The following is a 57366-nucleotide window of genomic DNA, read 5'->3' as shown; positions in this document are numbered from 1 at the left end:
CGGCGCAGCGCGGCCTCGTCCGTGGCATGGTGCTCGATCAGGAGGGCGGCCTGATCGACGATTCGGATCGCTGCGATCTCGGTGGGCACGTCGCTGAGCGACTGTGCGACGCGCAGTGACGTGGCATCCATCAGCTCGATCGTGGCAAGGCCGGCAGCGACGAGGTGGGGGAGCGCCGCGGTGGCCGACCGCAGATCGGGGAAGACGAGAAGGCCGGTAGCGATCGACGGTGAAACCGGCACCGTCTCGAAGGTCGCTTCGGAGACGAACCCCAGAGTTCCCTCGCTGCCGATGAGCAGGTGGGCGAGGATGTCGATCGGCCGGTCGAAGTCCAGGAGGGAGTTGAGCCCGTAGCCCATGGTGTTCTTCATGGAGTACTGGTGCCTGATCTCCGCCACCAGGTCGGGTCGGCGCAGAAGCGATTCCCGCAGCTCCCGGAGGCCGGTGTGCAGCGCGGGCTCGCGGTCGAGGAGGGTGTCGTCCGAGTCCGGGCTGCCCGTGTCGATCATGGTCCCGCTGGCCAGCGTGACGACAAGCGACCGTAAGGTGCGGTAGGTGTTCTGCTCGATGCCGCACGCCATACCGCTGGAGTTGTTCGCAATCACGCCGCCGACCGTGCACGCGATCTCGCTCGCCGGGTCGGGGCCGAGGCGTCGGTGGAAGCGGGCGAGCCGGGCGTTGACCTGACGGATCGTCAGGCCGGGTTGAACGGTCACCGACGTTCCGTCGGTGGACACGGACATCCTCTGGAACCGCTGGCGGGTGTCCAGGAGCACGGAGTCGCTCACGGCCTGTCCGCTCAGGCTCGTGCCGCCCGAGCGGAGCGTGATGGGGATCCCCTGCGCGGAGCACGCGCGGAAGACGGCGCTCACCTCCTCGGCAGACGTCGGCTGGACCACGGCCGAGGGCACGAGGAGGTAGTGGGACGCGTCATGGGCACGCGAGAACCGGTCCACGGAGCGGTCCAGAACGGAGACGCCGGCCGGCAGAGCTGCTTCGGCGAGGACAGAGGCGATACGGGAGGGCATGCTGCCGCCTATTCCTGGGTTGAGACGCAATGAGACAACGTTGTTTGATCGAGTGTTCCAACTGTTGCATAAAAGCCCAGGAATCCCAAGGCGCGGTCGGCAATCGACACTTGTGCGGACAAACAACGTTGTTTTAGCCTGTTGCGGAAGCCGGACGGACGGCCTTGACGATCGATGAGGATGGTTACGATGGTGCGACCCACACGGGCCGATGCAGGAAAGCGCCCGATCCGGGCGGGGCTGGCGACGGCGCTGATCCTCGGCGTCGCCGTGAGCGCGCTCAGCCTCCCGCCGGCGAAAGCGGCGAACGCCGCGGCGATCACGGCGGCGGGTACTCCGGTCACCTACCCGCTCGCAGGCGACGACTTCGGCGACCCGTGGGCGGTGACGGGAACCGTCACCGCCGAGGCGTCGGTTCTGCTCGCTCCGGGCGGCGTTCTCTGGGAGGGCATCCCGGTGGGCTCGGGAGATGCCCCCCAGAGCGGTGATGTGGTGCACGCTTCCGTCGACGTCACTCTCGATTCCGGCGTGACTACGCAATCCGACGTTCTCGTGCGGCTCACCGACGGCAGCTCGATCCTCGCGGAGCGGAGCGACCTGACGGGGCTCGCTCGTGGCGCCCGCGTCACTGCCGAGACGAGCTTCGTCTCGAACGGCGGGACCATCGGCGCGGGAGCCGGCGCGCTCTATCTCGAACTGCACAACGACACCTCCGCGCCCATCGAGTTCCATGCCGTGCACGCGTGGGGGATCCGCGGCGCCGGTGAGCGCGTCGACTACGCCGTCCCGAATGGCGACTTCTCCGCGGCGCCCGGAAGCGGCAACTGGTCCGGCAACGGTGCGAGCCCACTGCGCAGCGTGCTGCTGGCGCCCGGTGCGGGCATCAGCCAGTCGCTCCCCGTCGGGGCCAGCGCGAGCAGCCCCCTTCCCGGAGACACTCCCACCCTGTCGTTCCGCGCGTTCGTCTCCCCCGAAGACGCGGTCGCCCGTCCAGTCGGATCCGTCAGCTCGGGGGAGACGGCGATCGCGTCCGCCGCACTACCGTCGTCGACCTCGCGCGGCACCTGGCAGACCCTGACCAGCAGCGCGCTCGGCGCCGGAGCCGTACCGCCCGGCGCAACGACAGTGACCGTCGCTCTGACGAACACAGGCGACGCGCCGCTGCGCCTCGCCGCCGTACAAGCTACGGTGATCCGTGCCGTCAAGAACGACGACCTGAACGGCGACGGGGTCGTGAACGCGGCGGATGCCACCTGGCTGGCTGCTCAGGTCAGAGCCGGAACCACCGATCCAGCGCTCGACTACGACGGCGACGGACAGGTGACGCTCGCCGACGTCTCGTACTTCACCCGCTTCATCCTCGGCGACCGCAGCGAGGTGTACGCGAACCTGGCGCATCTCGACTTCCTCAGCGAGCACGTCACCGTCGACGGCATCCCGATGCTGATCGTGCACCTCTATTCAGCGCCTGTCGACCCTGCCGACCTCAGCCGCGGCTACACCTGGATCTCGGACCCGCAGGAGGGCATCGCCGCCCTCGACGACGTCGCGCGCGCCGCCATCGTCTGGGCCGAGCACTACCGCACCTACCGGGACGCGCACAGCTACGAGCAGCTCAAGCTCGCGCTCGCGTTCGTCATGTGGATGCAAGCCACCGACGGCGACTTCGACAACTTCGTCGACCGAGACGCCGCGGGCGCCATCTACAAGCGCGACAGCCAGTCGTCGTCGACCAGCTTCAGCTACTGGGCGGCGCGAGGCTACGAGGCCATGGCCACGGCGCTCCCGCTCATCCGGAAGAGCGACGCGGCGCTCACGGCCCAGCTGACCTCCCATCTCTCGCTGAGCCTGAAACGGCTGGGGCAGGTCGTCGCACCGATCCCCGGGGCGAAAGGCGCGTCGGCACCGGCCCTGCTCGGCGGCGACGTGTGGCTTTCGTCGATCGCGGTGTCGGCGCTCGCCGCGCACGCCCCAAGCCTGGCCGGCGCTGCCAAGGCGCGCGCCGTCGCGCTTGCGGGCCGGCTCGGGAAGGGCATCGGCACGCACCAATCCGGCGACTTCATGACCTATCCCCTCGGTGCGGTCACGAACACCGGCGGGCAGTGGGACGAATGGGGCAGCATCCAAGCAAAGGCGCTCGCGCTCGCTGGACAGCTCTCCGGCGACAAGACGCTGATCAAGAAGGCCGAGCTGGAGGCGGACAGCTACCTCTCCGACCTCCTCATCTCCGGTCGCTCGTTCTCGGTCAACCCGAACAAGTCCGGACTCCCGGCGATCAACTACGCGACGGCGTCGTACGTCGAGAACTACCTCACGCTGTACTCGGTGACCGGGCTGAAGAAGTACGCCGACCTGGCTGGGATCGCCGCCACGTGGTGGACGGGGCAGAACGCGATCGGCGTTCCGATGTTCGACCAGGCCCTCGGTCTCGCCTTCGACGGGATCACCGTCGACGGGCTCAACAACAACAGCGGAGCCGAGTCGGTGGACGAGGCGCTTCGCGCCATCCTCCGGCTCAAGCGCGTGCCAGAGGCGGCAGCGTTGATGACCTCGGCCAAGACCGTCGAGCGCGCCACGCAGACCATTCAGTTCGAGGACCTCTACCGCCAAGGCCGGCCCGCCGACGCGGCACTCGCCCTGCCGGGCGGGCAGCTCAACGATCCAGCGCAAGCGCTCGTGAGCCAGAGCGCCACCTCCGGCACGGACGAGAAGGCGATCTACGCCGACGCGCTGCCGATCACCCGATCGCAGCCCGTGTACGGCAACTGGCAGGGCACTCATGCGATCTTCGTGAAGGGCGTCGGCTACGACAACGTCCGCATCTTCGACGGCGGGTCGCTCAACATCGACGTTCCCGTGGGCGGTGCTGGACAAGCGCAGGTCGGAGACGCCCTCCGACTCAACTTCGCCGCTCTGGTTCAGTTCCAGACCACCCTGCGCGCCAGAGTGCTCGCCGTGGACGCGTCAGGGGCGCAGACGCTCCTGGCCGACGACAGCGGGTTCAGCTACAACGCCCGCACCTGGTACTCGGGCAGCGGGTCGGTGAACACCACTCCGCTGGCGACGGTCCCCGCCGGGAGCGTCTCCGTGCGAGTCGAGTTCTCGAGCACTTCGACCAACCCCAACGCCTACGAGGGGTACTCGACGGTCACGCTGGCGAACCTCTACCGCCTCGGCACTCCGGAAGTCCGCTACGGCTCGACGCGTCTCTCCGGATCGGCCTACGCGCTCGCCGAGGCGGGCTCCAGCCGCACTTTCTCGGTCGATGTGGCTTCGGCAGGCGAGTACTCGGTCTTCCTGAGCGAGGTGGGCCGGCCGAAGGCAGCATCAGCCGCGATCGCCATCGGCGGCGCCTTCCGCTCGACCGCGACGGTGCCGGCCGGCGCGGGATCGGTGTCGATCGTGAACCTCGGGCGCGCATCGCTGGCGGCCGGCGCGACCACCCTCACGGTGACCGTCCCGCCGGGAGCCGATGCCGGGCTCGACGCGCTGATCCTCTACCCCGTGCAGACGACGGCGACCTACGCTCTCCTCGATGGACGGAAGGTGACGGTGCTGAGGGATGCCTCGGACGGCACGCTGACGACCGGGACGCCTCGGCAGATCGCCGCCCGGATGGCGCCGATCCCGGACGTCGCACCGACGATCGGCGGCACGGCGGCGCCGCGGTCGGTCCTGACGGTCGACCCCGGCAGCTGGACGCCGGCCGGGGCGAGCTTCTCGTTCCGGTGGCTCCGCGACGGCCAGGAGATCCCGGGCGCTCGCGGGCGGAGCCACACCGTCACGCAGAGGGACGCAGGGCACGAGCTGAGCGTCGCTGTGACCGCGAGCGAGCGCGGACGGACGCCGGGCCACGCGGTGAGCGCTGCCGTCGTCGTCTCCGCAGCGAAGTGAGCCCGGTCAGCGCCGCGCGGACGACAGGTTCGCGCCGCACTCGTCGAGCAGATTCCGGAGGGCCAGCGCAGCCGGCTTGGGACGCCCCCAGAAGTCGACGACGGCCAGGCTCACAGCGCACGGGAACGTGTCGTGCCCCATCCACAGCATGAACCCGCCTGTTGCGGGGAAACGTCGGAGCGCACGCTCGAGAGCGATGACGAGCATCCTCGCCTGACGCTGCGCGCTCGCGTCCAACCACAGCTTGACCGGAACGTGACGGTCACGGGAGTCGAAGCCCGCGAGCCACCAGCCGGACGAGTGCGTCCAGAGCGCGCGGATCCGGTCGTCGTCCAGGCCGTCGGGCAGGAGGCCGAAAGCCTCGAGCAGGTCTGCGGCGCTGGCTCCGGCCACTCCCACCTCCGACCGGAAGAGGGCGTCGTCGGCCGCCCAGTAGGCGTCCCACTCCTCTTCGTCGCCGCCGAACTCCCACGGCCCGTGGACGTCATGGTGGAGGCCCCGGCCGAACTCGGCAGCGGAGGCCTCGAAGCGTGGACCGGACGGTGTCGTCGCCACATACCGGGCTCCAGGCGCGAGATCGGCGCACACCTCACCGGCCGCCCGAAGCGTGGGGTGCTCGATCGTCAACGGCGCACCGGGAACGGCGGGCGCCGTCACGCGGGTGAGCTCGTTGCCGCCGCACCACAGTGCGAGTGCGGGGTGATGGCCGAGCGTCGTGACGTAGTCGGCCGCGATCCGGCGGAACTCGTCCACGATCGCCGCGTCAGAGGGAGGCTCGTTGTCGAGCCCGGAGGAACTGAGCGGGAGGTCCTGCCAGACGAGCACGCCGAGCCTGTCGCACTCATCGTAGAACGCCGGGCGTTCCGCCCGTGCACCGCCCCACACCCGGATGACGTTGAATCCGAGATCGAGGTATTGCCGGACACGGGCGCGGATATCGGCGTCGCTCACGTCGGCGTGGTCAGCGCGCAGCGGGACCCAGTTGACGCCCGCGAGGAAGATCTCCCGGTCGTTGACGACGCACAGCCAGGGGTCTGCGTCGGGCGCGGCGCCGGGATTCCGGCGCCACTCCAGAGTGCGGAAGCCCACCTGGCGGCTCGTCGACTGCGTCTGGTCTCCGGCGCGGACCTCGATCAGCACGGTGTACAGGGCTTGGGCGGCGGTCGGGCGCACGTGCCACAACCGCGGCCGGGGGACGGACAGCGTGCGCAGGTCGCCCGCCGCGCCGGACTCCGACGTGACGACGGTTCCGGAACCGTCGGTCACCGAGAGCTCGACGGCCACGCCCGCGGGGAGTTCGCAGCGACGCAGATCCACTGTCACCGTTCCGTCTCCCGTGTGTTCCACAACGGCATTCACGACGACTTCGTCGAGTCGCCAGCGGGGACCCACCCGAAGCCGGATGCCGTCCGCGATGCCGATCTGCACGGTGCGAGGGGTCCAGTCCCAGCCGAAGGAGAAGCGCGGCTTCCAGTCGCGGATGCGGGAGGTCCAGCCGTTCTGGCCGAGGGCGTCTGGGACGCGGGTGAACACAATCGTGAGCAGGTCGCCGTCGCGACCGAGGCTGTCGGTGATGTCGAAGCGCTGCCGGACGAACGCGTCCGCGAACTCTCCGACGACGGTCTCCCCGATGAGGATGAACCCTTCGCCGTCCAGCATGTCGGCCTCGAGCACGATCCGCTCGTCGGTGCCCGCGATGCTCTCCCTCAGTGTCGCTGTGGGGATCGCGCGCTCGAATGTCCAGTGCCGGTTCTCGATCCACTCGGAGGCGCGCGAGTCCGTTCCGCGGTAGGCGCTCGGGGCGATGCCGGCGCGCACGAGCGCCCCGCGGACCGAGCCGGGGACCGGCGCAGGGATCGGACCGATGTCGGCGGTCGACACCTTGGCCCGCTCCGGCGTGAGGCCGAGCAGCCAATCGTTCTGACGCCATCCGCGCAGGGTCCACTCTCCCGAGAGGTCGATCGTGTCGGCAGAATCCGCGGTCACGCCACGTCCTGGCGATAGAGGTACATCTCGCGCGTCCCGGAGGGCGCGTCCCAGCCCTGCGCGAAAAGGATGTCACCGTCATAGCGGACCAGGCCGCCCCACGAGAGGGACCCGCCACGGTTCAGTGCGAGCTGCCGGAACGGGTCGTCGACGTTGTACAGGGCCTGGGCGGCCGCGAACTCGCCGGACGCGTCGCGGTAGAAGAAGTCGAGCACGATGCTGCCGGAGTCGTCGTGCCCCGTCACGGCGCAGGAGACCTCCAGCAGCGTGCCGCCGAGCCCGGACAGGTCGAGGTAGGGCTGCTCGGCGAACGACCAGTTCACGAGATCGTCCGATCGTCCGATGTACGGGCTCCCTCCGCAGCCCTCCGACAGGTACATGAGATACTGCCCGCCCACGCGGACCGCCCGCCCACTCAGGTCACGCGGGATGACGGCACCCTTGGCCCAGAGCCGCGACACCTCGTAGGGAACGGCGAGCCCGCGCTTCTCCCAGTGCACCAGGTCGGTCGAGGTTGCCACCTTCACGTCGCACCCGAGGGACGCGATCGGATAGCCGGGGGACGGGTAGCGGTCTGCCTCGGTGCTGCCCGCTGCCCGCCAGATCCCATTGTAGAAGAGGACGTACCCTTCGTCGGTGCGGTAGACCTTGGGGTCCTCGCAGCTGAGAAGCTCATCGTCCGTGGTCGGGTAGACGACGGGGTTGGCGGGTGAGTCGCTCCAGCCGCCATCGGCGGTGTATGTCGCCAGGCCGATCCTGCTGGCCGTCGACTCCTTGCGGGGGGAGGCCCGGTAGAACATGTGCAGCGCGTCGCCGTCGACGATCAGCGACGGGTTGAAGACAGAGCTCGACGTCCAGCCGATGCCCGTCGGGTCCGGCCACTGACCGTGCGGGCGGAACGTCAGCGACTCGTCGCGGGCGAACGGCCCGATCGTCCATGCGGGGCGCTGCGCGTAGTGCCGCGAGAACTGGTCTGTCGAGATCCGGTCGGTGAGCGGGTCGGAATGCTCGAGGGCGGCCTCGTAGCTGGCGCGCAGGCCTTCCGGCGAGAGTCGTTCCATCGACATCCTCCAGATGGGGTGGGTCGCTGCGACACGGTCGGGCAGCGGGGACAGGGTTGAACACTACGGACTCAGAACAACGTTGTCCAGAGCGCTTGACATTATTCTTCTGGGGACAGCAAGATAGGGGTGAAACAACGTTGTTCCGTTCTTTCCCGAAAACGGAATCCGATCCCCACCCGCCCGGGAGGCTCCGAGCGGGACGTGACAAAGGAGTTGCATCATGAAGGCAATCACGCAGAAACGCCGGGCGGTGAGACACGGCGCTGTGGCCATCGCGATCGCCGGAGCCCTCATCGCTCTCGCAGGCTGCTCGGGCACGACGTCCGCAAGCGGCGACTCGGGCGGAAAGGTCAGCGGAACCCTCAACGTCCTCGTCCCCAGCGCCGCGGGCTCCGACGCCGGCTTCAAGGCCGTCAACGCCGCGTTCCAGAAGAAGTACCCGGACGCCAAGATCGTCTTCACGACGGTCCCCACGAACAACTGGGCGTCGGTCGAGTCCTCCCGACTCTCCGCCGGCAACGTCGATGTTCTCGTCGCGAGCCCCATCGAAACCCCGTCCTATGTCCCGGCCGGTTCGGAGTCGTTCGACGCCAAGGCTGCTGACGCCGGCACGTTCGTCGATCTGTCGAACGAGAGCTTCATGAAGAACTGGACGCCGACCGTGATCGATGCCCTGAAGTACAAGGGCAAGGATTACAGCGTACCGACCGGCCTCAGTTACTACACCGGCGTGTTCTACAACAAGGACCTCTTCGCCAAGCACGGGCTTCAGGTCCCGACCACCTGGTCCGAGTTCGTCGCGCTCTCCGACAAGCTCAAGGCCGCCGGGGTGACCCCGCTCGGTATCGGCGGCAAAGACAGCTGGCCGGCGGGACTGACGATGCTCGCCGCTGTGCAGGGTGCCTACCCCACGCAGTCCGACAAAGCCGATCTCGCCGAGCAGCTCTGGAAGCAGAAGGCGAAGCTCACTGATCCCAAGCTCGTGGACATCCTCAGCAAGGTGGACACGATGTACGGCTACGCCGAGCAGAACTTCGCCGGCGTCGCGTACAGCGACGTCCCGAGCCTGTTCGCCAACGGATCGGTCGCCATGACGCCGGACGGCACGTGGAACCAGACGACGATCGACGCCGCCGTCGCCGGCAAGTTCTCGTACGGGTACTTCCCGATCCCGACGAGTGACAACGCCGCGGACAACGCGACCTTGGGCGGCAAGGTGGAGATCCGTCTGTCGGCGACCACCGCGTCGAAGAACAAGACCGCGGCCCTGGCCTACCTCGACTTCTTCTCGCAGCCGGAGAACTACAAGCTCTTCATCGCGGACGCCGGCTTCGCACCAGCACAGGCGGGCATCGCCTCGACGCCGTTCCTCGACTCGATCAAGGACTACACGAAGTCGTTCAGCCTCGCGTGGGACAACATCTGGACGGCCAACGCCAACGCCGGACCTGCGGCGAAGTTCCCGTTCAACTACGTCGGGGTCGCCCCGCTCGGAACCGGCACCCCCGAAAGCGCCGCAACAGCCGCGCAGAAGGACTGGTCGGCCGCGTTCTAGGCTGTCCCCACGCGTCCGTCCGGGAGTGTCGCCGCAGAGCCGCTCCCGGACGGACCACACGATTCGAGGATCAATGACCACCTCTTACCCGTTCGGCCGACGAGGGTCGCTGCTGACGACCTTCGGCGCGGCCCAGGCGCTGATCATCGTCTTCGCGTTCGTCCCGGCGATCGCCGTGATCGCCATCAGCTTCACCGACATCAGCGGCCTCCCGAACTTCCCCGTCAACTGGGTGGGGATCCAGAACTACATCACGTTCTTCTCCGCGGCACACCTCGGCTACAACCTCAACGCGCTCGGGAACACGCTCGTCTACGCGCTCTCGACCACGGTCATCATCAATGTCCTCGCGCTCGGGTTCGCACTGCTGTTCAACCAGCGGCTGCGCGGCACCACTTTCTACCGCGCGCTGGTGTTCATGCCGACGGTGCTCGGCGTCACCGTGATCGGACTGATCTGGTCGCTCGTCTTCAACCCGAGCGGCGGCCCGGCGGCGGCCGTCTGGAAGTTCTTCGGGGCCTCCTCGGCCTTCTTCGGCGACCCCCACCTCGCACTGACGCTCGTCATCGCCGTCCAGATCTGGTCGGGCATAGGCGTGGCGATGGTGATCTACCTCGCCGGACTCCAGGCCATCCCCGCGGATCTCTACGAGGTGGCGAGCATCGACGGCGCCACTCCGTGGCAGAAGCTGCGTCACGTCACCTTCCCGCTGCTCGCGCCGTCCGTCACCGCGAACGTGCTGCTGTCCATCATCGGGGCGCTGCAGAGCTACCAGCTCGCGTATGTGCTCACCGGCCCGAGCAACCCGGCCACACAGCTGCTCTCGCTCGCGATCTTCGCCCAGGGCTTCGGAGGCGGCGTCAGCGGCAGCCAGGGCTATGCCGCGGCCATCTCGGTCGTCCAGTTCGTGATTGTGGGGATCATCTCCCTCGCGGTCATGTGGTACCTCCGCAGAAGGGAAAGCAAGCTGTGACCGCCATCCGCACCCGGGAGGTTCCGGCACGCGACGACGACCGCGGCGTGGCCGCCGCTCCCCGCGAAACCGCCCGCCGATCCCGCCGGCCGACGGCAGGCCGGGCGATCAACTACCTCCTCGCCATCCTCGTGGCGATCCTGTACCTGTTCCCGCTGCTCTACCTCCTGAACACCGCACTCAAGGACGACGCCCAGTTCTTCGCCAACCCCAACGGGCTGGTAACCGTCCCGAACTGGGCCAACTTTCCCGATGCCTGGAACCAGGGCAACTTCGGCGCCTACATGATCAACAGCGTCATCTACGCCGGCGGCGCCGCGGTGATCGGCACCGTCGTCTCGCTCTTGATCGGATTCCCGCTCGCACGCGGATACCTGAAGCGACCCGGTGTGTGGAATGTGATGCTGGTGCTCATCCTGTTCCTGCCGAACGCGATCATCACCCAGTTCCAGCTGCTGTTGCGGACCGGGCTCTACGACACCCAGATCGGCTACGTGCTCATCATGTCGGTCGCCGTGGGTATCGGCCCCATCCTGCTGCGCGGCTACGCGAAGTCGATCCCTGTCGAGATCGACGAAGCAGCGGCGCTCGACGGCGTCGGCTACCTCCGCTATCTCACGACCTTCGTCATTCCGATGGCGCGTCCCGCGCTCGTGACGGTGTTCATCCTGCAGGCCATCAGCGTCTGGAACGAGATCATCCTTGCGACGGTGCTGCTCCCGGATCCGGACAAGGCGCCGGTCACCCTGGGGCTGTATGCCTTCCAGGGTCAGTACACGAGCCACTGGGGGCTCCTCGCGGCGGCGACGATGATCGTGGCCGGACCGCTCGTGGCCGCGTACGTCTTCCTGCAGCGCTATCTGGTCAGCGGGGTGCTGGGAGGCGCGGTCAAGGGCTGAGGCGCATGCGGCGTCAGCCCGATGTGGCCTCCTCCGAACCGCGCAGGATGAGCTCGACCGGCAGTACGGTCGTCGTCGACGGGCTCGTGTCGCCATCGATGCGCGCGAGGAGGCGCTCGGCCGCCAGACGCCCCATCTCCTCGATCCGCGGAGTCGCGACCGAGACGGCGGGCGTGCCGAGGCGTGCAGACTCGAAGTCGTCGAATCCGATCAGAGGAATGGCCGTGCCCGCGTCTCGGAACGCGAGCACCGACCCGATGCTCGCACGGTTGTTGGCCGCGAAGATCGCGTCGGGTCGCTGCTCGCGCAGCAGGCGCGAGACGATGCTCGCGGCCTCGTCGGCGCTGTGGGCCCCGGTGACGATCAGGTTCTCGTCGAACGTGATCCCCGCGTCCTCGAGCGCCAGGCGGTATCCGCGGAGGCGCTCCGACATCGTGTACAGCGCGAGCGTGTCGCCGACGAACGCTACGCGCCGGGCGCCCGTCGCGGTCAGCGCGGCGGTCGCTGCGTTGGCGCCTCCGGCGTTGTCCGCCAGGATCGTATCGCTCCAGGTGGCGTCGGCGGGACGGTCGATGACCACGAGCGGGGGGACCGGCGGCGTGACATCCGCCCACGACCGTCCGGGGTGGGCGGGCGGAACGACGATGAGCCCGTCGACCTGCTGCCCGATGAAGCGATCGACGAGGCGGTCGTGGTTCTCGCCGCTCTCTTCGGAGCTCGCGGTGATGAGGAGGTAGCCCGCAGCGGCGGCGGCCGATTCGATCGCGCGCGCGATCGTCGAGTAGTAGGGGTTGGCGAGGTCGCTGATGACCAGGCCGATCATCCGGCTCGAACGGCCGGGACGCAGGCTCGCGGCGGCGAGGTTCCTGCGATAGCCGAGGAGGGTGATCGCGTCGCGGATGCGTTTGGCGAGCTCCGGGTTGATGTTCGTCTCGCCGTTGACGTACCGGGAGACCGTCTTGAGCGCGACGCCCGCCTCCTGGGCTACGTCGTTCATCGTCGGCGGCCGGCTCATTCCGTCCCCACCCGTCCTGCTCGATGTCGGAAGTGCGCGGCCCATGTGGGCCGCGCACTCCGATTCTATGGGCGCACCGGCAGGTGGCCCGGTACGTTCAGCGGTCACCGCATCACCGGGTCACCGGTGCCCACGTCCTGCTCTCGCCGGCCGCCAGTGCGGCGTCGTACAGCTGGTGGGTACGAGCCGCCTCCAGCGGGGTCGCGGCGCCGAACCGGTCGCCCAGCTCGCCGGCGCGCTCGGCCAGGTACACCGCCCACATCTGCAGGATGGCGTCGGAGAAGCCCGTCTCGAAGATGCCGCCGGTGACCGTCGGCCACACCGACTGGCTTCCGACCTCGATGGCCGTCCAGCCCTGCTCGCGCCCGACGCCTGGCACCTCGCCGACGCTCAGGATCTCGACGCGCTTCGGATTGGAGGTCGCGAATCGCACGCCGCCGGTCTTGCCAACCACCTCGAACACCCACGTGTTCTTGTTGCCGGGAGCGATGCGCTTGGTCTCGACCGTAATCGGGAAGCGCCCGGTCCCGTCCTCGACCCATCCCCACACCGTCGCGTTCTCCCACGTGTCGCACACTTCCGGCTCGCCGGTGGGGCCGGGCCGCTGCGGCACGAGGTTCTGGAGGGCGGCCGTGAGCGAATCAGGCACCCAGCCCAGCCGGAGCGGGACGTGCCACGCGTGCATGCCGAGATCGTTCATGACGCCCGCCTCGCCGCAGTACTTCGCCTGCCGCTTCCAGTTGATCGGCTTGTGCTCGTCCAGGTCGCTGGAATGCAGGAAGGCGCTTCTGACCTCGATGATCTGCCCGGCCGCACCAGAGCGCACGTAGTCGATCGCGCGCTGCGCGCCGGGGAAGAACGGCATCTCGCTCGAACACCGCACGAAGCTCTCAGGGTGCTCATCGAGCGCGCGGAGGATCGCGGCGGCGGCGGCCGAGTCGATCCCGAAGGGCTTCTCGGCGAGGAGGTCCTTGCCTGCGCGGATGACGTCCGTGTAGATCTGTTCGTGCAGATCGTGCCGCACGGCGACATAGACGACGTCCACCTCCGGGTTCGCGAGCAGTTCCGCGTAATCGGTGGTGGTCTGGGTGACGGAGTCGATCTGGTCGAACCAGGCGAGAGCCGCTGGATTGATGTCGCAGACCGCCGTCAGACGCGGCCGCACCGGGTGGTCGACGAGCGCGGGCCAGCGTTGGATGGCGGCGGCGATCTCGCGGCCCATCAGGCCGCCGCCGATGATCCCGATCCCCACCCTCTGTGCCGTCATCGTGCGACCTCCTCGAGCGTCGCGGCGGCCGAGTCGACCGAGGCGCCCTCGTGGAGGATCCGCATGAGCGCGGCGGTGATTCCTGCGGGGTTCGTGTGCTGGACGATGTTCCGCCCGTACACGATGCCCGACGCGCCTGCGTCGAGCACCCGTGCGGTGCGCTCGAGCAGGGTGCGGTCGTCGACGCGGCCGCCGCCGCGGACCAGCACGGGAACGCCGTCGGCGACCTCGATCACGCGGGAGTAGGCGGACAGGTCGTCGGCGGGGTCGGCCTTGATCAGGTCGGCCCCGAGCTCGACCGCCTGGCGGACGAGCGTCACGATCTTGTCGATGTCGCCGTCGACCGAGTATCCGCCGGCCCGAGAATTGTCCTGCATGACGAGGGGCTCGATCATGAGCGGCATCCCATAGCGGGTGGCCTCCTCGCGGAGAGCCATGATCGATCGGATGTTCGCCTCGCGGATCTCGGGGTGGCCGGGCAGCTGCATGAGGTTCACGCACACCGCCACGGCGTCGAGGCGCACGGCCTCCTCGATCGCGTTCGGCACGTGATGGCTGAAGATGTGCGAGTCGAGGGGATTGCCGTAGACGTTGGCGACATCCGTGCGCATGACCAGCGAAGGCTTGTCCTTGCCGGGGCGGGCCTGCAGCTTGCGAGCCTGGCCCAGGGTCAGCTGGATGGCATCGGGGGCGGCCCCGACGAGGACGTCGATCACGTGCGACATGCTCTCGATGCCGTCGATGAAGCTCGACTCTCCGAAGAAGCCATGGTCGACGGCAACGTCGAGCGCTCGCCCGGAGAGGGGATTGAACAACCGGTTCAAACGGTAGGGCGTCACTGCGATAACTCCTTCACAACCTGCCCGGGGCTTTCCCGAGGCTCACGACATGTGACAGAGTAGTGCGAAGAAACAACGTTGTCTATCGCATCGTGAAAGGAGTCCGCGTGCGCAGAGTTGCGATCGCAGGACATATCTGTGTGGACCTGAGTCCTGGCCTGGGAGCGCCCGCCGTCGTCGAGCCGGGAGGTCTCGTCGACGTCGGGCCGCTGACCATCGGCGTGGGCGGCTGCGTCGCGAACACGGCTCGGGCGATGGTGCGTCTCGGTCACCCGGTGACCGTCTATGCGACCGTCGGCGACGACGACCTCGGCGACGTCGTACGTCGCGGACTGACCGGCTCCGATCTCATCGACGCGCACGTGCGCGTCGTGCCGATCGCCACGTCGTACTCCCTCGTCATCGAGCAACCCGGGGTCGACCGCGTGTTCTGGCATCACCTCGGCGCCAACGCAGTCGTGGACGGCACCGACATCGTTCTCGACGACCTCGATCTACTGCACATCGGGTACCCCTCCCTGCTTCCGCGCCTGGTGGCGGAGGGCGGGGCCGCGCTCTCCGCCCTGCTGGCCGCGGCGAAGGCGGCGGGCGTGACGACCTCGATCGACCTGGCCGTCGTCGATCCCGACTCGGCAGCGGGTGCAGTGGACTGGCGCGCGCTGCTGCGCTCCATCGCACCCGGGATCGACATCCTCACGCCGAGCCTCGACGACCTCACCTCCGCGTTCGGGCTCCCGCGTGTGCTCGACCTCGACCTCGCCGAGCAGCTCGCCGACGAGCTCGTCTCGTGGGGTGTCGGCGTCGTCGCGGTCTCGTGCGGCTCGCTCGGAGTCGCCCTGCGAACCTCCGGAGAGTCGCGACTTCACACCGCCGGGCGGGCACTGGCGCCGCTCGCGGGGGAGTGGGCGGACGTCTCGCTCCGCGGTCCCGCCACCCCGCTGACGACGCTCCGGACGACCAACGGGGCGGGCGACGCGTCCACCGCCGGCCTTCTGCACGCGGTGTCTCAGGGTGCTGGGCCGGCGCTGGCTCTCCAGACGGCGGCGGCGAGCTCGGCCGCCCAGATCTCCGCCATGCCCGCGGAGGAGACCGCCTTCGATGCGGACGCGCATCGCCCGTGGGTTCTCGAGACGAACCGCCCGCCGGCGCGGTTCTATCGCGGAGGCGCTCAGATCGCCGCCTTCCGAGGCCTCCCCGACGCACCCGAGTACACGCCGGAGGACTGGGTCGGGTCCACAGTGAGCGTGCGGGGGCAGGAGGAGCACGGGCGAGCCGTACTCTCGAACGGCCGGTCGGTCGATGAAGCCGTCCGGTCCGCTCCGCGGGAGTGGCTCGGCCACGGCCACGTAGAGCGGTTCGGCGCCGACCCCAAGCTCCTCGTCAAGCTCCTCGACGCCGGACAGCGGCTTCCGGCGCATGTGCACCCCGACGCCGAGTTCGCGCATCGGGCCGTCGACGCCGCCCACGGCAAGGCGGAGGCCTGGCACATCCTGAAGGGGGGGAGCGTGCATCTCGGGTTCACGGAGAAGGTCGGCCGCGAGCGACTGGGCGAGTTGGTCGCTTCCCAGGACACCGGCACACTGCTCGGGATGATGCATACGGTCGACGTCGCGGCAGGCGACCGCGTCTTCGTGCCGCCGCGACTCGTCCACGCGATCGGGGAGGGCATCCTGCTGGTCGAGGTGCAGGAGCCGGAGGACCTCTCGATCCTCCTCGAATGGCAGGGCTTCGCGATCGACGGCGAGCGGGACGGGCACCTCGGAGTGGGCTTCGACCGGGCACTGGACGCGGTGGACCGGAGCGCACTGGCATCCCGGGAGTTGGAGCGCCTGGTCCGCCGCGCCGGCGACGCGGCCACCGGGCTGCCGAGCGACGCCGACGACTACTTCCGGCTCGAGGCGCAGGATGTTCACGGCGAAGTCGAGCTCGACGAGGGCTTCGCCGTGCTCGTCGTCACGGCCGGCACGGTCACGCTTGCCTCATTCGGCAACGCCGACCTCCCGCTGCGTTCCGGCGACACCGTCCTGGTCCCGGCCGGCGTTCGACGGCCCTCCCTCCGCGGCACGGGCGAGGTGCTGGCGGCGAGGCCGCCGAAGTGAGGGGCGCAGCCTCGCTGGCCGACCTGCGTGCGCAGGGACTGCTGGCGCACGACGACGCCGTCGCGAGCGTCGTAGAACGCGTCGGGCTTCCTGGCTCGGCCGACCATGCCCGCGTGCTCGACGCAGCCGTGGCGGGTGGGCTGCGCTTCGACGTCCTCCCCGCGCGCGGATTCGACATCGGGCGTGCGGAGTTCGCCGGCCTCCCGCTCGGGTGGGTCTCTCCCGTCGCCGACGCCAGACCCCTCGACCGTCCCGCGGGGAGCGCGTGGATCGACCGGTTCACCGGCGGCCTGGTGGCCACGTGCGGTCTGTTGCACATCGGAGCCGCTGATGATGGGCATCCTCTCCACGGCGACATCGGGCACCGGCCGGCCTCGCACGTGCGGGTCGAGCCGACGCGCGGCCGATCGCTCGTGCGGCTGAGCGCGGACGTCGAGAGTGCGTCGGTGTTCGGTCCGTCCGTCCGTCTGGAGCGGACGATCACGAGCGGTCTGCGCGAATCGGGCGACGGATTCGTGCGCATCGAGGACCGTGCCGTCAACACGGGCGCGGTCCCCGTGCCCCTCCGAATCCTGTACCACGTCAACTTCGGTGCCCCGGCCGTCCTCCCCGGCTCCCGTATCTCGGTGGACGCTGCACGGCATGCGTTTCGCGAGCAGGTGGTCGAGGTGCCGGAGTGGAGTCGGATGCCCGACCCGGCTCCCGCGATCGGCGAGGCGGTGATCCTGCACAGCGACCTCGCGCGGTCGGAGGACGGCTGGAGCGTCTGCACGGTGAGCGGGGGGCTGCTCGACATCGAGGTGGGCTGGCGAGCGGACACCCTGCCGTACCTCCACCAGTGGATCCTCCCTACGCGAGGGAGGTGGGCGCTAGGGGTCGAGCCGTCGTCGCACCCTCTCTTCGGCGGAGCGGCCGCGCCCACGGACGGCGACGGACTCGCTCCCGGCGAGGTACGGACATTCGAGCTGATGGTCGCCGTGCGCGCGGCGATCTGATCTCAGGCCGGCGCCGACAGCCATTCCCACTCCCCGGGAGCGAGCGTGAGGTCGACGCCCGCGCCGCCCCCGGTGAACCGGATCGTCGCCTCCTGCACGGAGCCCGTGCCGTTGTAGGCGACGAAGCGGCCGGGCGATCCTGCGCGGCCGGGGTCGGGGTCTGCGTTCAGCACCATGATCTGCGGATTGTCGGACGCGGCCAGCGCATCCCACAGCAGATGCGCCCAGAACAGCCAGCCGGCACCGTAGATCTCCTGCCCGATGGACCCGCCCGAGCGAGTGCCGTCCAGCATCGGCAGCTCCTCGAACGGGATGTGCGGCAGGGCGAAGTCGTGGCGATCCGGGCCGAACGCCGGGAGGAATCCGACGTTGACGCGACGAGCTCGGTCCAGGACGCGGAGGAGTCCGCGCGGGTCGCGTTCGCGATCCACAACGCTCGCGAGGCGCACCGCCACCTCCACATCCTCGAAGAACGCCGGGTAGACGATGCCCGTGCACGCCTGGAACATGCTGAATCGAGCGCCGCGCTCGGCGTCGACGGGCTGCGGGTCGTCGTACCAGTACATGGCGCGAAGAGTCTGCGCCAGGAAGTACTCGCGCAGTTCCGCCCACTCCTCGGCGGGCTCCAGGCGCGCGAGTTCGTCTGCGGCGATCATCGCGTGGGGCGCGAGGACCGCCTCCTGGGGAACATCGTCGATGTGCAGATTGGCGAGCGCGCGCAGTGCGCGTCCAGCCTCCTCGCGATAGCGGCCTGGCTCGGTCTCCGAAACGGCGAGGCTCGTCATCAGCAGCGCGTAGGTGCCCGCCGATCCCGCGTTTCCTCCCGGCCCGAGCTTGGTCAGTCCACGTTTGTCGAACGAGAGCGGGAAGTTGTATCCGACGCGGTGCGCCAGCGGGATGAGCACGGTCTGGATCTCGCTGAGGATTCGCTCGCGGAGCTCCGTCGCACCGTAGAGGTACCACGTGTCGGCCAGCAGGTACACGTACTGCCACATCCCCATCTCGGTCACCTCACGGTGGCGGCCCGAGAGCAGGCGGGAACGCGGGTGGGCGGCTTCGCGGGCGGCGAACGCGTCGAGCCGCTCGGTGAGCGGCCCGAGCTCCGGGCGGGCGCTCGCCGCTCGGAGACGTTGCAGCGGGCGCAGCAGCCACAGGGCGGCGTCGAGGCAGGGTCCGTCCCCGTTCCAGCTCTCGCCCTTGGCGGCGAAGGCGGCGGACCACGCGTCGGAGCGCGCGTCGACGTAGGCGAGCAGATACTCGCCGAGATCGTCTGCGCGCCACGCCAGGCCGTCGGTCATGAGCTCGGCAGCGGCAGACGATGCGGCGGTCGCCCAGGCATCGGGTGAACCGCGCCATTCGTCGATCGGTGTGTCCACCAGTTGGAGGCAATCCGCGACCAGCTGTCGGAGGGCGTCCTGCTCGGTGGGCGAGACGCCGCCGAGATCGTCTCGTCGGCGGGCAGCGACGTACCAGCGGAGCACGTGGCGCCCGGCCGGAAACGACCGAAGCCGGGCCGGGGCCGTGCCGATGAAGCCGAACTCTGCTGCGGGCTCAGGTCGGAAAGTCCGTATGACGCCGCAGCCGTACTCGTAGAGGCGGAGCGCGGAGTCGTCGCCGAACCAGGTGGAGGCGCCGAGGTCGACGAACATCTCGATCTCGCAGCGGCGGTACGGATCGAAGTGGTACGCGGCCGGGAAGTCGTTGCCCCCTGCGCTCCGATTCCAGGTCGATGGCCCGGATACGTTCGTCGTGAACCAGAAGTGGTTGCCGCGTTCGTAGGGCGGGAGCGCTCCAAGATCGAGCCTGATGCCCGGCTGGGGTGCGCTGTGGCCGATCTCGAAGCCGGCGGAGTCGATGTCGAGCTCGAAGGCCAGCCACCCCGCGACCGTGGTCACCGTCAGCTGCCACGTGAAGGGCCGGTTTGTGCCGACGCCGCTCAGCGCCGCAGCGTGTTCCTCCGCGGTGGCCGAAAGCGTCGTCAGTGCGAAGGCGTCTCCGGAGAGCAGTGGCGACGGCACGGTCGATTGCGACCAGTCTCCTGCGGCCGTGGAAACGTCGACCGAGATCATCGTCGCTCCGGCTTCCGGGGAGAGCGCGACTCGGAAGCCTCCGGCAGGTGAAGTGATGTGCATAGCATTCTCCGATGGATTGGACAACGTTGTCTTAACTCCGGCGATGACCATGAGTGCGGACTCGAGATCCTCTTGATCTCTCGGCGCGCATCGCTCATGCTAGTGATGAAACAACGTTATCTCAACGAGGAGGAACGCACGTGGGCGACGCATTCACCCGACGGACATTCATCGCGGGGGCCGCATCTGTCGCGGTACTCGGTGCTGTGGCGGCACAGCGGCCGGTCGCCGCGTACGCAGCGACGACATCGGTCAGCTTCGACGACTACGACCTGCACCGTTTCGGGCATCTCGATTGGCAGCTCCTGAACGCGCGCTCGGTCGACGCGTCGGGGCACGTGACGGGTTTCACCTACGGGTCCGGAACTGGTCCCGGCCAACGTCCGGACCAGCACGGCGTGACCTGGCCGGTGCCCGCGTACTACGACGCGGCCCTCGGCAGCGGAGGCTACGCGGCCGTGTCGGCGTGGCCGATGCAGGCGCTGGCTCTCTACGCGGTCGCGAAGTCCGGCTGGGAGACCAGCGGTTGGAACGTGTACCAGGACATGGCCGAGGGTGCGGCCTGCGTCGACGACGCCGCACGCGCTGCGATCGCTCTGACCACGGACTACCTCCGCAACGGCACGCCCGCGTCGCTCACGGCGGCCAGAGCGCTCCTGACGTTCACGTGCCACCTCACCACGATGGAGGGCAAGGTGTACAACTTCGCCTGGCTCGACGCGCCGGCGATCTACACGTGGGATCCGGCGGTGCAAGGCCAGAACGCGCACTACATGTACCGCACGGAGTTCAACCGCCGGACGGCGTACCCGACCGCGCCGGGAGGCGACCGCAGCCTGTGGATGCGGTCGGCGCCCGGAGCGTGCGATCCCGCCGACCCCGCGATCATCACCAGCGGCGGAGTTCCCGTCCCGGCTCCTCCCTTCGTCTCCCACCCGGCCTACTCGGTCTACATGGACGACCTCGTCGCGACCAGCGGCAGCGACGTGGCGGCGGTCTACAACGGTCCGCTCTACTCCGACGCGACGAGCGGACCGACCTCGTATCTGACGAACATCAAGAAGGACTGGACCACCAGCACCCACAACCTGGGCGCCAAGGACGCGCGCCAACTCTGGGCGCTGGCGATGGGCCTCCAGATGATGCAGAAGGTCAAGGCGACCAGTCCAGGCGGGGTGTTCACCAGCGACGACGCCTTCTTCGCGGCGTTCCTGGAGAACCACCTGAATCGAGTCCTCACGAACTGCCTCCAATACGACATGGGTACCCTCGACACCCGGCTGGCGAGCTTCTTCCTCGCCGGGCTGAGCGAGTACTTCCGCATCCGGTGGATCGGGGCGGGCTACGGGACGTACTCGCCGCTGGCCACGACGACCAACGGCTACGACGGACCGCCGGCCCAGTCCGCTGTGTACGCGAAGATCGATCAGGCGATCAATCGCGTGATCGCGACGCAGTTCGTCGGTTCGTCGGGCGACTGGCGGAACGGCATCTTCATCGACGACGCTGCCAGCGGCAACTGGCAGGCGTGGGGCCAAGTGCAGATCTACGCGCTAGCGCGCGCTTACCGGCTCAAGCGCGACCTGGGACAGACCGACGCGGCTCTGGGGAGCTTCCTCGACATCATCAGCTACTCCGCCGACAACTTCTACGGCATGCAGGCGTACCACTACGCCGACACCACGGGCAACAATCGGCGCACGCGCGAGCGGATCCCGAGCATCACCGGTTGGGCGGCGACGTTCCAGACGAACGATACGCAGATCGTTTACCACAACTCCTCGATCGTCGCCGGGCTCGTCGAACTCGCCAAGGCCTGGGAGCAGTCGGGTCGGACGACGGCCATCACTCGGCGGGACGGTTACCTGGAGCAGGCACGAGCGGTCGCCTCCTGGTTCATCGGGAACAACTCGCTGATCGACAACAGTCCGAACATCACGTGGCCGATGTGGGCGGCGAAGTCGGCCGATTCGGCGTCCACCCCTGGCGGCTCCGGGGCGTTCCTGGACCAGATCGCGGTGAACCCCGTCCTGTCCGGCGGCGCCTGCACCACGTCGACTCCCGCACGCAAGGCTGACGCGGGAGGGGAGTCGACCGCGGAAGGGTTGTGGGCGATGGTCCTCATCAAGGACGCGATCGCGACATACGGGCTCTCGCCGGTGTATTCGTTCGACCTCTGACATGCATGCGATCTGCCGCCGGGGAGCACCAGGGGCGCCTGCACAGACAGATCCAGCCTCGGCTACACCTACTCGGCTGCGTCGTTCCCTGCCGCGCCACCCGACCGGTCGCCCGCGAACGCCAGTGGATCGTCCAGCGCGTCGTCCTGCGCAGCGAACATGGCGCCGACAAGCGCCGCGTCGGCGCCCAGTTCGCCTTCGATCATGACCGGCCCGACGGGATTGCGCGGCTCGGAGATGAGGTGCCTCGCCAGGGGCGATGCCGATCCCGTCAGGATCACCGCCTCCGGCGCGAGTAGCGCGCCGAGGAGATCGCTGAAGTCGCGGAGCCGTGTGCGCGTGTCGTCGATAGCGCTCGACACCCGCTCCTCTCCGGTCGCGGCTCGCTGGTCGAGCTCGGCCGAGTAGGCGGCCGAGGGCATGCCCGCCAGGCGGTCGGCATCGCCGAGTCGAGCGGCGATCGACTGCAGGGAGGCGTAGAGCTCGACACAGCCGTGAAGTCCGCAGATGCAGAGTGGGCCGCTCGGGTCGACGGGGGTGTGGCCGAAGCCGGGAGCGTTCCTGCTGCCTCGCAGGAGCTTGCCGTCGATGATGGCGCTGCCGCCCAGACCGCGGCCGAGCAGCACGACCGCCGCGTTCGCGTATCCGCGCGCCGCACCCACTCGCTTCTCGCCGAGCGTGGCGAGGCTTCCGTCGTTCCCCACGCTGGCCCGGCGGAACCCGGCCGTGCGAAGCGGTGCGAGCAGTTGCCGGAGGGGGAGGAGGTTCCAATCGAGCTCGTTCGCGCCGATGCGGTCACCGATCGCGGCGCCGGGGTAGGAGATCACCATGCTGGGCTGACGCGAGCCGGGCGGGCGGTCGCCGACCACGGTTCGTGCGAGTTCTGCCAGAGTCGCGGCGGCGGCATCGATACTCCACGGGATCGCGCTGGTACGCGACTCGGACCTCACGATCCTGCCGGCGAGCGTGGCGGAGCGTACGTCGATCGCCGACCGGGTGATGCGTGCAGCGAGCAGGTCGACGCCGCGATCGACGAGCGCAAGCGTCCGACGCGGCCGACCGCGTCCTCCGGCGGAGGCGGCGGCATCGTCGATCACTTCCGCCTCGACGAGCGCGTTGACGAGGGAGCTCACAGCGCCGAGCGCCAGGCCGGTGCGTTCGGAGACGTCGCTCAGGTGGACGCCGGGGTTGTCCCGAACCAGGTGTGCCACACGGCGGAGGTTGCGGCGACGCAGATCCGACAGCTCGCTCGAGCTTTCCGTCGTGGGCATGCCGGCTCCCTCTTGCTTTTAATTTCGTTCTCTGAAAATAATAGTGCGTCACACCACCCGATGTGATTCCCACGCCATGCCACTGACAGTGAGGTCACCATGTCCGACCCTATCCAGCCGACGGCCACGGCGCCCGCCGCCGCTGACGCACCACCCGCCAAGATCGTCGGAGGCGCTCGGTTCCTGAGCTCCTTCTTCCTCGCGAACGCCGGCATGTACGCCGTGTTCCAGGGGATGCAGCAGATCGTCCTGCCGAGCCAGATCGCCGCCATCGACGACGGCGGCAAGGTCGGCGCGTACGGCGTCCTGGCCTCCGTCGGCGCGCTCGCCGCTGCGATCGGCAACCCGGTCTTCGGGTCGCTCTCCGACCGGACCAGGAGCCGTTTCGGCCGTCGAGCGCCGTGGCTGCTCATCAGCGCCGTGATCGCCGTGCTGCTGCTGGCCCTCCTCGGCGGGATGACCGAGCTGTTCTGGCTCGCGGCGGCCTACGTCGGCGTGATGCTCACGATGAGCGCCTTCCAGGCGGTCATCACAGCGGTGATGCCCGACCGCGTGCCCGAGAATCGCCGCGGTCTCGCGTCCTCCGTCATGGGCATCGCCGCCACGGTCGGCGTCATCTACGGCCTCAACGTCGCACCGTTCTTCGTCGACCGGCCGGTGCTGGCCTACCTGGTCATCTCCGCACTCCTGATCGTCGGAACGCTGCTGCTGGTCTTCCTCGCCCCGGACCCGACGGCGGGCCGCGCGGTCGAGGCCGACGCCACCACCCGCGAGCGCCAGTCGATCAAGACCTTCTTCTCCGGCCTCGCCGACCATGACTTCTCGTGGGCGTTCTGGGCACGGGTCGCCATCATGATCGGCTACTGGACGATCGCCACCTACCAGCTCTACACGCTCACCGACTACATCGGGGCGAAGAACCTGCCAGGCGGCAACACCGCGGGCGCCGTCGCGCTGCTCGGGACGATCAACATGGGCGCGACCTTCGTGACGACCCTGATCGCGGGCCCGCTCTCCGACAGGATCGGCCGGCGCAAGATCTTCGTGATCATCTCGTCGTTCGGTGTCGCGGCGGGTGCCCTGATCCCCGTGTTCGCCCCGACGTTCGGCGGGATGGTCGCCTACTCGATCGTCGCCGGCCTCTCGTTCGGCGTCTACAGCGCCGTCGACCAGGCGATCATGACGCTCGTGCTGCCGCGCGCCGAGAACAACGCGCGCGACCTCGGCCTCCTCAACGTCGCGACCACCGGTCCGCAGATCGCGGGACCGTTCATCGCCGCGCTCGTCATCACCGCCTTCAGCGGCTACGCGCCGCTCTTCGTGTTCGCGGCCGTCGCCGCCGCGCTCTCCGCGTTCTTCATCATCCCGATCAGAAAGGTCCGCTGACATGCCCTACTTCGAGATCCACACCGACTCCGGCGCCCTACGCGGGATGGACGACGGTGACGTACGGAGCCTCCTCGGAGTGCCGTACGGCGCCAGCACCGGCGGCGCCAACCGCTTCCGCGCGCCGCAGCCGGTCGAGCCCTGGTCGGGGGTGCGCGACGCGCTCGCGTTCGGTCCCTCGGCGCCGCAGGTCGACACGCGCACGCACGCCTCCGCCAACGGGCCACGGACCCTCGCGCTCCTGTACCCCCGCGGCGGCTGGCCCGTGGAGGCCGGGAGCACGGACGAGGACTGCCTCCGCCTCAACGTGTGGGCGCCGTCCGACCGCTCGCTCGAGGGACTTCCGGTGCTCGTCTGGCTGCACGGCGGCGGCTTCACCCACGGGTCCGGCAACGAGATGACCTTCAACGGCGACGTCCTCGCCCGGGCGGGTGGAATGGTGGTCGTCACCGTCACCCATCGGCTCGGCATCCTCGGCTTCCTCGACCTCCGCGACCGCGGCCTGGCCGACTCGGCCGACGCCGGCATGCTCGACATCGTCGCGGCGCTGCAGTGGGTGCAGCGCAACATCGGGGAGGTCGGCGGCGACCCGGAACGCGTGACGGTCTGCGGCCAGTCCGGCGGCAGCGTCAAGGTGGCGACCTTGCACGGGATGCCCGCCGCGAAGGACCTCTTCACGCGTGCGGTCATGATGAGCGGCCCGTTCACGACTGCCGTGCCCGCCGCCGCGAGCGAGCAGGTTCGCGACCGCGCGCTGTCGCTGCTCGTCGGACCCGCGACGGTCGACGAACTCCGCACCCTGCCTGTCGACGCCCTCCTCGACGCGCAGGCCGTGATCCTCGCCCAGGGCGCCGCCGCGCGCTTCGGCGCGGGCGCGCTGGACAGCCTCCCGGGCTTCGCGCCGTCGATCGACTCGGTGCACCTGCCGGCCGACCCGTTCGCCGACCCCGAGTTGAGCGACGGAAAGGAGCTCATGATCGGTTGGACTGCGCACGAGGCCGGGCTGCTGCTCGTCGACGACGAGACGTACACGACGGGCCTGACGCCAGCACAGGCGGTCCGGCTCCTCGACGAGGACGAGCCCGGGGAGGGTGAGCGTCTCTACGGCCGCCTCTCCGCCCAGCATCCCGCGGAGCCTCCGCACCTGCTCTGGTCGCGACGCATCAGCGAACGCATCTTCCGCGACCCGGCCGTGGCGCTCGTCGAACGCCTGGCGAGCGACGGCAAGCAGGTCTGGACGTATCAGTTCGATCAGACCACAGAAGTCCTCGGCGGCCTGTTGGGCGCGTGCCACAGCCTCGACCTGTCCTACGTGTTCGGAACAGTCGACCGCATCCCGCTCACCGGTCGGGATCCGCGCCGCATCGATGTCTCGCGCGACATGATGGCCGCGTGGGCGGCGTTCGCCCACTCCGGAAACCCCGGTTGGGAGGCATGGGCCGCCGGCAACGCGCCCCACCGCTTCGGCGGTGACGCCGATGGTGTCCACGACATCGACATCGCGGCGCCGGTGCGCGCCCTGATCGCCCGTTAGCCGCTGTCGGGGCGGCCCTGGAGGCCGTCGCACCGTGCCGTTGGGTCTCGGCTCAGCGGCACGGTGCTTCCGGCCGGGCTGCTTGAGCGCCTCGACCGCTGGCGGCGCCCGGCGTCACCGCTGCTCGCCAGAAGCACCTCGGGGCGTCGCCGTGGAGTACGCGAGGAGCCCGACGAGACCGAACCGTAGGCCGCCGCCGCCGGAGCATCATCAGGTGCTAGCGTCGCCCGCATGACTGTCACCTCCCTCCTCGACCTACGCTTTGCGGCCGACCACCTCGAAGACGGGCCTCTGGCGCTGCATGACATCCTCGCGGACACGCGCGCATTCGACGGCTGCCTGGGCGTGCGGGTCGTCACGGACGTCACCGATCCCGCACACGTGCTGGCGGTCGAGCGCTGGGAGTCCCTCGAGCATGACGACGCCTACCGCGCCTGGCGGGCCGGGCCCGGCGCATCGGGCCTGGTCGACTACTTGGCTGAGCCGCCCACGCTGACACGGTTCACCGACGCCGATTCGCTCTGACTCCGCGGATCGTCGCGACGCCTCTGTTCGTGCCTCATGATCCGCGCAGGAATCGCGGCCGTCGCCGACCTCCTCCGCTGAGCCGGCCATCCCGACGTCTCTGACCGCAGGGGCCTCTCCGGTGCGTAGGCTTGATGAGTGAGTGAGCATGAGGGCGCACCGCCGGCGGCGGACGGGGCGGTCGTCGGCCCGTGCGCGATCTGGCCGGCCGACAGCGCTTTCATCCGTGAGGTGCTCGACCGGATCGGTGACAAGTGGACCGTTCTCGTGATCAGCACGCTGGGCGATCGCGCGCTCCGCTATTCCGATCTGCTGGCGAGCATTCCCGGGATCTCGCAGCGGATGCTGACGCTCACCCTCAAGGCGCTCGAGCGGGACGGGCTGTTGGTGCGGCAGGCGTACGCGGAGATGCCGCCCCGCGTGGAGTATGAACTGACCGATCTCGGGAGGTCGCTGCAGGAGGCGGTGCTCCAGTTGGCGCAGTGGGCGGCGGGGAACCACGGAGCGGTCGCCTCGAACCGGGCGTTGCATGACCGGATCGGGGTCGGCCGGGCGAAGTCTGCCGCTGGGGGTTCTCGCCCGGCCGAGTGAGCGGTCCGCTACCTTTCCACGACGAGTTCGTGGACGGCGCGTGTGGTGTGCAGGTCCCAGTAGAGTGGCGCGATCTCGGACGGGGACATGCTCGGGACATGGTTGTCCGCGGGTGCGTCATCGGTGACCCACACGCCGATGGCGACGTGGGCCAGGTGGACGCCGGTCGCGTCGCTCGTCAGGGCGGAGCCGAGGTTGAGGGCCCAGTTGCGCAGCGCCGCACCGCCGGCGGTGACGTTGCCGAACATCGGCACCGGCCGCACGGATCCCGCGCCGGTGGTGACGATGATCGTGCCGCTCCCGGCGTCGAGCATCGCGGGGAGGACGGCCTCGACCGCGGTCATGCCGCCGTAGAGGTAGTACTCGATCTGCGGTTGCACGTTCTCCGGCGTCGTCTGGCGGATGTCGACGGGTGCCAGAGGACCGGCCGATGCGTCGGCCGGTGAGTACTCCAGGACGTCGATGGAGCCGAAGTGCTCGGTGGCGGCGGTCAGTGCTGCGGTTAGGCTGGGTCGGTCGGTGACATCCGCGGTGAAACCAGTGGCGGTGATTCCCTCGGCTTCTAGATCGGCCGCCAGCTTGTCGAGTTTGTCGCGGTTGCGGGAGACCAGCGCGACGCTGAACCCTTCCCGCCCGAACGTGCGGGCGATGGCCATACCGAGGCCGGGGCCGGCGCCGACGATTGCGATGGTGGGCATGTACTACTCCTCTTCTCTTGCTGCCGGACGGGCGGCGAGGTCGAGCGCTTCGCGATACCCGGCCTCCGACTGCGCGCCCGCGGCCGCGAATCTGTCATCGAACACGACGAAGGGGACACCGGTCACACCGAGTCGCCGCCCCTCCTCGGAGTCTGCCCGCACCGCGTCCGAGTAGTCGTCCGACGCGAGCACCTGGCGGACCTCCTCACCGGGCAGGCCGGCCTCGACCGCTGCGCCGACGAGGGCTTCGCCATCGAACGGGTTCAGAGAACCGGCGAAGAGTCCGTCCTGGACACGGGAGAAGAACGAGTCCGCACGACCGAGTGTCGCGGCGAGGTGCAGGACTCGGTGGAAGTCGAACGTGTTCGCGTTGGGACGGTCGAGGTCGAACGGGAGTCCTTCCTGCCGTGCGAGGCGCTGGATGCGTTGTTCCGCCTGCACCACCACGGCAGCGTCGCCGCCGTGCGACCGTATGAACGCCTGCTCGATCGTCTCCGGTGTCCGCGGAGCGTCCGGGTTGAGCTCGAACGATCGCAGCCGGATCGTGAACCGTTCGGCGTCGGGTCTGCTCTGGACGGCTCGCGTCAGGCGGTGCTTGCCGAGGTAGCACCACGGGCATGCCAGGTCGGCCCACACGTCGATGACTATGGGAGTCGTATCGGCGGTGGGAGGGGCTTCACGTTGCATCATCAACCTCACTGATCGTGCGTGATGACATCATCGAACGTGACGGACACGCGTACAAAAGGCACGTCGAGGTGCCTTTTGCGACAGTGGCCCCGACGCGTGCCCGGTCATCCCTTCCCCTTCGAACGGGGATCACACGCGCTCGTTTCCAGCGGATTAATTCTGGAGCGAATGGCGATTTGATCTTGTGTGCCGGGAGGCTGATGAGCACAATGATCTGTAGAACAGAATCGTGATCTGTAATACCGAACTTACCTCCCGAATTCTCTCTCTGAAAGGCGACAGCCCATGACGCGCGTAGTACACAAACATCGGCTGCGAGCAGCAGCCGGCCTGGTCCTGGTCGTTGCTCTCGGGCTGGCCGGATGCTCGACCACCGGCTCGGCGAACGACACTTCCTCTGCCGCGAGCACGACGCTCACGGTCGGCGCGTCGTCGGGCATCCCTCAGCTGAACCCCGCCATCCGAACCTTCGCATTCGAGGAGACCCTGTTTCCGCTGCTCTGGACGGGGCTGACGAAGTGGGACGCGGCCGGCAAGCTCCAGCCCGACCTGGCCACGAGCTGGACAAGTGACACCGACGCCACCTCGTGGACCTTCACCCTCAAGTCCGGCGCGAAGTTCTCCGACGGCTCGGCCCTCGACGCCCAGGCCGTGGTGGACACCTTCGACTACTACCTGAACCCGTCGACGGCGACGCAGGAGTCGAACAAGCTGGCCACGATCTCCGCGGTCGCTGCCGTCGACCCGACCACCGTGCGGTTCACGCTCAAGGCGCCGAACGCGTTCCTCCCCGAGTCGATCACGGGCGTGCGGCTGATCAAGGTGAGCGATCTCGCCGACATCAACTCCAAGCCCGTCACCTCCGGCCCGTACACCGTGTCGGCCTTCACGCCGGACAGCACGGTGACCATGGTGAAGAACCCCGACTATTGGGGCAGCCCGGCCAAGGTGAAGGAGATCACCCTGGTCAAGACAGCGGATTCCACGTCGGCGACCACGAGCATCCGCTCGGGCGACATCAACGTGCTGGCCGGTCTCGCGCTGTCCGACGTGTCCTCGCTCACGGCCGACAGCTCGGTGAAGCTCATCAAGCCTGAGACGCTCAGCCAGGCGGTGACGTGGGAGGTCGACCAGACCAGTGCTCCGTTCGACAAGCTCGCCGCACGGCAGGCGCTCGCCTACGCGACCGACCGCGCGACGATCCTCAAGACGGCGTACTACGGACAGGGTGTCGTCTCGCAGACGAACACGATGCTCGCGCCCAACAATCCCTTCCACTCGAGCGACTTGCGGACGTACCCGTACGACCTCGCCAAGGCGAAGACGCTCTTCGCTCAGGCCGGCGTGACCGATGGTTCGACGTTGACCTGGTGGAGCGCGTCCGCCTTCCCCGAGCAGGCCGCGGCCGGGCAGATCCTGCAGGCATCGCTTGCGAAGATCGGCATCAAGCTCGACATCCAGACGAACGACACCGCGACGTGGGCCGCCAAGTTCTACCCAGCGGGCAAGAGCTACCCGGGCTACATCGTCGCGAACTACCAGTCGACGCCCGCCTCGCCCGCGTTCTCGATGAACTTCCTGCTCTCGGGTCGCTGCGAGTGCAACTGGAACAGTGCGGAGTACGACAAGGCGTTCGCCTCGGCGATCGCGACGACGGACGCCAAGGCACAGCAGTCGTACTGGGATGCTGCGCAGAAGCTCGAGAACGAGGACGTGCCGCTGATCACGCCCGTCATCTCGGCTCCCGTCGCGGCGACCTCCTCGAAGGTCTCCGGCGTCTGGCTCGAGGGCGGTGGACAGTTGCACCTCGAAGGCGCGAGCATCAAGTAGCTCTACCGGCCATCGGCCGGGCTTCTGCGGGGCGGGTGCCCTCCTGGCACACGCCCCGCAGAGCACCCATCCCCCTCGACGCCGCAGCGTCCGCACGACACGGCATCGTCGACACGAGACCGCTGCGTCGACACGACACCGCCGCGTCGATCCGACAGCAGCGCCGACACAACCAGAGGAGACGAGATGGCCAGAGCAGTCCTCTCCCGCATCGGGTGGAGTCTCGTCATCGTGCTTGCCAGCACGGTGCTTGTCTTCGTGATTCTGCGGGTCCTTCCCGGCGACCCTGTGCTCGCCCGGCTCGGGGCGAGCACGCAGGTCGACCACGCGACACTGCAGCACCTCAGGGAGCAGGCGGGCCTGACCGGACCGCTGTATCAGCAGTACTTCACGTGGCTGTTCCACGCCCTCGGCGGCAACCTCGGTTCGTCCTACTTCAGCCAGCAGCCCGTCACCGACCTCATCGTCGCGCGGCTGCCCGTGACGCTCGAGGTCACCGCGATCGCCGTGCTGTTCACCCTGATCATCTCCATTCCGCTCGCGGTCTGGGCGGCGGCGCGACCGAACTCGCCGGTGAACCGCATCATCGGCCTCGCCACGTCGGTGGGCATGGCGGTTCCGGTGTTCATCATCGGTATCGTCCTCATCCTCTTCTTCTCGCTCGGGCTGCATGCTCTGCCGGCTCGCGGCTACGTCGCCTTCAGCGTCGACCCGGCGCAGAACCTGACCCTGATGTTCTTGCCGGCGCTCACCTTGGCGCTCGTCGCCTCGCCTCAGCTCGCCCGATTCCTGCGGGCATCGATGCTCGACCTCTGGCAGGCGGACTTCGTGCGCACCGCCGAAGGGAAGGGCGCCCCGAACCGCGTGGTCGTGGTGCGGCACATCCTGCGGAATGCACTCGTGCCGTTCCTCACCCGGCTCGGCGTGATCGTCGGATACACGCTCGGCGGGGTGGTGGTCGTCGAGTACATGTTCGGCTTGCCCGGCCTCGGTTCGCTGGCGATCGACTCTGCGAACAAGAGGGACTACGCCGTGCTGCAGGGCGTCGTGCTCGTGATCGTCGTGCTGTTCATCCTGACGACCCTGGTCGTCGACCTCGTGCATCGGCTCGTCGATCCGCGACTTCGGAAGGAGGCAGCGCGTGGCTAGTGTCTCTGCACCTCTGACGCGCTCGACAGGCTCGCGCGTGCGACGTTTCGTCGGCCGCATCCCGGCTTCGGGATGGGTGGTGATCGCGATCGTGCTGCTGTGCTTCATCGGGCCGCTCGTGATGCCGTTCGGGCCGAACGACCTCGGGGTGGGCGGCCCCTTCGAGGCGCCGAGCGCAGCGCACTGGTTCGGCACCGACGACCTCGGTCGCGATCTGCTCGTGCGGGTGCTGGCCGGTGGTCAGATCTCGCTGACGGTCGGTATCGGCGCAACCGCGCTCAGCCTCATCGTTGGCCTGATCTGGGGGACGACCGCTGCAGCATACGGCGGCTGGGTCGACACCGTGCTCATGCGCACCGGCGACGCGGTGATGGCGATTCCGCAGATTCTGTTCGCGCTGGTCTGCGTCGCCGCCTTCCACCCCAGCGTCCTCTCGATGACTCTCGTGATCGGGCTGCTGCTCGCGCCGACGACGGCCCGGCTCGTTCGCAGCACGGCGGTGTCCGAGCTCACCAGCGACTACGTGACGGCCGCCCGGGCCACCGGAGCGGGCCGGGGGCGCATCATCTCGGTCGAAGTGCTGCCCAACATCGTGCCGCCGGTGCTCGTGCAGGCGGCGACCAACCTGGTCGAGGCGATCATGCTCGAGGCGACGTTGAGCTTCGTGGGCCTCGGCATCCAACCGCCGGATGCCTCCTGGGGAACGCTGCTGCTGCAGGGCTACGCGAAGATGTACAACTCGATCTGGTTCATGGCGTTCCCGGCGGCGGCCATCATCGTGACACTCGTCGCGCTCACTCTGCTGAGTGAGCGGCTCGGCGCGATGTTCGATCTGAAGGAGGTGGGCGAATGACCGGGAATCCGGCAGTCTCCGTTCGCGATCTGGTCGTCTCGGTACCGACCAGAACGGGCGCACGCGACCTCGTCGACGGGATCTCGTTCGACGTTCTGCCCGGCCGGGTACTCGGGATCGTCGGTGAGTCGGGAAGCGGCAAGTCGCTGACGGCGCTCAGCCTGATGCGCCTGCACCGCGCGCCCGTCGCCATCCGCTCCGGCTCGATCACCGTCGCAGGAGACGACGTGCTCGCGATGAGTCGCGCGAGGTTGAACCGCTATCGCGGCACGTCGGCGGCCATGATCTACCAGAATCCGATGTCGTCGCTGAATCCCGTCATGACGGTCGGCGCGCAGGTCGCCGAGGCGGTGCGGCTGCACTCGAAGCTCGGCAGGGCCGCAGCGCGGACGGCGGTCGAAGAGCTGTTCGCCGCGGTGGGCATCGACCGGCCCGCCGAGCGCTACGACCTCTATCCCTTCGAGATGTCGGGCGGAATGCTGCAGCGCGTCGTCATCGCGATGGCGATGAGCGGGAGCCCGTCGCTGTTGATCGCCGATGAGGCGACCACCGCCCTCGATGTCACCACGCAGGCGACGGTGCTCGATCTGCTGCGCTCACTCGTCGGCGAGCGACAGATGGCCATGGTCTTCATCACCCACGACCTGGCTGTGGCTTCGGAGTTCTGCGACGACATCCAGGTGATGTTCGCCGGCCGAATCGTCGAGCGGGGCACCGCCGAGGAGATCTTCACGAACCCGCTGCACCCCTATACCCAGGGCTTGGTGGGCTCGCTGTGCACGCTCGACATGCCGCTCGACCGCCCGATCACGACGATGCCGGCCGACATCAGGCTGCTGAGCGAGACCGTCGCGCCCATCGACCACGCCACTCTGGGAGCCCGCGCATGACCACGACATCCCACTCCGAACCGGTCATCGTCGCCGACGACCTGCAGTTGACCTTCACCCAGGGCAAACGGACGACCCGGGCCATGGACCATGTCAGTTTCACCGTCGAGCGCGGGACCACCCTCGCCCTCGTCGGTCAGTCGGGCAGCGGCAAGACGACGACGGCCCGCACCGTTCTCGGGCTTCAGCGCCCGGACAGTGGAGTGGTCCGGGTCTGCGGCCAGGACGTTCACGCGCTGAAGCGGACCGAACTGCAAAAGCTTTGGCGCCGCATCCAGGTCGTACTGCAAGACCCGTTCGGTCAGCTGAACCGCCGGCACACCGTGCAGCGCATCATCGAGGGGCCGATGGTCGCACACGGATACCTCGACACAGCCGGTCGCGCGCGGCGAGCGGCTGAGCTGGGCGATGCCGTCGGCTTGACCGTCGCGCAGCTCGGCCGCAAGCCGCAGGAGTTGTCGGGCGGTCAGTGCCAGCGTGTCGCGATCGCGCGCGCCCTCGCGGTGAACCCCGAGGTGGTGGTTCTCGACGAGGCCGTATCGGCGCTCGACGTCTCCGTGCGCGCTCAGATCCTGAATCTGCTCAGCCGGCTGCAGCGCGACATCGGGCTCACCTATCTGTTCATCACTCACGACCTGGCCGTCGCCCGATACATGTCGCACAACATCGCGGTCATGAACGCGGGGCGCATCGTCGAGTACGCCCCGCGCGAGCAGCTGTTCGCCAGTCCGCGCGATCCGTACACCCGGGCGCTGCTCGCGGCCATCCCTCAGGGCATCGATCGAAAGGGCCCTGCCGATGTATGAGTCCTCCGCCCCGGTGCTTCGGGACGCCCGTCCGAGCTTCACCTCGTTCACCCCGCGCGAATCCGCGATCGTCGTGGGCACCGCGATCGTCGACATCACGCCCCCGGTGGGAATCCGCGCGCACAACTGGGGTGCCGCACGTATCGGTCACGCCACGGGAGTGCACCGCCCGCTGACGGCGAGTGCGCTCGCCCTGCGCGACACCGCGTCCGGCACCTGGCGGTACATCGTGACAGCCGACCTGGGCTGGTGGCAGAGCATCGGCGTGTACGCCGGGGTGTTCGACCCGATCGTCGCGGCGCTCGGCGCGACGGACGAGACTCTGCTGCTGCATCTCATCCATACGCATGCCGGTCCCTCGCTCGCCGAGGGAGACCTGGGTCTGCCCGGCAGCGAGCTGGTGGAGCCCTACCGCGAACGCCTCGTCGAGCAGATCGTCGAGGCATGCCGGACGGCGCGGGCCACCGCGGCCCCGCAGGTCGTCACGTGGGAATACGGGCACTGCGACCTGGCGGTGAATCGCGACTTCCCCTGTGGCGACCGGGAGGTGCTCGCCTTCAATCCCTCCCGCGCTGCGGACGACACGGTCGCCGTCGGCCGTATCTCCGACTCGTCGGGTGCCGTCACGGGCGTGCTGGTCAACTACGCCTGTCACCCGACCACCCTGGCGCACGAGAACTCCCTGCTCTCTCCCGACTTCATCGGCGCGACGCGCGAGCTCGTGGAACGGGTCACCGGGGCACCGTGCTTCTTCTTCCAGGGCGCCTCCGGTGACCTCTCGCCGCGCGAGCAGTACACGCCGGGCACCGACCTCGCCGACCGGCACGGCCGGTCGCTGGGCCACGCCGTGCTCTCGACCCTCGAGACGATGTCGGCTCCGTCGACGCGACTCGAGTTCGCGGGCATCGTCGAGTCCGGCGCGCCCCTCGGCATCTGGCACGCCGAACCCGCGGAGCCCAACCCCGACCTGGTCTTCCTCTCGGGCAGCGTCGAATTGGAATGCCGCCCCGTCGTCAGTGCCGCCGAGCTCGCCGAACGGTGGGCGGGGATCGACCCGCTCGCGGCCCAGGAGCGGATCGCGCGTTCCGAACGGCTCGCCGACGGCTATCGCGCCGGACTGACCGCAGAGCACCCGGTGTGGGTGTGGCAACTGGGCGACGCCGTGTTCGTCGCACAACCCGGGGAGGCGTTCTCGAAGCTGCAGCTCGAACTGCGCGAACGCTTCGCCGACCGGATGATCATGGTGCTCAACCTCACGAACGGACCAGGATTCATGTACCTTCCCCCCGCCGAGACCTACGACGCCGACTCCTCCTACCAGGTGTGGCAGACCCTGCTCGCTCGCGGAGGGCTCGAGCGCGTGATCGCCTTCGCCTCCGATCTCATCGAGGCGCTGCCCGCCCCGCGCCCGGTGCTCGCATGACGGCCGCGAGCGGGCCCTCGACGAAGGCCGCGAACGACAGCACGAAGGTCGCCGTCGTCACCGGCGCCGCGGGCGGCATCGGTCGTGCGATCGCCGACGATCTCGCCGCGCACGGCTGGGCGCTGGTGCTGGTCGACACCGACGAGGCCGCGCTGCGCGCGGCCGAAGAGCGACTGGGGCGTCTCACGCGATCCGCAGTCGTGACCGGCGACGTCGCCGAGCGCGCGACCCACGTGCGAGCCGCCGACGCCGCAGCGACGCTCGGCGTCCTCGTCGGTTGGGTCAACTGCGCCGGCATCACCATTCGGGAGCCCTTGCACGCCGTCACGGCGGAGGTCGCTCAACGGCTGGTCGGCGTCAACCAGTTCGGCACCCTGTGGGGTACGAGCGTGGCGATCGGGCGGATGCTCGACGCTCGAGCCGACGCAGCCGACGCAGCCGACGCAGCGGGCGGCCACGGCACCGGCGGCGCGATCGTCAACATGTCGTCCGTGCACGCGACCCGTTCGTACGCCGAGTTCGGCGTGTACGAAATGACCAAGGCGGCTGTCGAGGCGTTGACCCGCAACGCCGCCGTCGCCTACGGCGCCCAGGGCATCCGCGTCAATGCCGTGGCTCCGGGCGCGGTGATGACACCCGCTCTCGCTTCTTCGTTCGCTTCGGCACCCGACCCCGAAGGCGCCCGGCGCGATCTCGCCGACAAGAGCGCGCTCGGCCGCATAGCGGACGCGAGCGAAGTCGCGTCCGTCGTACGGTTCCTGCTCTCCGACGACGCGTCGTATGTCACCGGCCAGTCGATTCGGATCGACGGCGGGTGGGCATCCATTCTCGGTCGAGACTCGACCGACCCGAGCAGACGGCGCACCGCGGGAGGTTCCGAATGACGTTCAGAAGCAGAGCGTGGTTCGACGGCGACGACGAAGTGGCGATGTCGCACCGCGTCGCCCTTCGCCTCGACGACGCCGACCGCGGCAAACCCGTCGTGGGCATCGCCGACACCGCCAGCGCGCTGAACCCGTGCAACATCGGATTCGCTCGGCTCATCCCCGAGATCGAGCGCGGGATCCGCGACGCCGGGGGAGTGCCCGCCCGCTTTCCCGTGATGTCGCTCGGCGAAGACCTCATGAAGCCGAGCGCGATGCTGTACCGCAACCTCGTGGCGATCGAGCTCGAAGAGACCGTGCGCGCGAACCCGCTCGACGGGGTCGTGTACCTCGCCAACTGCGACAAGAGCGTGCCCGCGTCGATCATGGCGGCCGTCACGACGAACCTCCCCTCTCTGCTGCTGCTCGGCGGAGCCCGCGCCGCGCCGCTGTTCGACGGCAAGCCGCTGGGAACCGGCACCGATCTCTGGCGGGCGCTCGACGAGCGCAGAGCCGGGCGGATGGACGACGCGCAGTGGCGCGCCCTCGAACGCACCCTCTCCTGCGCGGGTCCCGGAGCGTGCAACACGATGGGGACGGCGTCGACGATGGCCATTCTCACCGAGGTGGTCGGCATGAGCCTGCCGGGAACGGCTGGACTGTCCGCCGTGGGCGACGAGCTCACGGTCACCGCCTACCGGACGGGAGTGGCGGTGACGGAGGCGGTGCTCGCCGACGAGCGGCCGGCGTCGCGTCTGACGCAGGTCTCGCTCGACAACGCGATCCGCGCCCTGGCCGCCGTCGCGGGTTCGACGAATGCGGTCATCCATCTGGCGGCGATCGCCGGCCGGCTCGGCCTGGAGGCAGGGTTGGCCCGCATGGATGCTCTCTGGCGCGACATCGATCTCCTGGCCGACGTCGAGCCGAGCGGAGCCGGCCTCATCCACGACTTCCGCCGAGACGGCGGGGTTCCGGCGCTCGCCGCGGCGATGGGGGACCAGTTCGATACGACGGCCCTGGCGGGCGACGGTCGGGCCTGGAGTGAGATCACGGCGTCCGCCCCTGCGCCGACCGGCGTGATCCACTCGCGCACGAGCCCGGTGGCGACGGGGCCGACTCTGGCCGCCGTCTTCGGCTCGCTCGCGCCGACCGGCGCCGTCATCAAGACGGCCGCCGCCTCACCGGGCCTGCTCACCCACACCGGCCGCGCGCTCGTGTTCGACGACTACGCCGACATGCGCGAGCGGTTGGACGATGAATCCCTCGTCGTCACCGCAGAGGACGTCATCGTGGTCCGCACGTGCGGCCCGGTCGGCGTTCCCGGCATGCCGGAGTGGGGAATGGCGCCGATTCCCCGGCGCCTCGTCGAGCAGGGCGTCACCGACATGGTGCGCATCAGCGATGGGCGCATGAGCGGGACCAGCTTCGGCACCGTCGTCTTGCACGTCTCGCCGGAGTCGGCGGTCGGCGGCCCGCTGGCGTTGGTGCACGACGGCGACCCGATCGAGCTCGATGTGCCGTCGCGCCGGCTTTCGCTTCTCGTCGGGGAGGACGAACTCGCCCGCCGCCGCGCCGACTGGCGACCGGCACCGACCCGGCATCTCCGCGGCTGGCCGAGACTCTACGCCGAGCGGGTGCTGCAGGCTCCCGACGGCTGCGATCTCGACTTCCTGGCGGCGCCGCTGCCCGAGACCAGACCCTTCATCGAGCCGGTCGTCGGCCGCTCGTGAACACCTCAATGAATGGAGCAAAGACCATGACACAGCCCACGCCGATTCGGGGAGTGCTGCCCGTGGTGCAAACACTGTTCGACGAAACGGGAGCTATCGACACGACAGCCATGGTCGGCGAGCTCAACTGGATTCTCGACCAGGGAGTCGCCGGGCTCACGACGGGCATGGTCAGCGAGATCCTCCGCCTGACGGAGGGGGAGCGGCGCGAACTCAGCGAAGTCGTCGTCGGGGTCGCCCGCGATCGCGGAGCCATGAGCGTCGTGAGCGCGGGAGCCGAGAGCACACGGACAGCGGTCGCGCACGCACGGCACGCCGAGTCGATCGGCGCCGACGCGATCATGGCGATTCCGCCGATCTCCGTGGCTCTCGACGACACAGAGACGTTCGAGTACTTCGCGGCGATCGCCGACGCGACCTCCATCGGATTGGTCGTTCAGGACGCCAGCGGATACGTCGGCCGGCCGCTGAGCATCGACGTGCAGGTCGAGCTCTTCGAGCGCTACCGCGATCGCATCTACTTCAAGCCGGAGGCCGCGCCGATCGGACCCCGGCTGTCGGAGCTGCGCGATGCCACCGGAGGCGAAGCTCGCGCTTTCGAGGGTTCGGGTGGCGCGGCCTTGATCGACAGCTACCGGCGCGGAATCGTCGGCACCATGCCCGGCGCCGAAGTGTGCTGGGGAATCCAGCGCATGTGGAGGGCGGTGACGGAGGGCGATTGGTCCGTGGCCTATGCGATCAGCGGGCCGCTGAACGCCATGGTCAGCCTGCAGACGAGCATCGACACCTACGTCGCAATCGAGAAGCACCTGCTGGTGCGTCAGGGGGTCATCACCTCGGGAGCGGCGCGGCGGCCGCTCAGCTTCATGATCGATGACGAGACGCGCGCCGAGGTCGATCGGCTGTTCGACCAGCTGAAGCTCGTCGCGCTGGAGCTTGCGTGACACCGTCCGCTCGCGCATCGCGGCGACGCCGCCGGTCGTGCGTCGCCGGAGTTCAGAACGAGACGGGCTGAAGTCGCTGCTCGACGCGTGACGCGTGCTCGCGCACGAGCGCAGCGACACTGGCCGGGTCCTCCTGCAGCACCCCGATCTTCATCCCCGTGACGCTGATCGCGGCGAAGGGGCGGCCGTCGGCATCGCGAATCGGAGCCGCGATGCAGATGATGCCGTCGGCGTCCTCTTCGTCGTCGGTCGCGTACCCGCGTTCCCGGGCGACCGACAGATCGGCGAGATAGGCGTCGACCGTCGTGAGCGTCTTCGCCGTGTTGGCCGGCATGCCGATCTCCTCCAGGTAGCGCCGCACCTCCTCGTCGGTCAGAACCGACATGAGCGCTTTGCCGAGGCCGGAGCGGTGCGGCCACTCCTTCTCACCGAGTCGAAGGTCGAGACGGACGGAGTCCGGTGCGTCGACCCGCGCCACCGGGACGGCCCAGCCGTGATCGAGCACGGCGACCCGAGCGGTGAGACGGGTGTCGTGCGACAGCAGCCGCAGCTCGGGCAGGCAGACGTCGGCGACCGAGGTCTGGGCGGCGGCGTGCTGGCCGAGGCGAACGAGCGAGAGGCCGAGCCGGTAGTTGCGGTTCTGCGTGCCCGCGGTGTCCGTGGTCACGACACCGAATGACACCAGCGTCTGCAACAGGGCGAAGGTGCTGCTCTTCGACATCTTCATCCGCTGGGCGAGGTCGGTGAGGCTCATCCCGCTGGTTCCGGCCTGCTTCTCGAGCACCTGCAGCAGGGTCATCGCCTTGGCGACACTCTTGACCACGTACTTCGGATCGGGCTCAGCCACGAATTCTCCAGATCATCGTTCGGTGACTCAGAACAGTTCTTCACCTCAACTTAGCGTGCGGACGCGTCCCTGAGTCGCGGTCTCGGATGTGAGCGCGGGGTCAGCCTCGGCAGGAGCCGTCGTGAGGCCCGGGCACCAGTCGGTTCGCCGGGCTGCCGAACGAACGGCGCCCCACCGCATCCACTAAGCACACCCCTACTTCACGGAGAAGTCCAGTTTGGAGTCCGCCACCGCGATGACCGACCAGGTGTTGCCGTCGGAGTCGGTGAACTCGTAGGCAGGGACGATGAGGACGCCGCCGTCGGGCTGCCACTGGCTGGCGAGCCCCAGCCGGGCGCTCACGATGTGGACGCGGTTGACCGGCCAGGAGAGCGGTGCGCCGGTGGTCGGGGTCGCCGGCGGGTCGGTGGGCGGAGCGGTGCTGAAGGGCGCGGTGTCGATCGCCGCCCCCGAGCCCGCGACGGAGCCCGCGGCGCCTCCCTGTGCGCGGAGTGCGATCGGGATTCCGGACTGCTGCGCGCCGAAGCGCGGATCGGACAGGCGCTCGAAGGCCTGCTGAGCGCTGACGACGGGGTAGTCGCCGACCGAGACGATCGGAGCGAGGAAACCGGAGGCGCTGACGATCCCGTCCGCGGTCAGCTCGATCGACCAGGGCTGGTCGACGCGCTGCCCGTCGACGACGGGCCAGGCCTGGGCCTGCCGGGTGAGGGCGCCGTCCTGCGGGTTCGCCTCGTACTGGAACGTGTCGGCGTCACGGCCGGCGTTCGCGATGAGGGCGCGGAGGGCGGCGATGGCCGCGTCGGTCGAGGGGAGGGGGCGACTCGGCGTGCAGGGCTCGGGGGTGGCGCCGCCGTCGGTCTTCGAGCACGAGGCCATGAACCCCGGGTCGTAGAACGAGAAGCTCAGCGTCCCGTCGAGGCCGACCGTGAGGGACGGCGCGGTGCCGTCCTGCGGGCCGACGCTCCAGGCACCGTCCTTCAGGGTGGGCGTCTGCCGGAGGCCGAGGGCGGCGGCGAGGGCGGCGACCGTCCGGACGTCGGAGGCGGAGCGCGGGTCGAAGGCGTACGACGCGGCGGTCCCGGTGCTGGTCGAGAGACCGGAAGCGGTGAAGCTGTTGCGGCCGAAACCGTACCCGAACGCTCGGTCGGCCGCGCTCGAGCCCGCCGCGACTTTTCCGCCAGGGGACTCGATTCCCGGTGCGGTGACGGCGCCACCGGAGGACGTGCCACCGGAGGACGTGCCACCGCGCAGGGAGATCGGGGCCGCCCCGGCGATGACGGAGCCGCCGGAGTTCAGGCCGATCGCGATGCCGGCGCCGCCGAAGATCGCGACAGTGGCGGCGACCGCGACCAGAGGGCGCCAGATGCGGCCGCGGCGGGCCCGCGCGGCGGTGAGGTCGGCGACCGGGGGCTCCGTCGCCCTCGCTGCTTCCGGCTCGGTCGCCCGTGCGACGACTGCGTCGACGAACCCGGCGCGGGGCTCCACCCCGGCCGCAGGATCGGCGGCGCGCAGCCGCGCCACCGGGTCGAGCTCGTTGTCTTCGTTCATGTCGATCACCCTCCGTGGGAACGCCTCTTCACGGTCTATGTGCGACCGGCCGTGGACCTTGCACCGGCTGCCGATCCGCCCGCGGTCAGAATGTGTGCCGGTCGCCCCACGCGTCGCGCAGGCGCTTCCGCGCACGCGAGAGGGCGCTGTCCGCGCCCGACCGAGAGACGCCGAGCACGGCGGCGAGCTCTTCGCCGTCGAGACCCTCCCACGCGTGCAGCAGGAGGATCCGCCTGTCGCGCTCGCCGACGCTGGCGAGCGCCCCGCGCAGTTCGGCGTCGAACAGGGCGCTCAGCTCGGGGTCGTCGCCCACCCGGTTGGTGCCGGTCTCCGGAACCTCGTCCACCGGCAGGTCGACCGGCTTGCGGCGGTGGTTGGCGAGCGTGAAGCCGGCCGTCCGGTACAACCAGGGCAGCACTGCTTCATCGGGCACGTCCGCACGCCGTCGCCACGCGGTCGCGAAGACCTCGGCCGCGAGATCGTCGGCGTCCTGCCGTGGTCCGCGGCGGGCGAAGTACCGCACGAGGGCGGTCGCGTGCTCGCGGACGACCGCGGTGAACCAGTCGGCGTCGTGGGCGGGGAGGTCCGCGATGCCCGCGTCGGAGTCCACGTCGGCGCGGACGTCGTCGTCGGGCACGGCCACCCCCTGGGTCATCTCGGCGTCGGCGTCGGTTCTGGCGATCCTCACGTCCTGGTTGTGTCGAGTATGGCGGGGATCTTGCACGCGGCATCGGATCCAGCGGCCCTGCGTGCCGCCGCGCGACGGGGTCGGGAACGTCAGGAGGCGTACGCTTCGGATAGCCTCCAGGAGGGAGGGAGAGCCGATGGGGGTCAGCGCCGGCGGGCGCCGCGGACTGTGCGTCGCTCTCGCCGTCCTCGTCGCGATCAGCGGCTGCAGCGCACACGACGGTGCCCCTGGTACGCGGTCTCCGGCGGCCGGAATCCGATTGCCGCCGGTCGGTGCGGGCTTCGACTACCAACTCGGTGGTGCGTACGATCCGCCGGCCCGCGTCTCGGTCGTCGAACGCGACTCGTCGGATCGACCGGCCCGCCTCGGCTACGACATCTGCTACGTCAACGGGTTTCAGACCCAGCCGAGTGAGTCTCAGGAGTTCGTCCGGGATCATCCCGATCTGCTGCTGCGGATCCGAGGGGAGTTCATCGCCGACCCGAACTGGCCGGACGAATATCTGCTCGACTCGTCCACGGAGGCCAAGCGGGCGAAGATCGCCCGCCTCATCGAGCCGACGATCCGGGAGTGCAGCGCGCGCGGCTACGCCGCCGTCGAAATCGACAACCTGGACTCGTTCACGCGGTCGCACGGGGCGATGACGCTCGACGACAATGTCGCGCTGGCATCCGTGTACGTGCGGATCGCGCATCGACTCGGCCTGGCCATCGCGCAGAAGAACACGGCCGAGCAGTCGCAGAGGCTCGCCGCCGCAGGCTACGACTTCGCCGTCGCGGAATCGTGCGTCGCCTACGACGAGTGCGAGGAGTACGCCAGGACCTACCCGGTGGTCCTCGACGTGGAGTACTCCGATGAGATCGACGTTTCCGGATTCGACGCCGCCTGCCGTCGGACCAGTGAACGCGTGACGGTCGTCCTGCGCGACCACGATCTGATGACGCCGTCGACTCCGGGCTACGTCTATCGAGCCTGCGACGCCGCCGCATCCGCCGTGCGTTCGCACACCACGGAGACCGCGAGGCGTCCCGCCGCGCGCGCCAGCTCGTCCGCGTCCGGTGCGCGCTCGCCCAGGACTGCGCGGTCGGTGAGCAGGGTGATGCCGCCGACGAGGAAGGCGGCGGTCACCGCGGGCTCATCGACGTCGAGTGTGCGGAGAAGCGCTTCGAGATCATCGATGAGGGCGTTGTCTGCGACGCTTTCGCGAGTGGCGGCGGCCCCGCTGTAGAAGAGCATGTCGTGGACGTCGAGCTCGTCGAGGTAGGCGCGCACGAGCTCGATGCACCACGATTCGACGGCGGCCGTGCCGTGACGCGCGGCGCTCGTGGCCGCGGCGCGCGTCCGCTCGACGATTCGCGCGTTGAACTCCGACTCGATGGCCTGGACGATGTGCTCTTTCGTGGGGAAGTAGAGGAAGACCGTGCCTTTGGCCACGCCGGCGCGTTTCGCGATCGCCTCGATGCTCGTGCGCGCGACACCCGAGTCGACGAACAGTGACCGGGCGGCGTCCAGAACCGCCGCCTGCCGTTGCTGCGGTGCGCGCCGCCCGAGGGCCGGTGAGTCCTCCGTCATGCTGCGATCCTCCTGTGGCGGGAGGCCCAGCTCGCGAAGCGTTCCATGTAGCGGGTCAGCAGTTCGGTCACGGCCGGGTCGGCAAGCGCTCCCTCTCCATCGAAGAGGCCGGAGCTGCCGCCGAGGTACAGCTCGGGCTGCTGCATCGTCGGCATGTCCAGGAACACCAGCGACTGCCGAAGGTGGTGGTTGGCTCCGAACGCGCCCATCCGGCCGGGTGACGCGGAGACGATCGCTGCCGGCAGTCCGTCGAAGGCGTTCTGGTCGTGCGGCGCGGAGCCGACGTCGATCGCGTTCTTGAGTGGGGCCGGCACGGAGCGGTTGTACTCGGGCGTGACGAACAGAATCGCGTCCGAGTCGCGGACTTCGCTGCGGAACCGGGCCCACTCGGCCGGCGGTTCGGCGGCCACTTCGATGTCCAGGTCCTCGTTGTAGAGCGGAAGATCACCGATCTCGATGAAGCGCGGGTGGAAATCCGCGGGCGCGAGGGCGACGAGTTCGTTCGCCAGCCGGCGCGTCACGGAATCGGCGCGCAGGCTGCCGACGATCACGCCGAGTGCGAGCGGGTGGGAGTTCGTGGACGTCATGGAGCGATCGTACCACTGACTGACCACTGGTCAGTACGGCTCATGACGGCTGGGCATCCGCCGTCAGAATCCGGAGCGCCTCCAGCAGTACCGCGCGCCGGCCCTCGTCGAGTGGCGCGAAGAGCTCGTCCAGCACCCCGGACGCCACCTCGTGGCCCTCTTCGAGGGCGGCGCGTCCCGCTTCGGTCAGCGCGTGCTCGAGGCGGCGGCCCCGACCGGCCGATCGGGTGATGAGGCTGCGGGCGAGGAGCCGGTTCGCCAGGGTGCCGAACGACTGGTCGCTCTGGAAGGTCGCGACGGCGAGGTCGTGTCCGGACGCGTGGGGCATCCGCTCGATGGCGCGCAGCGCATCCCACTGCACGAGGCTGATGCCGATGTCCTGCAGCGCGGCGTCCATCGTGCGGTGGTTCCGGTACTGCGCGCGTTTGATCATCAGGCCGAGCACTTCCAGGTTCGTGGTCACGGTGCTACTGTATCAACATCATTAAATAAACATGTTGATTTGGAGTGTGATCATGACTCTTCTCGAAGGCGTCCCCGTCCTCCAGGCCGGCGACCCCGCGTCGCGAACGGCGCTCGTCCTTCACGGCGGTGGCGGGCCGCAGACGGTCGCCCCCATCGTGGGACACCTCGGCGCGACCCTGCACGCCGTGGCGCCGACGCACCCCGGATGGGACGGCACACCGCTCCCCGCCTCGATCGCCTCGGTCGCAGACCTCGCAGCCGGCTACCTCGACCGCTTGGTCGACGGTGGAGAGCGTGACGTCGTGCTGATCGGTTCCTCGATCGGCGGATGGATCGCACTCGAGATGGCGGTGCAGGCCGCCGCGGACGAGCGCTACGCCGGCGTGATCGGCGCCGTGGTCGACATCGACGGCGTCGGAGCGGTCATCGAGGGCGAGCCGGTCGCCGACTTCTTCGCCCTCGACGCCCGCGGTCTCGCCGAGGCCGCCTGGCACGACCCCGACCGCGGCTACCGGGACCCGGCTTCGCTGACCGACGCGGAGCGCGCGATCCAGCAGTCGAACGGTCGCACGATGGCCGCCATCACCGGTGACGGGATGGGCGACCCCGGCCTGCTCGAGCGGCTCGGCGCCGTTCGGGTCCCCACCCTGATGGTGTGGGGCGCGAGCGACCGGATCGTCACACCGGACTACGGGCGGGCCGTCGCCCGGGCGGTGCCGGGCGCGCGGTTCGTGGAGATCCCCGAGGCCGGGCACCTTCCGCACCAGGAGGCGCCGGACGCGACCTGGGCGGCGATCGACCCGTTCCTGGCGCGGGGGTGAGCGGTTGGCCGGAGGGATCGATTCCGCGGCCTCCGGATCGATCGTTGGGGCGGTCGTGCGACCGAAATGGAACCTTTTCGCCACTTCGGACATCTCCTTGATGAACGCACCTGAATGTTCATGGTCGCGTCGGCGTCGCACACGGGGGGAGCTTCATTCGGCCGCGACGTCGTGGAGGGCCGCGCGCCGACCGGGGGGAACGAGCGCGCGGCCCTCCCAGCTGTCGGGCCGGTCGATCGGGATCCGCTGCGGCCTGCGGCCTGCGGGGGCGGGAGGCGCCGTCCGTGTTGGTCTCGCCTCGATCGTGAGGGGGTCTCACTCCGAGCTGCGTCCCTGCTCGTGCGCGACCGACCGCTGGGCCACGCGTGAGCGGTCACTGACCGGACGACCGGCCGAGCACGGCGACCAGTGCCTCGGCGTCGGCCTCCCACCCGGGTCGACCGACCGATGCGCTGATCCCGTGCAGCGCCATCAGGACGGCGCCGGCCGTCAGCTCGGAGGCGACGCCTCCGTCGGCCACCGCCGCCGCGACCAGCTCGGCCACGGCTTCCTCGAGGGCGAGAGCGCCTTCGGCCTGGACGTCCGGCCGGTGCCTCAGGAGAGCGGCGAGTGTGGCGGCGAGTCCGGCCTCCGTCGTCAGGAGGTGGACGTAGCCGGTCAGGAAGGTCGCCAGGGCCCGGGCGGCGGGCTCGGTGTCGAGCGCGTCCCGCGCGCGGTCGCGCAGGGCGGCGACCTCCCCCCGGTAGACCGCCTCAGCGAGGGCCTCGCGGGTGGGGAAGTGCCGGTACAGCGTCCCGGTCCCCACCCCCGCGAGGGGAGCGAAGTCGTCGAAGCGGCGGTCGAACTCGCCGCGGTCGAAGGCGGCGCGTGCGGCGGCGATGATCGCGTCGCGGTTGCGGGCGGCGTCGGCGCGAATCGGCCGGGAGGCGGTCACAGCGATCCCTTCGTTGACAAACGGAGATGATCTCCATATGGTCTAGGTGGAGATGATCTCCATTTCGGAGTATAGGCGACGTGAGGTGCGGCGTGCGGGTCTTGATGTTCGGTCGCGGCGTCATCGCCACGGTCTACGGCTGGGCGCTCGAGCAGGCAGGCCACGAGGTGCGGTTCCTGGTGCGACCCGGCAGGGCGGCCGAGTACGGCGACCGGGTGGAGCTCGATCTCCTCGACGCGCGCCGGCGCCCGTGGGGCCGGCGGCTCAGGCAGACGTGGTCGACGGGTCTCATCGAGCACCTCGACGCGGATCACGACTTCGACGTGATCGTGGTCAGCGTCGGCCATCACCGGCTGACCGCGGCGGCGGAGTTCCTCGCGCCGCGCCTCGGTGCGGCGACGGTGCTGGTCTTCGGCAACGTGTGGGACGAACCGGCCGACGCCGTCGCGCCGCTGCCGCTGGAGCGGCTCGCGTGGGGGTTCCCGCAGGCCGGCGGCGGCTTCGACGGCGACGGGATCCTGCACGTGGCGCTGATGCGCAGGGTGCTGTTCGGCACGCTCGGCGGCGAGCCGACGAGCCGGGAGAGGCTCGTTCGGCAGTTGTTCTCCGATGCCGGGCTGACGGTCTCCGAGCAGCCCGACCTGCGGGGGTGGCTGCTGATCCACTTCGTCGCTGACGCGGGCGTGCACTCCCAGGGCGTTCAGCTCGGCTCGCTCTCCGACCTGCTCGGGCGCCCCGCGAGCTTCCGCGAGGCCATGCTGACGAGCCGGGAGCTGCTGCCCGTGCTGGAGGCGCGCGGCGTGGACCTCCGGCGCCACCGGGGCAGCACGGCCCTGTTCCGCGCGCCGGCCGGGCTCACCGCGCAGGTGCTGTCGCTGGTGACCGCGCGGGTTCCGCTCGCCAACGTGAGCCTGGCGGCCCACACCGACCCGCGAGCCGAGGAGCCGCGCCGCGTCGTGGAGGACATGCTGGCGGAGGCGCGGCGCCGGGGCGTCCCGACGCCGCGACTCGAACGGGCGGCGGCGGGGCTGAGACGCTGATGGTCGACGTGGAGGGCGGCGGGTACAGCGACCACCTCGTCCGGTATCGCGGCGCCGAGTAGCGGGTCGCGCCGCTACGCCCGCGCCAGTCGCCGTTCCGCAGCGGGAAGCACGATCCCTGCCGCGTCGACGGCGGTGAGCACCTCGTCCAGCACGGCGGCCCGCGGCGTCGAGTGGTCGCCGGCCCACCAGCGTTCCGCGACGATCTCGAAGATCGTGATGGTGGTACGCGCCGTCAGCTGCACGTGCAGGTCGTCCGCAGGCAGGCCCATCCGGCGGCCGAGCTCGGCCTCCAGTTCGGCCCGCGACTGCATGAAGACGTCCCAGAGCCGTGCCCGGGGCACGGGGGAGATGTCGATGATGTGGCGGAGGTCCGAGAAGCGCGGCTCGTCGTGGAAGGAGTCCAGGGCGCCCTGGAGCGTCGCCGCGAGCACCTGCGGGATGGGCTCGTCGTCCGGGCGGGCGCGCAGCACGGTGCCGAGCTGCAGGGACTCCGTGAGCCGGCCCAGGATGAGCAGGTCTTTGCTGGGGAAGTAGCGGTAGAGCGTCGACGGCGCGATCTCGGCGCGCTCGGCGATCTGCTCCATCGTCGTCTCGTCGTAGCCCTGGGCGAGGAAGAGCTCGGCGGCGACGTCGAGGATCTGATCCCGGGTCCGGGCTGCCTTGGTCTCCCTCAATCCCATACGAGACAGGATACCCCCCGATTTCGTAGTTGACACGAATCGAGTGCGACTACAGAATGAGAGCCACTCCGATTTTGGAGTCACGATCACATCGGAATCCGAACCCCGGAACCCGAAGACCCCGGAGCCCGAACACACAGAGGAGTGTGGAATGTCCCGATCGGACGACATCGACGTCGCCTTCGAAACCCCCGGCCCCGCGGCAACGCCGCTGCCGCGCCTCGTCGGGGTGATCCTCACCTCGAACATGGGCGCTCTCATCGCCCTGCTCACGCCCCTGCAGCTGCTGCTCACACTGCACCTGACGAGGATCGCCGGGCCGGGCGCCGCCGCCGCGTTCGGCATCGTCACGGGATTCGGCGCATTGTTCGCCCTCGTCGCCAACCCGCTCGCCGGCCGCATCAGCGACCGCACCGCCGCCCGATTCGGCCGACGGCGCACGTGGATCCTCACCGGCGGCGTGTCCGGCTCCCTCGCCGTCTTCGCGCTCGCGTTCACGACGGAGGTGTGGCAGGTCGCCCTCGTCTGGTGCCTGACGCAGACGCTGTTCAACTTCCAGCAGGCCGCCACCAGCGCGCTCCTCGCCGACCAGGTGCCGCCGCTACGCCGAGGGACCGTCTCCGGTTTCGTCGGCTTCGCCGCGGCGGCCGGCCCCCTGATCGGGCTCACGGCCGTCAGTGCCATCGCGGCGCCGGTGGCGCAGTGGGCCGCGGTCGCGGTGATCTCGCTCGTCCTCGCGATCGTCGCGGTGCTGCTGCTGCGCGATCCGCAGCACACGCGGGAGCCGGGACAGTCCGGGCTCAACGTCGCCGAGCTGGCGAAGTCGTTCTGGCTGAACCCCTGGCGGCACCCGGCGTTCGGCTGGGCGTGGGCCGTCCGCTTCCTCATCACCTGCGCCTACGCGAGCGGCACCTACAACGCGTTCTTCCTCATCCAGCGCTTCGGGGTCGCGGAGGCCGATGTCGCCGGCATCGTGCTCGGGCTGTCGCTGCTCTCGGTCGCGCTCCTCGCGGTCACGAGCGTGATCGCCGGCCTGGTCTCAGACCGGCTGCGCCGCCAGAAGCCGTTCGTGGTCGCCGCCGGACTGCTCGCGGCGGCCGGGCTGGCGGGCATGGCGTTCGCGCCGAGCATCGGTTTCGTCTTCCTCGCCACGGCCGCGATCGGCGTCGGCACCGGACTCTTCTTCTCGATCGACAGCGCGATGTGCGTCCGCGTGCTGCCGAGCAGCGAGAACGCGGGCAAGGACTTCGCGATCATCAACATGGCCAACACGCTGCCGCAGTCGTTCGTGCCGTTCATCGCGCCCTTCCTGCTCGGCCTGGGCGGCTACACCGCGCTCTATCTCGTGCTCGCCGTGCTGGGCGTCGTCGGCGCCGCGTTCGTCCTGCGCCTGCCGGAGCTCGGCCGCGAGGGGGACCCGCGCTGGGCCGTCATCACGCGCGGCAAGGTGCGCGCACCGGCCGCCGTGGAACCCACCGCCGTCTGACCGGCCGGCCAGACCATTTACCGACCCCGTCCATCCACCGACCCCGTCCATCCACCAGCACCATCCACTCACCAGCACCGCCGAGGAGCACCATCGAATGAACACCCTGTCCGTCTCCAGCTACAGCGTGCGCGAGCAGCTCGGACCCGTCGACTTCACCTTCGTCGACCCGTCGTCCGGCCGTGACGTGCACATCTCGTTCCCGTTCACCAAGGATCTCGACCTGTCGGAGTTCCCCGCCCGTGCGAAGAGCGCGTTCGGCGTCGACGCGATCGAGACCGTCGCTTTCCAGTTCGCGGGCCTGGACGATCCCGAGCTGGACCGCTTCGCCGCGGCCCTGCGCGACACCGGCGTCACGCTGCTCAACGTCGCGATCGACGCGGGCGACCTCCTCGAGCCCGACCCCGCCAAGCGCGGCGCGGACATCGCCGAGCTCCAGCGCTGGATCGACCGGTTCGCGGCCATGGGCTCGCGCTTCGTGCGGGTGAACCCGGGTTCGCCGATGGCCCAGCACCACCGCGACGACCTCCCCGACTACCTCGTGGAGGCCCTGCGCGACCTCGGTGCGTACGCGAGCGAACGCGGTGCGCGGCTGCTGGTCGAGAACCACGGCGGCCCGAGCAGCGACCCGGTGTGGATGACGCGGTTGCTCGACGCCGTCGGTCACGACCACCTCGGACTCCTGCTGGACCTCGGGAACTTCGACGCACTGCTGCTGCCGACCATGGCGCTGCTCTTCGGAGGCCAGGACGGCGAGCCGGTCGACCCCGAGCAGCTCTTCGCCTCCGTCGACCTGACCTCGCTCTACGCCGGTATCGAGGCGCTCGCTCCGCGCGCGGAGCTGGTGCACGTGAAGGCCCACACCGTGGACGCGGACGGAGCGGTCGGGCCGGTGGACCTGGCGCGTGCGCTCGGCCTCCTCACGGCCGTGGGCTACGACGGCCCGCTGACCGTCGAGTACGAGGGCTCCGGCGGAGACCCGTGGGCCAAGAGCGCCCGCGTGCTCGAGGTGGCGGCCGCCGCTGTCGAGGAGGTCGCCCGATGAGCGCCGCCGAGGCCACGGCCGCCGAGGCGACGGAGACCGTCGACGTCCTGATCGTCGGCTCCGGCCCGGCCGGCTCCACGTACGCGCGCACGATCGGCGACGCGCTCCCCGACGCGCGCATCCTCATGGTCGAGGTCGGGCCGGCCGTGCCGGGCACGCGCGGCGACCACACCCAGAACATGACGGAGGAGGATCGACTCGCCGTCCAGCTGCTCACCCAGGGGCCGGACGCGGGCATCGAGCGGGCGGCGGCGCTGTCCGACATCGCCCCCGGGATCGACCCGAGCCTGGAGTTCCGGCAGACCATCCTGCCCGGCCTGTTCTTCGTCGACCCGCGCCCCACGCTGACCGACGGCGACGTCGGCCTGCCCGCCGCCAGCATGTCGAGCGGGGTCGGCGGGATGGGCATCCACTGGGGCACCTCATGCCCGCGCCCGCACCAGTCCGAGCGCATCCCCTTCCTCCCCGCCGAGGAGCTGGATGCGGCCCTCAGCCACGCGGAAGGCCTTCTCGGCGTGCACACCCCGCCGAACGGGGGCAGCGGACTGCTCCGGGCGCTGCGCGACGCGATCGCCGGCGAGTTCGACGGCCCCGGCCTCACGCCGACGTCGTACATGCCGACGGCGACGCACTGGGACGGTGCGCGCCTGCGCTTCTCGGGCACCGGTGTGATCCTGGGCGACCTGGAGGCCACGGTCCCCGGTTTCGAGCTCCGCTCCGAGACGCTGGTGCGCCGCGTGCTGGTCGAGGGCGGCGTGGCCGTCGGCGCCGAGCTGGAGGACCGCCGTACCGGCGAGCGCCGCAGTGTCCGCGCCCGCTTCGTGGTCGTGTGCGCCGACGGATTGCGCACGCCGCAGGTGTTGTTCGCGTCCGGCGTGCGGCCGCGCGCGCTCGGGCACCACCTCAACGAGCACTACCAGATGGCCACGATGCTCACGCTGAGCGACGAGTTCGACCCGGCCGCGTACACCGTCGACGCCGGATCGATCGGGTCGGTCATCGTTCCGTTCTCCGACGCGCGCCCCATGCAGGGCGGCGTGATCTCGCTGGCCGGTTCCGCGTACAAGCTGCCGGGGATGGACGAGGCGGCGACGGCCCGCCTCGGCGTGCTCGCCTGGTACGCGGCGAAGGACATCCAGTTCGGCGACGCGGTGGAGTTCAGCGAGACGGAGACGGACTTCTACGGCATGCCGAGGATGACCATCCACTACTCGCGCACCGAGAAGGACCTGGCGACGATCGAGCAGATGCGCCAGAACTCGCTGCGCAGTGCCGGCCGGATCGGCACGCCCATGGAACAACCGGAGCTGGCCGCCGGCGGCTCGTCCCTGCACTACCAGGGAACGGTGCGGATGGGGGCCGCCGACGACGGCGACTCGGTGTGCGATCCTCTGCTGCGGGTGTGGGGCGTCGACAACCTCTACGTCGGGGGCAACGGGGTCATCCCGACCGCGACGGCGGCGAACCCGACGCTCACCACGGTGGCGCTCGCCTGGCGCGCGGCGTCGCAGCTGGCGCGCGAGCTGGCGGAGCTGCGGGAGCGGGACGGCCAGCTGGCGGAGGTCCCGGCCGTGGCGTGATGGTCGGGGCGCGTGGAGGGCGGGGAAGCCGACGCGGCTTCCCCGCCCTCCGCGTTGTGGGAGCACGCCGCGCGATCGCCGGGTGCGGACGACGTAGCGCAACGGGTCAGAGCGACGAGGCCTGCACGATCGAGAGCTGTCCGACGCGGCCCGAGACGATGCACTTGGCGAGGTAGGCGGGCCTGCCGTCGACGGCGGCCACCTGGGTGAGGATGAGCACGGGGTCGCCCGGGTCGAGGTCGAGCAGCTTTCCGCGCGTCGCTCCGACGACGCCGGCCGTGATCTGGCAGACGCCGCCGCCGAACAGCGGGCCGCAGCGCTCCGTCAAGGCGGCGAGCAGTGTGGCCTGGTCCGTCGCAGCGTCCTGCAGGCTCGCGGAGAGCGCCGGGCTGATGTCGGAGAGGTAGCGTCCAGCGGCCAGGTGTTCTTGCACGATCGCGACGGGCTCGCCGTCCCGCTCCAGGATGCTCTCGCGGAACCAGGTGTTCGCCTCCGCGTCGATGCCCAGGTGCGCGGAGGTGAAGTCTGTCGACGACTGCATGACGAACTCGATGGGCCGCACCGTGACCGTGCCGTCCTGGTCGGCGAGCGCCTGCTCGAACGGGCGCAGCTCCTCGAGGCCGACGCGGGGGATGTCCTCCGCCACGAAGCGGCCGACACCGCGGCGCGTGACGATCAGGCCGTCCTCCTCGAGCAGCATGAGCGCCTCGCGCACCACTGTTCGGCTGACGCCCAGCGCGGCGCCGAGCTCGGTCTCGCGCGGCAGCGCTGAACCCAGCGGGAACACCGCGTCGCGGATGCCCTCGGCGATGCGCGAGTAGACCGCGACGCGCAGCGGCTGGCCGACGGCGGTCGTGATCGGCCGTGCGAAGAAGTCGTCCGGGGAGGGCATCGGCTGGCTCCTTGTCGGTCGTCGGAGGGTCGACCAATTCAACCACGGAACGATGGAGTGCACATGTCGTACCGAAGAGGTATAACATCGGACCGCGATCGTCCCGATCCCAACGACGAACCCGATCCCGAAGACGAAGGAGTCTCCCCGTGAACATCCCAGCCGTCGACAGCGCGAACGCCGCCGTCACTCCGACCCTGCGAGGAGGCCGCGCCGTCGGCCTCGTCGCGACGCTCATCCTCGGCGTGCTCTCGTATCAGCTCAACGCCAGCATGATCACGCCGGCCCTGCCCGACATCGCCCGCTCGCTCGGCGAGAACGTCGGAGCCGTGTCGCAGGTCTCTTCGCTGTTCTTCCTCGCCGGAGCGGTCGGGGGAGTCGTGCTCTCGCGCTGGAGCGACTTCATCGGCCGCAAGCGCGCCCTCCTCATCGTCCTCGCGCTGCTGTCGGTCGGCACGCTGGTCTGCCTGTTCGCGCCGAACCTCACCTGGCTGCTCGTCGGCCGGGTGCTGCAGGGCGCGTCGAGCGCCGCCTTCCAGCTGTCGTACGTCATCCTCAGCGAGTCGATGACCGCCAAGGTGTTCGGGACGACGCTGGGCGTCATCACCGCGGTCAACGGGGGCGTCGGCGGTGTCGACGGCTACCTCGGCGGCCTCCTCGCCGACACGTTCGGCTACCGCTCGATCTTCGTCGTGATCTTCCTCGTCGGACTGGTCGCCCTGCTCTGCGTGCAACTGGTGGTGCCGAAGACCGCGCGCGCGGTGTCGGCGGGGCGCATGGACTGGTGGGGCGCCGCCGCGCTCTCACTGGCCCTCATCACCATCACCTACTTCGTGTCCAACGGCTCCTCCGCCGGCTGGCTGGCGCCGGTGACCCTCGGCTACCTCGCGGGCAGCATCGTGTTCGTGATCGCGTTCTGGCTCATCGAGAAGCGCCGGCTGACGCCGCTCATCGCCATCGAGCACCTGCGCTCGCGGCAGGTGTGGCCGGTGCTGGCGACCACGGTCCTGACGCTGTCCGGCGTCTTCGCCGTCATCAACTTCACCGTCGTCCTGCTCAGCCAGGACGCGAAGCACGGCTTCGGACTCGACGCGGCCACGGGGGCGCTGCTGTTCCTCGCCCCGCCCGCACTGATCGGCGTGGTGTCCGCACCGCTGTCGGGCTGGCTCGCCGGCCGCCGGGGCTGGATCCCCGTGCTGCGCGTCGGCATGGTGCTGTGCATCCTGGCGCTCGTCGTGATCGCCCTGCTGCCGCAGAACCTCTGGACGGTGTTCGCTATGATCGCCCTGCTCGGTGTGACGTACAACGGACTCGTCCTGACCACGATCAACGGGCTCGGCGTCGTGCAGTCGCCGGCCGAGGCTCCCGCCGCCCTCCCCGGGCTCAACGGTGCCGCCTTCGGCATCGGTGCCAGCCTCGGCATCGGGATCGTCGCCCCGTTCGCAGCGGCCGGCACGGCGGGCGGGTACTCCGTCGCCCTGTGGATCTCGGTCTGCATCACCGTGCTCGCCCTGCTGGCGAGCCTCCTCATCGTCCCGCGCCGCTCCTGACGCGCCCCCAGGAAAGGAAACACCATGGCCCGCCCCCTCTACTTCGACTGCGACACCGGCATCGACGACTCCGTCGCCCTCGCCTACCTGCTCTCCTCGCCGGAGGTCGACCTGGTCGGAATCGGCACCGTCAGCGGCAACGTGAGCTCCGCCACGGCCGCCGACAACACCATCGGCCTGCTGGCGCTCGCCGGCCGCACCGACATCCCGGTCGCGGTCGGCGCGCACGACCACCTCGCGCACCCGTTCCACGGGGGAGCGCCGCACGTGCACGGTGAGAACGGCCTCGGCGGCATCGCCCTTCCGGCGACCGACGTCCGTCCGGTCGCCGAGGACGCCGCCGACATGCTCATCCGCCTCTCCCACGAGTACGCGGGCGAGCTCGAGGTGCTGACGGTCGGCCCGCTCACCAACCTCGGGATCGCCCTCCAGCGCGATCCGTCGCTGCCCGGGCGCATCGCGGCCGTGACGACGATGGGCGGGGCGGCCCTGGTGCCCGGAAACATCACCCCGGTCGCCGAGGCGAACATCGGCAACGACCCGGAGGCGGCGGCCCTGCACGTCGCCGCCGGCTGGCGGGTCGTGCTCGTGCCGCTGGACGCCACCATGGAGCAGACCTTCGAGGAGGAGCACCGGGATGCCCTCGTCGCCTCCGGCGATCCGCTCGCGGTGGCGGTGGGCGGCATGCTGGACCACTACTTCGACTTCTACGTCGACGTCTACGGCCGGCGCAGCTCAGCGCTGCACGACCCGCTGGCCGCGGCTCTCGCGGTCGGGGGCGCGGTCGCGACCGTGGCGCCCGCCGTGCCCGTCGAGGTGGACACCACCGACGGACCCGGCCGCGGCCAGACCGTCTGCGACCTGCGCGGTCAGCGGCTCGGCCCCGTCGACCGGGAGGGTGCGACGGTGCGGGTCGTCCTGGAGGTGGCCGAGCCGCTCGCCCCGCAGCTGCTCGAGCGCATCCTCGGCAGAACGGCGTCCCCCGTCCGCTGACGCCTGTCGGCAACGGAGGAGATCGCGCCTCATCACGGGCCGATCTCCTCCGTTCGCCGCCGATGTCCTCCGCTTGCTCCACCCCGCCCGGTTGGCAGCCTGTGCAGCCGGGGGACACCGGACGTTCACGCCCCGCGCATAGTCCTGACTCCATGAGTGGACCACGCGACTGGCGACCCGACGGGTGGGACGAGAGGACGAGACAGGCGCACGCGGCAGGCGGGACCTTCGGGCGCGGCCTCGCACTGTCGCTCCTCGTCGTCCCGCTGGGCGTCGGCGCCTGGCTGCTCCTCTCGCAGCTCGGGTGGATGAGCTCTGTGATCCCGTTCGGCGTCGGGATCCTGGCCTGTCTGCTCTTCCGCTACGGCTCGGGCGGGCCGGTGTCGACCCGAGGCGGAGTCGCGGTCTCGATCGTGGTGGTGGGCACGGTCATCGCCGGCGTGGTCGTCGGGCACACCGCTGCCGCCGTGCGCGGCTACAGCGGCTCGGACGCAGGCGTCGCCGTGCTGGCGGACCCCGGGTTCTGGAGGTCGTTCGGCGACGGATACCTCACCTCGCCGTCGATGCGCCAGGCGCTGTTCTGGAACATCGGGATCGGTCTGCTCCTCGGTGCCATCGGCACGATCCCGACCCTCGCGCGCCACCTCACCCAGCTCCGGGTCGGGCAGCGGCTGCTGCTACTCGTGTGGCCGTTCGTGGCGGCCGGAGCGGTCGTCGTCGTGATCGCGGCCGTCGGTCTGATCGGCGGCCGCCCGAGCCCGGCGGCCGCCACGGCGCAGGCTCCCGTCGTCGGCGAGTGTCTGGATGAGGACGTGCGGCAGGACGCGGTGATCGACTACGGCAAGACCCCGATCATCGTGCCGTGCGACGAACCCCATCGCGCAGAGGTCTTCTACGTCGGCGAGCTCACCGGGGAGGCCGTGCCGGCGGCGTATCCGGGCGAGGAGGAGGTCAGCAGACTGGCGACCGTGCAGTGTTCCGGCCCGATGGCCGAATTCCTCGGAATCGCCGCGAGGCCTCGAAGCTGAACCTGAATCTCTACTTTCCTGCGGAGGAGTCCTGGAAGACGGGCGACCGCCACATCGTGTGCGCCGTGCGCGACCCGGCCGTCGAGCGGACCGAGGGGACCCTGCGCGGGGCTGCGCGCTGAGGCCCTCGGCCGGCTCGGCGACCGGCCCTGGTACGGCCCTCCTCTAGGCCGCCGTCACCCTCCGCACGAACATGCCGACGTGCTCTCGCAACGCCTCGATCCGCTGCAGGCGTGCGGCCTCCACGTCGAATCCGACGTAGGCGAGCGGTGGCCGCTTGCGCACGTTGGCCGAGCACTGGAACTCCGCGCAGACGAGCGTGCCGAGCGTGTCGCCCTTGCGGCCGGCCGCTCCGGCGCGCTTGGCGATGAAGAAGACGACCTCGTTGGGAAGGTGGACGTCTTCGCACCACGAGCACTGCGGCCGGCTGCGGACGCCGCCCTCCGCCGTGCGCAGGAGGACGCCCACGGGTCCGCCGTCGACCTCCACGACGACGTA

49 protein-coding genes and 1 pseudogene (2 of these 50 only partly in view) are annotated in these 57366 nt (G+C 69.7%); 30 read left to right on the top strand and 20 right to left on the bottom strand.

Translation table 11 applies throughout. The annotated features are described in order from the left end of the window. Positions 1 to 1028 carry the 5' portion of an FAD-binding and (Fe-S)-binding domain-containing protein gene (locus KNO15_RS15290; RefSeq protein WP_241704634.1) on the bottom strand. The gene continues 1795 nt to the left of window position 1, outside the view, so the window shows 1028 of its 2823 coding nt (coding positions 1-1028); its start codon is at positions 1026 to 1028; its stop codon lies off the left edge, out of view. 189 nt (positions 1029 to 1217) lie between these two features. Between KNO15_RS15290 and KNO15_RS15285 the strand changes: the two genes are divergently transcribed. Then, positions 1218 to 4922 carry a dockerin type I repeat-containing protein gene (locus KNO15_RS15285; RefSeq protein ID WP_241704633.1) on the top strand — a complete coding sequence of 1235 codons (3705 nt, stop codon included), beginning with the start codon at positions 1218 to 1220 and terminating at the stop codon, positions 4920 to 4922. A gap of 6 nt (positions 4923 to 4928) precedes the next feature. On the opposite strand, the gene KNO15_RS15280 is transcribed toward KNO15_RS15285, so the two are convergent. Next, the gene (locus tag KNO15_RS15280) at positions 4929 to 6908 is read right to left on the bottom strand and encodes a glycosyl hydrolase 2 galactose-binding domain-containing protein (protein ID WP_241704632.1); all 1980 of its coding nucleotides are present in this window, start codon (positions 6906 to 6908) and stop codon (positions 4929 to 4931) included. Further along, positions 6905 to 7969 (bottom strand): hypothetical protein, encoded by a 1065-nt coding sequence (locus KNO15_RS15275; protein WP_241704631.1) that lies wholly within the window; start codon positions 7967 to 7969, stop codon positions 6905 to 6907. Before KNO15_RS15275 ends, KNO15_RS15280 begins: the two co-directional genes overlap by 4 nt. Before the next feature lie 223 nt (positions 7970 to 8192). Between KNO15_RS15275 and KNO15_RS15270 the strand changes: the two genes are divergently transcribed. The 3 genes from KNO15_RS15270 (at position 8193) to KNO15_RS23375 (ending at position 11399) form a co-directional block, all read left to right on the top strand. Then, a complete protein-coding gene (locus KNO15_RS15270; RefSeq protein ID WP_241704630.1) occupies positions 8193 to 9527 on the top strand; it encodes an ABC transporter substrate-binding protein in 1335 nt (444 codons plus the stop codon). A 73-nt stretch (positions 9528 to 9600) separates the two neighbouring features. Beyond that, complete coding sequence (locus KNO15_RS15265) at positions 9601 to 10500, top strand: carbohydrate ABC transporter permease (protein ID WP_241704629.1); 900 nt, start codon at positions 9601 to 9603, stop codon at positions 10498 to 10500. Continuing rightward, a complete protein-coding gene (locus KNO15_RS23375) occupies positions 10497 to 11399 on the top strand; it encodes a carbohydrate ABC transporter permease (protein WP_241704628.1) in 903 nt (300 codons plus the stop codon). Before KNO15_RS15265 ends, KNO15_RS23375 begins: the two co-directional genes overlap by 4 nt. 13 nt (positions 11400 to 11412) lie before the next feature. On the opposite strand, the gene KNO15_RS15255 is transcribed toward KNO15_RS23375, so the two are convergent. From KNO15_RS15255 to KNO15_RS15245, 3 genes are all read right to left on the bottom strand, one after another. Further along, complete coding sequence (locus KNO15_RS15255) at positions 11413 to 12396, bottom strand: LacI family DNA-binding transcriptional regulator (RefSeq protein ID WP_241704627.1); 984 nt, start codon at positions 12394 to 12396, stop codon at positions 11413 to 11415. Between the two features lie 130 nt (positions 12397 to 12526). Continuing rightward, positions 12527 to 13681, bottom strand: coding sequence for a Gfo/Idh/MocA family protein (locus KNO15_RS15250; protein WP_241704626.1), 1155 nt, complete (start codon positions 13679 to 13681; stop codon positions 12527 to 12529). Beyond that, positions 13678 to 14520 carry a class I fructose-bisphosphate aldolase gene (locus KNO15_RS15245; protein WP_241704625.1) on the bottom strand — a complete coding sequence of 281 codons (843 nt, stop codon included), beginning with the start codon at positions 14518 to 14520 and terminating at the stop codon, positions 13678 to 13680. The genes KNO15_RS15250 and KNO15_RS15245 overlap by 4 nt, the downstream gene beginning before the upstream one ends. Before the next feature lie 140 nt (positions 14521 to 14660). Here KNO15_RS15245 and KNO15_RS15240 point away from each other — a divergent pair, with 140 nt between their 5' ends. Both KNO15_RS15240 and KNO15_RS15235 read left to right on the top strand, forming a co-directional pair. Next, positions 14661 to 16619: a PfkB family carbohydrate kinase gene (locus tag KNO15_RS15240; RefSeq protein WP_241704624.1), complete on the top strand. Its 1959-nt coding sequence runs from the start codon at positions 14661 to 14663 to the stop codon at positions 16617 to 16619. Next, a complete protein-coding gene (locus tag KNO15_RS15235; protein WP_241704623.1) occupies positions 16616 to 17614 on the top strand; it encodes a DUF4432 family protein in 999 nt (332 codons plus the stop codon). The genes KNO15_RS15240 and KNO15_RS15235 overlap by 4 nt, the downstream gene beginning before the upstream one ends. Positions 17615 to 17616: 2 nt before the next feature. Here KNO15_RS15235 and KNO15_RS15230 read toward each other — a convergent pair whose 3' ends face one another. Further along, the gene (locus KNO15_RS15230) at positions 17617 to 19746 is read right to left on the bottom strand and encodes a hypothetical protein (RefSeq protein WP_241704622.1); all 2130 of its coding nucleotides are present in this window, start codon (positions 19744 to 19746) and stop codon (positions 17617 to 17619) included. Between the two features lie 140 nt (positions 19747 to 19886). On the opposite strand from KNO15_RS15230, the gene KNO15_RS15225 reads away from it, so the two are divergent. Continuing rightward, positions 19887 to 21926 (top strand): hypothetical protein, encoded by a 2040-nt coding sequence (locus tag KNO15_RS15225; protein ID WP_241704621.1) that lies wholly within the window; start codon positions 19887 to 19889, stop codon positions 21924 to 21926. A 68-nt stretch (positions 21927 to 21994) separates the two neighbouring features. On the opposite strand, the gene KNO15_RS15220 is transcribed toward KNO15_RS15225, so the two are convergent. Next, positions 21995 to 23197 carry an ROK family transcriptional regulator gene (locus tag KNO15_RS15220; RefSeq protein ID WP_241704620.1) on the bottom strand — a complete coding sequence of 401 codons (1203 nt, stop codon included), beginning with the start codon at positions 23195 to 23197 and terminating at the stop codon, positions 21995 to 21997. Positions 23198 to 23296: 99 nt separating this feature from the next. Between KNO15_RS15220 and KNO15_RS15215 the strand changes: the two genes are divergently transcribed. The 4 genes from KNO15_RS15215 (at position 23297) to KNO15_RS15200 (ending at position 27233) form a co-directional block, all read left to right on the top strand. Then, the gene (locus KNO15_RS15215; protein WP_241704619.1) at positions 23297 to 24583 is read left to right on the top strand and encodes an MFS transporter; all 1287 of its coding nucleotides are present in this window, start codon (positions 23297 to 23299) and stop codon (positions 24581 to 24583) included. A 1-nt stretch (position 24584) separates the two neighbouring features. Then, positions 24585 to 26117: a carboxylesterase/lipase family protein gene (locus tag KNO15_RS15210; RefSeq protein ID WP_241704618.1), complete on the top strand. Its 1533-nt coding sequence runs from the start codon at positions 24585 to 24587 to the stop codon at positions 26115 to 26117. A gap of 231 nt (positions 26118 to 26348) precedes the next feature. Next, entirely contained in the window at positions 26349 to 26642 is a 294-nt protein-coding gene (locus KNO15_RS15205; protein ID WP_241704617.1) for a putative quinol monooxygenase, read from the top strand. Positions 26643 to 26780: 138 nt separating this feature from the next. Beyond that, complete coding sequence (locus KNO15_RS15200; protein ID WP_241704616.1) at positions 26781 to 27233, top strand: winged helix-turn-helix transcriptional regulator; 453 nt, start codon at positions 26781 to 26783, stop codon at positions 27231 to 27233. Positions 27234 to 27241: 8 nt separating this feature from the next. Here KNO15_RS15200 and KNO15_RS15195 read toward each other — a convergent pair whose 3' ends face one another. Both KNO15_RS15195 and KNO15_RS15190 read right to left on the bottom strand, forming a co-directional pair. Beyond that, positions 27242 to 27931, bottom strand: coding sequence for an SDR family NAD(P)-dependent oxidoreductase (locus KNO15_RS15195; protein WP_241704615.1), 690 nt, complete (start codon positions 27929 to 27931; stop codon positions 27242 to 27244). A 3-nt stretch (positions 27932 to 27934) separates the two neighbouring features. Then, a complete protein-coding gene (locus tag KNO15_RS15190) occupies positions 27935 to 28621 on the bottom strand; it encodes a DsbA family oxidoreductase (protein WP_241704614.1) in 687 nt (228 codons plus the stop codon). 285 nt (positions 28622 to 28906) lie between these two features. On the opposite strand from KNO15_RS15190, the gene KNO15_RS15185 reads away from it, so the two are divergent. The 9 genes from KNO15_RS15185 (at position 28907) to KNO15_RS15145 (ending at position 39109) form a co-directional block, all read left to right on the top strand. Next, complete coding sequence (locus KNO15_RS15185; RefSeq protein ID WP_241704613.1) at positions 28907 to 30451, top strand: ABC transporter substrate-binding protein; 1545 nt, start codon at positions 28907 to 28909, stop codon at positions 30449 to 30451. A gap of 186 nt (positions 30452 to 30637) precedes the next feature. Continuing rightward, positions 30638 to 31600 (top strand): ABC transporter permease, encoded by a 963-nt coding sequence (locus KNO15_RS15180; RefSeq protein ID WP_241704612.1) that lies wholly within the window; start codon positions 30638 to 30640, stop codon positions 31598 to 31600. After that, positions 31593 to 32453 (top strand): ABC transporter permease, encoded by an 861-nt coding sequence (locus KNO15_RS22915; RefSeq protein WP_241704611.1) that lies wholly within the window; start codon positions 31593 to 31595, stop codon positions 32451 to 32453. Before KNO15_RS15180 ends, KNO15_RS22915 begins: the two co-directional genes overlap by 8 nt. Next, the gene (locus KNO15_RS15170) at positions 32450 to 33343 is read left to right on the top strand and encodes an ABC transporter ATP-binding protein (protein ID WP_241704610.1); all 894 of its coding nucleotides are present in this window, start codon (positions 32450 to 32452) and stop codon (positions 33341 to 33343) included. The genes KNO15_RS22915 and KNO15_RS15170 overlap by 4 nt, the downstream gene beginning before the upstream one ends. Continuing rightward, on the top strand, positions 33340 to 34149 hold the full coding sequence (locus KNO15_RS15165) for an ATP-binding cassette domain-containing protein (RefSeq protein WP_241704609.1): 810 nt from the start codon (positions 33340 to 33342) through the stop codon (positions 34147 to 34149). Before KNO15_RS15170 ends, KNO15_RS15165 begins: the two co-directional genes overlap by 4 nt. Beyond that, positions 34142 to 35572, top strand: coding sequence for a neutral/alkaline non-lysosomal ceramidase N-terminal domain-containing protein (locus KNO15_RS15160; protein WP_241704608.1), 1431 nt, complete (start codon positions 34142 to 34144; stop codon positions 35570 to 35572). The genes KNO15_RS15165 and KNO15_RS15160 overlap by 8 nt, the downstream gene beginning before the upstream one ends. Continuing rightward, positions 35569 to 36456, top strand: coding sequence for an SDR family NAD(P)-dependent oxidoreductase (locus KNO15_RS15155; protein ID WP_241704607.1), 888 nt, complete (start codon positions 35569 to 35571; stop codon positions 36454 to 36456). Before KNO15_RS15160 ends, KNO15_RS15155 begins: the two co-directional genes overlap by 4 nt. Then, positions 36453 to 38165, top strand: coding sequence for a dihydroxy-acid dehydratase (locus KNO15_RS15150; protein ID WP_241704606.1), 1713 nt, complete (start codon positions 36453 to 36455; stop codon positions 38163 to 38165). Before KNO15_RS15155 ends, KNO15_RS15150 begins: the two co-directional genes overlap by 4 nt. Positions 38166 to 38191: 26 nt before the next feature. Beyond that, complete coding sequence (locus tag KNO15_RS15145; RefSeq protein WP_241704605.1) at positions 38192 to 39109, top strand: dihydrodipicolinate synthase family protein; 918 nt, start codon at positions 38192 to 38194, stop codon at positions 39107 to 39109. Between the two features lie 52 nt (positions 39110 to 39161). Here the strand turns inward: KNO15_RS15145 and KNO15_RS15140 are convergent, their stop codons facing one another. From KNO15_RS15140 to KNO15_RS15130, 3 genes are all read right to left on the bottom strand, one after another. Continuing rightward, positions 39162 to 39956 carry an IclR family transcriptional regulator gene (locus KNO15_RS15140; protein WP_241704604.1) on the bottom strand — a complete coding sequence of 265 codons (795 nt, stop codon included), beginning with the start codon at positions 39954 to 39956 and terminating at the stop codon, positions 39162 to 39164. Between the two features lie 195 nt (positions 39957 to 40151). Then, complete coding sequence (locus KNO15_RS15135) at positions 40152 to 41504, bottom strand: hypothetical protein (RefSeq protein WP_241704603.1); 1353 nt, start codon at positions 41502 to 41504, stop codon at positions 40152 to 40154. A gap of 85 nt (positions 41505 to 41589) precedes the next feature. Then, entirely contained in the window at positions 41590 to 42192 is a 603-nt protein-coding gene (locus tag KNO15_RS15130) for an RNA polymerase sigma factor (RefSeq protein ID WP_241704602.1), read from the bottom strand. 136 nt (positions 42193 to 42328) lie between these two features. On the opposite strand from KNO15_RS15130, the gene KNO15_RS15125 reads away from it, so the two are divergent. Together KNO15_RS15125 and KNO15_RS15120 are read left to right on the top strand one after the other, a co-directional pair. Further along, positions 42329 to 43420, top strand: coding sequence for an endo alpha-1,4 polygalactosaminidase (locus KNO15_RS15125; protein ID WP_241704601.1), 1092 nt, complete (start codon positions 42329 to 42331; stop codon positions 43418 to 43420). Positions 43421 to 43431: 11 nt separating this feature from the next. Continuing rightward, positions 43432 to 43689: a hypothetical protein gene (locus KNO15_RS15120; RefSeq protein WP_241704600.1), complete on the top strand. Its 258-nt coding sequence runs from the start codon at positions 43432 to 43434 to the stop codon at positions 43687 to 43689. On the opposite strand, the pseudogene KNO15_RS23515 reads toward KNO15_RS15120, so the two are convergent. The 3 genes and pseudogenes from KNO15_RS23515 to KNO15_RS15110 form a co-directional block, all read right to left on the bottom strand. Next, a pseudogene (locus KNO15_RS23515) lies at positions 43627 to 43764 on the bottom strand (TetR family transcriptional regulator); the annotation flags it as partial. The gene KNO15_RS15120 and the pseudogene KNO15_RS23515 sit on opposite strands and share 63 nt — an antisense overlap. Then, positions 43761 to 44351 carry an NADPH-dependent FMN reductase gene (locus tag KNO15_RS15115; protein ID WP_241704599.1) on the bottom strand — a complete coding sequence of 197 codons (591 nt, stop codon included), beginning with the start codon at positions 44349 to 44351 and terminating at the stop codon, positions 43761 to 43763. The pseudogene KNO15_RS23515 and the gene KNO15_RS15115, both read right to left, overlap by 4 nt. Before the next feature lie 40 nt (positions 44352 to 44391). Then, positions 44392 to 44814, bottom strand: coding sequence for a MarR family winged helix-turn-helix transcriptional regulator (locus KNO15_RS15110; protein ID WP_241704598.1), 423 nt, complete (start codon positions 44812 to 44814; stop codon positions 44392 to 44394). Between the two features lie 52 nt (positions 44815 to 44866). Between KNO15_RS15110 and KNO15_RS15105 the strand changes: the two genes are divergently transcribed. Next, positions 44867 to 45637, top strand: coding sequence for an alpha/beta fold hydrolase (locus KNO15_RS15105; protein ID WP_241704597.1), 771 nt, complete (start codon positions 44867 to 44869; stop codon positions 45635 to 45637). A 373-nt stretch (positions 45638 to 46010) separates the two neighbouring features. Here KNO15_RS15105 and KNO15_RS15100 read toward each other — a convergent pair whose 3' ends face one another. Continuing rightward, positions 46011 to 46571: a TetR/AcrR family transcriptional regulator gene (locus KNO15_RS15100; protein ID WP_241704596.1), complete on the bottom strand. Its 561-nt coding sequence runs from the start codon at positions 46569 to 46571 to the stop codon at positions 46011 to 46013. 92 nt (positions 46572 to 46663) lie between these two features. On the opposite strand from KNO15_RS15100, the gene KNO15_RS15095 reads away from it, so the two are divergent. Then, positions 46664 to 47611, top strand: a complete 948-nt coding sequence (locus KNO15_RS15095) for a ketopantoate reductase family protein (protein WP_241704595.1) — start codon at positions 46664 to 46666, stop codon at positions 47609 to 47611. Between the two features lie 74 nt (positions 47612 to 47685). On the opposite strand, the gene KNO15_RS15090 is transcribed toward KNO15_RS15095, so the two are convergent. Further along, positions 47686 to 48294: a TetR/AcrR family transcriptional regulator gene (locus KNO15_RS15090; RefSeq protein ID WP_241704594.1), complete on the bottom strand. Its 609-nt coding sequence runs from the start codon at positions 48292 to 48294 to the stop codon at positions 47686 to 47688. 151 nt (positions 48295 to 48445) lie between these two features. Here KNO15_RS15090 and KNO15_RS15085 point away from each other — a divergent pair, with 151 nt between their 5' ends. The 3 genes from KNO15_RS15085 to KNO15_RS15075 all read left to right on the top strand — a co-directional run bounded on the left by KNO15_RS15085 (position 48446) and on the right by KNO15_RS15075 (position 52405). Continuing rightward, positions 48446 to 49780, top strand: coding sequence for an MFS transporter (locus KNO15_RS15085; RefSeq protein WP_241704593.1), 1335 nt, complete (start codon positions 48446 to 48448; stop codon positions 49778 to 49780). Between the two features lie 97 nt (positions 49781 to 49877). After that, a complete protein-coding gene (locus KNO15_RS15080; protein WP_241704592.1) occupies positions 49878 to 50825 on the top strand; it encodes a sugar phosphate isomerase/epimerase family protein in 948 nt (315 codons plus the stop codon). Then, positions 50822 to 52405 (top strand): GMC oxidoreductase, encoded by a 1584-nt coding sequence (locus KNO15_RS15075; protein WP_241704591.1) that lies wholly within the window; start codon positions 50822 to 50824, stop codon positions 52403 to 52405. Before KNO15_RS15080 ends, KNO15_RS15075 begins: the two co-directional genes overlap by 4 nt. Before the next feature lie 106 nt (positions 52406 to 52511). Here the strand turns inward: KNO15_RS15075 and KNO15_RS15070 are convergent, their stop codons facing one another. Then, on the bottom strand, positions 52512 to 53297 hold the full coding sequence (locus tag KNO15_RS15070) for a GntR family transcriptional regulator (RefSeq protein WP_241704590.1): 786 nt from the start codon (positions 53295 to 53297) through the stop codon (positions 52512 to 52514). Between the two features lie 149 nt (positions 53298 to 53446). Here KNO15_RS15070 and KNO15_RS15065 point away from each other — a divergent pair, with 149 nt between their 5' ends. The 3 genes from KNO15_RS15065 (at position 53447) to KNO15_RS15055 (ending at position 56868) form a co-directional block, all read left to right on the top strand. Further along, the gene (locus KNO15_RS15065) at positions 53447 to 54847 is read left to right on the top strand and encodes an MFS transporter (RefSeq protein WP_241704589.1); all 1401 of its coding nucleotides are present in this window, start codon (positions 53447 to 53449) and stop codon (positions 54845 to 54847) included. A 24-nt stretch (positions 54848 to 54871) separates the two neighbouring features. After that, positions 54872 to 55840 (top strand): nucleoside hydrolase, encoded by a 969-nt coding sequence (locus KNO15_RS15060; protein ID WP_241704588.1) that lies wholly within the window; start codon positions 54872 to 54874, stop codon positions 55838 to 55840. Positions 55841 to 55992: 152 nt separating this feature from the next. Further along, positions 55993 to 56868: a septum formation family protein gene (locus tag KNO15_RS15055; RefSeq protein WP_241704587.1), complete on the top strand. Its 876-nt coding sequence runs from the start codon at positions 55993 to 55995 to the stop codon at positions 56866 to 56868. 165 nt (positions 56869 to 57033) lie between these two features. Here KNO15_RS15055 and KNO15_RS15050 read toward each other — a convergent pair whose 3' ends face one another. Beyond that, positions 57034 to 57366 carry the 3' portion of an FBP domain-containing protein gene (locus KNO15_RS15050; protein ID WP_241704586.1) on the bottom strand. Its footprint extends 153 nt past the window's final position, so only the last 333 of its 486 coding nucleotides appear in the window; its start codon lies off the right edge, out of view — the gene reads right to left on this strand; the stop codon is at positions 57034 to 57036.

It is taken from the genome of Leifsonia shinshuensis (assembly GCF_022606355.1).
Taxonomy (GTDB): Bacteria; Actinomycetota; Actinomycetes; order Actinomycetales; family Microbacteriaceae; genus Leifsonia; species Leifsonia shinshuensis_B.
The sequence above is the reverse complement of the archived record's forward strand: the minus strand, read 5'-3'. Positions and strand labels throughout refer to the sequence as shown.

Excerpts from the sequence above, each read along its gene's own strand:
- KNO15_RS15275 (WP_241704631.1), bottom strand. The coding sequence starts at position 7,969 with ATGGAACGACTCTCGCCGGAAGGCCTGCGCGCCAGCTACGAGGCCGCC.
- KNO15_RS15155 (WP_241704607.1), top strand. The coding sequence starts at position 35,569 with ATGACGGCCGCGAGCGGGCCCTCGACGAAGGCCGCGAACGACAGCACG.
- KNO15_RS15255 (WP_241704627.1), bottom strand. The coding sequence starts at position 12,396 with ATGAACGACGTAGCCCAGGAGGCGGGCGTCGCGCTCAAGACGGTCTCC.
- KNO15_RS15230 (WP_241704622.1), bottom strand. The coding sequence starts at position 19,746 with ATGCACATCACTTCACCTGCCGGAGGCTTCCGAGTCGCGCTCTCCCCG.
- KNO15_RS15215 (WP_241704619.1), top strand. The coding sequence starts at position 23,297 with ATGTCCGACCCTATCCAGCCGACGGCCACGGCGCCCGCCGCCGCTGAC.
- KNO15_RS15135 (WP_241704603.1), bottom strand. The coding sequence starts at position 41,504 with ATGAACGAAGACAACGAGCTCGACCCGGTGGCGCGGCTGCGCGCCGCC.
- KNO15_RS15265 (WP_241704629.1), top strand. The coding sequence starts at position 9,601 with ATGACCACCTCTTACCCGTTCGGCCGACGAGGGTCGCTGCTGACGACC.
- KNO15_RS15185 (WP_241704613.1), top strand. The coding sequence starts at position 28,907 with ATGACGCGCGTAGTACACAAACATCGGCTGCGAGCAGCAGCCGGCCTG.
- KNO15_RS15285 (WP_241704633.1), top strand. The coding sequence starts at position 1,218 with ATGGTGCGACCCACACGGGCCGATGCAGGAAAGCGCCCGATCCGGGCG.
- KNO15_RS15165 (WP_241704609.1), top strand. The coding sequence starts at position 33,340 with ATGACCACGACATCCCACTCCGAACCGGTCATCGTCGCCGACGACCTG.
- KNO15_RS15195 (WP_241704615.1), bottom strand. The coding sequence starts at position 27,931 with ATGCCCACCATCGCAATCGTCGGCGCCGGCCCCGGCCTCGGTATGGCC.
- KNO15_RS15060 (WP_241704588.1), top strand. The coding sequence starts at position 54,872 with ATGGCCCGCCCCCTCTACTTCGACTGCGACACCGGCATCGACGACTCC.
- KNO15_RS15070 (WP_241704590.1), bottom strand. The coding sequence starts at position 53,297 with ATGCCCTCCCCGGACGACTTCTTCGCACGGCCGATCACGACCGCCGTC.
- KNO15_RS15210 (WP_241704618.1), top strand. The coding sequence starts at position 24,585 with ATGCCCTACTTCGAGATCCACACCGACTCCGGCGCCCTACGCGGGATG.
- KNO15_RS15055 (WP_241704587.1), top strand. The coding sequence starts at position 55,993 with ATGAGTGGACCACGCGACTGGCGACCCGACGGGTGGGACGAGAGGACG.
- KNO15_RS15115 (WP_241704599.1), bottom strand. The coding sequence starts at position 44,351 with ATGACGTCCACGAACTCCCACCCGCTCGCACTCGGCGTGATCGTCGGC.
- KNO15_RS15170 (WP_241704610.1), top strand. The coding sequence starts at position 32,450 with ATGACCGGGAATCCGGCAGTCTCCGTTCGCGATCTGGTCGTCTCGGTA.
- KNO15_RS15180 (WP_241704612.1), top strand. The coding sequence starts at position 30,638 with ATGGCCAGAGCAGTCCTCTCCCGCATCGGGTGGAGTCTCGTCATCGTG.
- KNO15_RS15125 (WP_241704601.1), top strand. The coding sequence starts at position 42,329 with ATGGGGGTCAGCGCCGGCGGGCGCCGCGGACTGTGCGTCGCTCTCGCC.
- KNO15_RS15145 (WP_241704605.1), top strand. The coding sequence starts at position 38,192 with ATGACACAGCCCACGCCGATTCGGGGAGTGCTGCCCGTGGTGCAAACA.
- KNO15_RS15190 (WP_241704614.1), bottom strand. The coding sequence starts at position 28,621 with ATGATGCAACGTGAAGCCCCTCCCACCGCCGATACGACTCCCATAGTC.
- KNO15_RS15105 (WP_241704597.1), top strand. The coding sequence starts at position 44,867 with ATGACTCTTCTCGAAGGCGTCCCCGTCCTCCAGGCCGGCGACCCCGCG.
- KNO15_RS15080 (WP_241704592.1), top strand. The coding sequence starts at position 49,878 with ATGAACACCCTGTCCGTCTCCAGCTACAGCGTGCGCGAGCAGCTCGGA.
- KNO15_RS15270 (WP_241704630.1), top strand. The coding sequence starts at position 8,193 with ATGAAGGCAATCACGCAGAAACGCCGGGCGGTGAGACACGGCGCTGTG.
- KNO15_RS15150 (WP_241704606.1), top strand. The coding sequence starts at position 36,453 with ATGACGTTCAGAAGCAGAGCGTGGTTCGACGGCGACGACGAAGTGGCG.
- KNO15_RS15090 (WP_241704594.1), bottom strand. The coding sequence starts at position 48,294 with ATGGGATTGAGGGAGACCAAGGCAGCCCGGACCCGGGATCAGATCCTC.
- KNO15_RS15160 (WP_241704608.1), top strand. The coding sequence starts at position 34,142 with ATGTATGAGTCCTCCGCCCCGGTGCTTCGGGACGCCCGTCCGAGCTTC.
- KNO15_RS15075 (WP_241704591.1), top strand. The coding sequence starts at position 50,822 with ATGAGCGCCGCCGAGGCCACGGCCGCCGAGGCGACGGAGACCGTCGAC.
- KNO15_RS15205 (WP_241704617.1), top strand. The coding sequence starts at position 26,349 with ATGACTGTCACCTCCCTCCTCGACCTACGCTTTGCGGCCGACCACCTC.
- KNO15_RS15250 (WP_241704626.1), bottom strand. The coding sequence starts at position 13,681 with ATGACGGCACAGAGGGTGGGGATCGGGATCATCGGCGGCGGCCTGATG.
- KNO15_RS15085 (WP_241704593.1), top strand. The coding sequence starts at position 48,446 with ATGTCCCGATCGGACGACATCGACGTCGCCTTCGAAACCCCCGGCCCC.
- KNO15_RS15220 (WP_241704620.1), bottom strand. The coding sequence starts at position 23,197 with ATGCCCACGACGGAAAGCTCGAGCGAGCTGTCGGATCTGCGTCGCCGC.